The sequence below is a fragment of the Rhodococcus sp. T9N genome, from assembly GCF_024436645.1.
Taxonomy (GTDB): Bacteria; Actinomycetota; Actinomycetes; order Mycobacteriales; family Mycobacteriaceae; genus Rhodococcus_F; species Rhodococcus_F qingshengii.
Genome location: NZ_JAMSKS010000009.1, coordinates 1 through 56236 on the forward strand (window position 1 = coordinate 1; position 56236 = coordinate 56236).

The following is a 56236-nucleotide window of genomic DNA, read 5'->3' on the forward strand; positions in this document are numbered from 1 at the left end:
TTGAGCCGGTGACGTCGGGGTGCCGGCCATCGGGACCGGTCGCGGTCTTACTCGGGTGACGTCACCGGAGATTGGGGGTCAGCCGGTGAGGGCGAGGGGGATGCAGTTCATGGGCGCTACCACCAGCCGTCCTCGGAGTAGCGGCCGTCGTCGTCGAGTTTCGCCACGACGGAGTGGGCTATCGACTTCCAGAACTGCTTGCCGTCGGGACCCAACTCTTCGAATGTCGTGACGCGGCCAGGCTGCGACTCGAACGCATGCCGAGCGAGCTCGGTACAGTAGTCGTCACGCTCCTGCTCCTCTCGGCGCTCCTGTTCAGCCTGGATTCGCTTCCGTTCCGCGTCGGAAATCTTCGGCGGTAGTGGGCGATTCGGGTCGAACGCTTCGATGTATGGCACTGCAGTAACAATCGACCTGCCGCCGATTGAATTGAAAGCCTCGATCACATCGACCGGCTCGGGTTTGGGGTCCGCGTTCACGCCGCACCCCTCTCTGAAACGAGCGTCAGATGCGCTTCGTCCGGGCCGACGAGAAGCTCATCGCCGAACTGCTGGACACATCCACCACCGGTGAGTTCGCAATTCCAGTAGCCACCGTGGGCGAGGTCGGTCGTCTGGGCTGACAGGTTGTGCGCGGGGATGGGCTCGATGGTGTCGACCTCGAGACCGTCGAAGGTGCGGATCATGACGTCCACCAATCTTCTTCGAGTTCTTCGGATGGGATAGGCGTGACGGTGTAGCGTCCGCCTTCGATCTTGGTCTCAGTTCCGTCCTCGTGCAGGATGCTGGTGTCCCAACTGGCTTCGACTTCGATGTCGTGAATCTTCTCGATGCCGAAGTCCCGGAGCGGGTTACCTTTACCGACCGTGATTCGGAGGTTTGGCCCCCACTTCTCTTTCCACTGCTCATGGCTGTCGGTGATCTTCTGCAGGATCTTCACCAGTTGCTCGCCCTGGCTTGCGTCGTCACTCATGACAACCTCCCATCGGCGAGAGTGACTATCGTCCACACCACGACAACCCAGGCAGCGAGACCGAAGATGGCGGTGAGGATGGTGGCTCGGATTGCGTTGATGGTCATGCCGCTTCTCCTTGTCGTTCCTGTGCGGCGATGTTGTCCACTGCTGACTGGAATGCGCGACGGGCAACTGCGATCTGGTCGGAGTTCCAAACTGGAAAGGTTGCGCGAACCTTCTGGAACGAGGCCTCGTACTCAGGAGTCCAAGGCGCACGCTTGGGGAGATGTGGGGTTCTCACGATTTCCCCTCCTCGTCAGGCCAAGTAATCAGCGAGGAAGACTGAACCACGCACTCAGCTCCGTAGCGCCGCAACAGGTTTGCACGCTTGTTTGCCGTAGTACGTGACCGGTACTCCTTGTTCTTCCATACCGGCCAAATGAACTCGGCCGTACCAAGCATTTCGACATAGTTGCCTTCAGGCTTCCATCCAGCAGGCTCCCAACCTGGAACTGGCCCGCCGATAACCTCACCCTCCGCTGTTTCCGCTTCCCAGTGCGAACCTTCGGGCATCTTCGTAACCACGACGCGATAAAGGTGAGTGCTCATGCTGCGGGTCCGATCGCTCGCGGAAGTTCGAGAGTGCCATTGGCTTCGACATGTTTCGTGATCCACTTCCACGCGATGTCTTGCCCCTTGGGTAGAAGTCGAGTGGTCGCGTACGGATATCCGTCCTCACTGGTGCCTTTGTCTGTCCATGCCCACCCGCTAGCGACAGCATGCGCAGTTGCGTGCCCTGTGTCCGACCGCTCCCCTCCGATGGTCATGCCCCGATGGGTCAGGAACGAGAAGACGTGAGCCTGCAGAATTCGGATGCCATGAATCTTCTTCCCCCATGCCTGAACCTCGCGGGCGAACTCTTGGCGGTGCACAGACTTCGTAGATGCAGAGTGCGCTTCAGCCTTGGCGACAAGCGGGGCATCATGCTCGACCTTCGCGGCCAACTGCTTACGCTCTCCGTCGATGCGCTTGATCGTGGCCGCAGCCTCGAGAACGGCGACCGCTAAGAGTTCTTCACCTTCGAGTGTCGGCTTCGGTGATACCTCCGCTTCGCGAGTGCGGATCGCGAAGTACGACTGCGCTGCTGCAACCTCAGGCTTGTTCGGGTCGCCGTTCATTGCAACGAGGTAGGCGGCGAAGCGAGAGAGCTCGAAATCCTCGGCAGGTTTGGTGGATGAGATTTTGGTGGATCCCCCAAAATTGCCACTCACGTCGTGTCCCTGGTTTGCGGCCGACTTCATTGCGCGATCAATCGGCACCCTGAACTCGCGCCATGCGCCGTAGCCCATGACAGACATGAGGTCTCGAGCCGACCAGAACTCCGAGCCATCGGGTCGAACCTGGCGGATCGAATCGAAGGGCGATTTACTGGAGAGCAAAGTAAGATCAGTCATGATTTTCCTTTCGCGGGATTTTCACTGGCCGTCATCTGTTCGAGCAGGTGGCGGCTTTTTCTATGCGGGAACCTTCTCACCAACGCTGCACACAGCACTTGCAACAGTGGACCTGGCTTCAATCGCATGGGCCTCGAAGAGGTCCTCCCAGGGGACGCCCAGGCGACCAGCTAGCGCGACAGCGAAGTCCTCGGTGATGTTTTTCAAGTCACCCTTCTCGACTAGCGAAATGGCGTTCTGGCTCTTTTTGCACAAAAAGGCGAGCTCGCGCTGGCTGTAGTTGCACCGCTTCCTCCATCTCCGGATCTGGCCGGGGTCTTTGACCCTCATCCATATGTCCTTTCGTCGAACAGGTGGTCGTACTCGTCTCATCATGCTCTCCCTTGCTCGTCTTGACAAGTAGAGTACACAGCTTTTGTCATGCACTTGTCAAGACGTTGCGGTAAACACGCTCTCTGGCCTGCAATGATGGTCTTGTTACTTGTCGCCAAATTTGTTGCAGCAGCTACCACAAGCAACAACCAGTAGGGGAACGTATTCACCATGAACGAGGTCGACAGTCTTCAAGGCTTGATCGGGAAAGCTCGCAGGGAGCGGGCGACATCGATCCGCCAACTGGCAATGCAGGCAAAGGCGGCCGGCTACAAGATCGTCGGCACAACGCTTAATGCGATCGAGAGCGGGACCTACAAGTCCACTCCATCGGATGACACCATCCGAGCGATTGCATGGCTGGCCGGCGTTGGCGACGAGACTGCGTTCATGGCAGCTGGGCGTCGCGTACCGGGGCCTCCGTTTGCAGCGGAGCTACCCCCAGGCGTTGATGACCTGTCGCCGAAAGAGCGCGATGCAGTAATCGGACTGCTTCGCGTACTGGTAGCGCAACGACAGGAGTTAAGTAATGAAGACACGAGCACGCAGGACGCGACGAGCGATTCGACGACTGATGGAAAAGCTGGGACTCGCGGAACCCCCATGAAACCGAAACATCCCGACAATGTCAGGCAGTTGACTCGACCGAATCAACCTAAAGAGGTTGACGACGATTTCGACAACACAGCACCGCCGCCAGAGGCGCTCGACTTTGTGGCCCGGGAGACTCCTCCCGGCTACAAAAAGGGCTACGACATCGACCTCGAAGACGATGATTCTTAGTAGATAGAAGCGCCTGTGACCTGCACTACATCTGTGTAATTCCTGTTCACAGCTACTTTCTTGTCGGTGGCCGACCCTACGGTCCGATCCATGACAACGAATTCGAGGTGGCACCCATGGCGCACGCTCCGCGATCACCATCCCGACTACGTCGTTATCTGCAGCCACCGACTGCACCGATCGCGGATGGCGTATCAACACGGCAAACGGATCTGGCTCTGCTCCACGCTGAGTCAGGCTGAGCGGCGATGCACCCTCACGCACGAGATCATCCATCTCGAGCGTGGGCCTTGCCCTCCCGGCTTAGCTGCGGCACGCCGGGAGGAGGACGTCGTCAATGAACTCACCGCCCGCAGGCTCATCACCGCAGACGCATTGATCAATGCGTTTCGGTGGCAACCGCACCCCAATCCTGCCGACATGGCAGAGGAGCTGTGGGTCGATGTGCCGACGCTCGACACGCGAATCCGCACCCTCTCACCGTTTGAGGTGGCCGACCTCGAACACAAGCTCGATGGCGATTGGAGCTATCCATGGATTGGCAATTAAGCCGACCGAAGCGGCGGAAAGGTAAATCCGGCGCGAGGTGTGTAGTCGATGTCATCGTGAGTGAACCGTCGAGTTCCCACAGTTGACCTATTGATGGCGATAGTCATCATCGAGCGGACGACTTCGCGCTTCTGTGTGATCGACATGGCAAGCCAGTGGGTTGCAGCCTCAGGCCCCGCCAAGTGTGCAAGCAGGGGTGACCGCGCAGAGTTTCGGGCAGTATCCTCGGCGACCTCAATTCGATCACGGACTGAACGCTCGTATTCCGCGAGCGTCTCCAGGCTGATGCCCAAGCTGTGAGCCTTTCGTGCATACTCCTTCAGCTCCCCGCGAAGTCGGGACGCCTCGTTGAACGCCTCCCTTCCTTGGTCTGACCTACTTGCACTCATCGGCTCGAAGTTCGGCGGATACATGGCCATGTCGACGATCAATTCCTCAACAAAGTCGTCGATCTCATCGGACCGTCGCGTGATGCAGTAATTGTCCACGCACGCATACCGCGAGCTGTTGCGCCCCTTCGGGCTCAGGAACCTGACAACACTGCCGCACACGCCACAGGTGGCGATGCCGGTCAGGAGATGTCTCGGTTCGCAGCCTCGGTGGGTTGCGCGGGCCGGATCGGTCAGGATCGCAACAAGACGCTGATGCTCCTGCTCGGTGGCGACGGCCTCCCAATTGCCTTTGCCGATCACCTTGCCCTGGTGAACCATCAACCCGGCATAGGCGGGACGAAGGATCATCACCCGCATTCGCTGCGCCCTCCAGGTCCCCGCCGAATTCTTTTGGTTCGAAGGTGCCGGCACTCCGCGCTCGATGAGGTCACGTGTGATCACCCAGAGGGATTCACCATCGAGGACGCGGTCATAGATTTCTCGGACGATCGGAGCTTCATTCTCGTCAAGGACCCATCGCTCGGTAGCGCCGGTTCGCATGCTGAATTGGCGCCGGTACCCATACGACAAACGTCCGAGCGGACGACCTTCGAGAGCTGCTGATCGCTTGGCGCGAAGGACACGTTCGCGTGTCTGCTCCGCTTCCTTCTCTGCAATGAGAGCATCGAGTCCGGTACTGAATCGGTCATCGCCGCGGGACGGGTCATAGAGTCGGCCGGAGTAGGACCAGAGCACTCCACGCTCGGCACACAGGTCGCGTAGTTCGACGTATGCCTTCATGTCGCGCTGCGCTCGGGAGGCTTCCCACATCACCAGGACGTCACCCTTGGTGAGCACTTCAGTGAGCCGTCGATACGCGGGCCGATCCTTGCCGGAATGTCGGCTGGCTCCGATATCGTTGTCGGTAAGAACCTCTGCGACATCCCAACCTTCACGCTCGCAAATTGCGCGGCAGTCGACCTCCTGTTCCGACACGGAACGGCCTTTACCTGCAGCATCGGACGAGACTCGGGTGTAAATGACTGCGCGCATGTCGTGACTGTATCGGAACCTATAAACACATCTCGTCGAAGCCGGCGATCCTGTCGAGATCAGCGCCATCCGAACCACGAACAGCGGCATGGGCTTTCACGGCTTCTACCGTCCGACGGAATGACAGGGAATCATGCCCGAGAACAAGCGCGAATCACCGCCGATCATCACAGCCGTAGCCGTCAACCGCGCCGGAACCATCGCGGTCCGCGCCACGGAGCACGCCGTGCCCGTGGACCTGCGGATCAGCCAGGACGAACTGCGGTACGGCGGGCAGCGGTTGGCGCAACAGATACTCACGCTGTGTTCGAAAGCAGCAATCGAAGCCGGCGCCCGCCATCGTGTGGAGCTCGAGGAGACCGGAGTCCCGGCAGCGATCCTCGATCGGCTCGGTCTACCGACCCGAGACGAACTGGCCGATGTCGACGCCGCCGAGGGCCAGAACCTTCCGTCGAGCTGGATGCGTTCGATATGAGCGAGATTGATCGAATCATGGAGCTGGCGAAACACCGGACGGGACTCTTGCAGGACGCCGTCGACGGGGTCGGCGCTCTGCGGGTAGTCGTCTCGAGCGAGGGTGGGATAGTCACGGCGACTGTCGACGGGCTGGGCGCTCTGGTCGACCTACGGATCACCGACGCAATCACCGCGATGAATTCTCAGACGGTGGCCGCATTGACGGTGGCCACGATTCACCAGGCAGTTCAACAGTCCAACGACGAACGCGAGCGACTGGTCAGTGAGCTCCGAGTAGCCCTGAAACAAACGTGACGAACCCCCGCTATGCCTTTCGCGCTGCGGTGGATAGGCTTCCGCCCATGGCTGGAGACATCGTCCCTATCGAAATCGGACTCACCGACGGAGACCTCGTCACTTTGTGGGCACCTCGCTGGCGCGAGGGCGACGACGAGTGGGAAGCGTTTCTCGGCCATGAGGAAGACCTCTACGGGTTCTCCTCCGTCGCGGAACTCGCGGCCTTCATCCGAACGGACTCCGACAACGACCTGGTCGAGCATCCGGCGTGGGCCGTCGTCTCCGGACTGTCGGCAGCCGAGTTGGAACCGGAAGAGAACTTCACGTTCGACTTCGTCGGCGTGCCGGAACTGGCCGCAGGTGACCCTGAGGCACTGGTGGTCTCGGAACTCGAAGACACCCTGAACATGGCTCGCAACATCGGTGAGGTGTGCGAACTCGACGCGGTCATCCGCTTCTTCAGCGGCCATCCGGTACTCGGCGCGCTTGCCACCGGCGCCGGCACCTTCGAAGGCCGCGAAGGCCTGGAGCTGTGGGACCAGGTCGGCGCTGCGATCGTCAAGGACTGGGACGCCGTTCTCGACGCCATCGACAAGGTGGTCACCTCCCCGAAGGTCGATGCAGCTGCTGTGGCGGTCGCCGAAGCTGAACTGCTCGCTGCCGCCGAGAACACCGTCGACGCCGACGATGTCGCCGAGGAGGGCGAGGACGAGGAATTCGACGAAGACGACCTCGAAGAGGACGAAGACGAAGTCGAGACCTTCTGGGGCGAGGTCGGTGTCGACCCGATCCGCATCATCACCTCGGCCGAGACGTTCTACACTCTGCGCTGCTACATGGGAGATCAGGCGATCTTCCTCGGCAAGGACGGACTGATCACCGTCTTCCGTAGCGAGCGCGCACTCGCTCGCTACCTCGCCGACAACCACGAACACGATCTCTCGCAGGTCAGTACGTACGGCGAAATTCAGAATGCGGCCGTCGACGGTTCACTCGAAATCGAGGTCACGGACGAGAACGTCTACGTTCTGCCCGGTATCGCCGACGACCTCGCCCAGGGCCCGGACGTCGTAGATGCCGAGCAGCTGGAACTCGCCGTCGAATTGTTCACCGATGCAGCAGATTTCGCCGACGACGACTCCACCGAGGAGGCTCTGTCCGCGTCGAACGAGCTGGGTTGGTACGTCTCGTACCTCCTCAACCCCGATCCGTCGCGGATGGCTCCGAGTGCGCCGTTCACCAAGGAATCCGAGGCCTGGCGCGAACTCGAGCGCGAGTTCGAGGCCCGGCTTCGATCTGAGTAGTCGGGCGCACGTCATCTAGCCGATGAGCACGGCGTAGCCCGGCTTGATGACGTCGTCGATCAACGCGAGGCGCTCGTCGAACGGGATGAAGGCCGACTTCATCGCGTTGATGGTGAAGCGTTCGAGATCGGTCCATCCGTAACCGAAGGTCTCGACCAACGCGGCCATTTCCCGGCTCATGGTGGTGTCGCTCATCAGCCTGTTGTCGGTGTTGACGGTCACTCGGAAGCGCAAGTCCGCCAAGAGTCCGAACGGATGGTCTGCCAGGGCGGCTACGGCTCCGGTCTGCACGTTCGAACTCGGGCACAGTTCCAGGGGAATGCGCATGTCACGGACGTAGTTCGCGAGCCGACCCAACTCTGCCCCACCTTGCACTCCTACGTCGATGTCGTCCACGATCCGCACGCCGTGGCCCAACCGATCCGCTCCGCAGAAGGCGATGGCTTCGTGGATCGACGGCAACCCGAAAGCCTCACCCGCGTGGATCGTGAAGTGAGCGTTCGCATCACGCATGTACTCGAACGCGTCGAGGTGCCGGCTCGGTGGGTTACCGGCCTCGGCGCCGGCGATGTCGAACCCGACCACTCCGCGGTCCCGGAATCGCACCGCGAGTTCGGCGATCTCCCGCGACCGGGCGGCATGCCTCATCGCCGTCAGGAGACAGCCGATGCGGACCTCCCGTCCCGCGACCCTGGCAGCGGATTCGCCGGCCCGGAAACCTTCGAGAACGTGCTCGACGACCTCGTCCAAACTCAGGCCTTGTTCCAGGTGCTGCTCGGGCGCAAAACGGACCTCGGCATAGACGACGTTGTCGTCGGCCAGATCCTCGGCACACTCACGTGCCACCCGTGCGAGCCCTTCGGGGGTCTGCATCACGGCGACTGTGTGCGCGAACGTTTCGAGGTAGAGCTCGAGCGATCCACTGTCAGCGGCAGTTCGGAACCATTGCGCCAGTTCGTATGCCGTATTCGCCGGCAGCTCGTCGTAGCCACATTGCTCGGCCAGTTCGAGAACGGTCTCGGGTCGGAGTCCTCCGTCGAGATGATCGTGGAGAAGAACTTTGGGTGCGCTGCGGATCGTGGTCAACTCCGGTGCGTTCATTCGCCAACGCTAACGCGAATCACCCACAATTCGCTCGATGAGCAACGGTCGCGAAACGGTGTCGGAATCGGTCCCGATCGACCATCCACCGCCGAGGCTTCGTCGCGCTGCATCAAATCTCTCGGGAGTGTCGGTGTGCAATGTCATCAACGTCTGCCCGGCACGGACCACGTCGCCAGGCTTTGCATGCATCTCGATGCCGGCACCGGCCTGAACGGCTTCGCCCTGCCGTTCGCGTCCGGCTCCCAGTTTCCAGGCCGCGATGCCCACCGCCATGGCGTCGAGTCGGGTCAGTACGCCGTCTCGGTCCGCGGTGACGACGTCGCTGTGCCGGGCCACCGGCAGCGTCGCGTGTGGGTCCCCACCTTGGGCGGCGATCATCGCGCGCCACCGGTCCATGGCTGTGCCGTCGGCCAGTTTGTCGGCGGGGTCGATACCGTCGATCCCGGCCGCTGACAGCATCTCCCGCGCCAGGACCAGGGTCAGCTCGACGACGTCCGACGGCCCGCCGCCTGCCAGCACCTCGACGGATTCACGTACCTCGAGGGCGTTGCCCGCCGTCAATCCGAGCGGGGTGTCCATCCCGGTGATGAGAGCGCTTGTACGCACGCCGGCGTCGTTGCCAAGCTCGACCATCGTGCGTGCCAACTCTCGCGCGTCGCCGAGGTCCTTCATGAACGCTCCGGAACCGACCTTGACGTCGAGCACCAGGGCGCCGGTTCCCTCGGCAATCTTCTTGCTCATGATCGAACTTGCGATCAGCGGAATGGATTCCACCGTTCCGGTCACGTCGCGCAGCGCGTAGAGCTTCTTGTCCGCGGGGGCCAGATTCGCTCCGGCAGCGCAGATCACCGCGCCGATTTTCGGATCCGAGAGAATGTCGACCATCTCCGTCGCCGTGAGCTCGGCTCGCCAACCTGGAATGGCCTCGAGCTTGTCGAGAGTTCCACCGGTGTGGCCGAGTCCGCGGCCCGACAACTGCGGGACTGCAAGACCACAGGCAGCGACGAGGGGTGCGAGCGGAAGGGTGATCTTGTCCCCCACTCCACCGGTCGAATGCTTGTCGACGGTGGGCAGCGGCAAGTCCGAAAAGTCCATCCTCCCGCCGGATTCGATCATCGCCTCGGTCCATCGACCGGTCTCTGCTCGCGACATTCCGCGGAAGTAGATCGCCATCGCGAGCGCCGACATCTGCTCGTCGCCGACGATCCCCTGTGTGAACGCCTGAACTATCCAGTCGATCTCGGTTCCCGACAGCTCGCGGCCGTCACGCTTGGCGCCGATGATGGAAACTGCGTCAAACATGGCGGAGCCCCTCTGCTTGTTCCGGCCCGAAAGCATCAGGCAACAGCTCGCTCAGCGGCTTGAACCCACTGCTCGTGTCGACAAGCATCTCACCCCCGCCGTGCTCGAGGAGAAGCTGTCTGCACCGGCCGCACGGCATCAGAATCGAGCCCTTCGCGTCGCAGCACGTGAAGGCAAGCAGCCGGCCACCCCCGGTGGCGGCCAAGTTACCGACGAGTCCACATTCGGCACACAGGCTCAAACCGTATGAGACATTTTCCACATTGCATCCTGAGACGATCCGACCATCGTCTACCAGGGCCGCTGCACCCACCGCGTACCCCGAGTACGGCGCATAGGCGTGCCGCATGACCACTTGCGCGTTGTGCCGCAACAACTTCCAGTCGATGTCACCCATGGTTCGTTATCCAATCACGCCGACTGAATGGATGCAGAAACCACGCCGAAACCGTCTCGGCGAGATTGGAAAGGCAAACCTTACAAAGAGTTTGGTACGCGTACGAATCCCGCATCTGATTAGTTCCCGGTTTCACATAGGTTTAGAGTCTGAGTCAAGTCGGTTCAGGATCCCGTCGAGCCCGGGCTGAGGTACATCGAAGCTCTCTGCAGGCTCGACGCGTCCACCAATGACGTTGGAGGCACAGCACTCGATGAGTACTACGACTGAAGCCGCTCCTCAGAAGGAGCGCACGAGGTCGCTTTACCGGGGCGACCCCGGAATGTGGTCCTGGGTTCTACACCGGATCACAGGCGTCGCTACTTTCTTCTTCCTATTCGTACACGTTCTCGATACGGCACTCGTTCGGGTCAATCCCGATACGTACGACGCCGTCATCGACACGTACAAGAACCCCCTCGTCGGCCTCATGGAGATCGGCCTCGTCGGCGTAGTCCTCTACCACGCCCTCAACGGCGTGCGCGTGATGTTGGTGGACTTCTGGTCGAAGGGCCCGAAGTACCAGCGCGTCATGCTCTGGACCATTCTGACGATCTGGTTCCTGGTGATGATCCCAGGCGCCGGACGCATCCTCATCAACATGTTTGCGGAGCACTGACATGGCGACTACTCACGGACCCGAAGCCAAGAGCCTGGGCACCTCATACGACCGTCCCGCAAGCCTGGACAACCCGCGGTCCCCGCGCGCGAAGGCTCGGAACAACTTCGAGTTGTACGCATGGCTCTTCATGCGCTTCTCCGGCGTCGCCCTGATCGTTCTGGTCCTGGGCCACATGTTCATCATGCTGATGCTCGACGGTGGCGTTCACCGTTTGAACTTCGCGTTCGTCGCAGGTCGCTGGTCCAGCCCGTTCTGGCAGTTCTGGGATCTGACGATGTTGTGGCTGGCACAGCTGCACGGCGGTAACGGTCTGCGCACGGTCATCGCGGACTACTCCCGCAAGGACTCCACGCGCTTCTGGCTGACCACGATCCTCGTTCTCTCGATGATCCTGATCATGGGCCTGGGCACGTACGTCATCTTCACCTTCGACCCCAATATCTCGGCGAGCTAGGGGAGCACAGACTTCATGCAGGAACATCGTTATGACGTGGTCATCGTCGGCGCCGGTGGCGCAGGCATGCGTGCGGCAATCGAAGCTGGCCCCCGTGCCCGCACGGCCGTACTGACCAAGCTCTACCCCACCCGCAGCCACACCGGCGCGGCCCAGGGCGGCATGTGTGCCGCACTGGCGAACGTGGAGGAAGACAACTGGGAGTGGCACACCTTCGACACCGTCAAGGGCGGCGACTACCTCGCCGACCAGGACGCCGTCGAGATCATGGCCAAGGAGGCCATCGATGCGGTGCTCGACCTCGAGAAGATGGGTCTGCCGTTCAACCGCACGCCCGAAGGCAAGATCGACCAGCGTCGATTCGGTGGCCACACACGCGACCACGGCAAGGCACCCGTCCGCCGTGCGTGTTACGCCGCCGACCGCACCGGTCACATGATCCTGCAGACGCTCTACCAGAACTGCGTCAAGCACGACGTCGAGTTCTTCAACGAGTTCTACGCGCTCGACATCGCCATCACCGAGACCGAGGACGGCCCGGTTGCCACCGGTGTCATCTGCTACGAGCTCTCGACCGGCGAGCTGCACATCTTCCACGCCAAGTCGATCGTCTTCGCGACCGGCGGCTCGGGACGCATGTACAAGACGACGTCCAACGCGCACACCCTCACCGGTGACGGCATGGGCATCATCTTCCGCAAGGGCCTGCCCCTCGAGGACATGGAGTTCCACCAGTTCCACCCGACAGGACTCGCCGGTCTCGGCATCCTGATCTCGGAAGCCGTCCGCGGTGAAGGTGGCATTCTCCGTAATGCCGACGGTGAACGCTTCATGGAGCGTTACGCACCCACCATCAAGGACCTCGCTCCGCGTGACATCGTGGCTCGTTCGATGGTCCTCGAGGTTCTCGAAGGCCGCGGCGCCGGCCCGAACAAGGACTACGTCTACATCGACGTGACGCACATCCCCGAGGAAGTTCTCGACGAGAAGCTCCCCGACATCATGGAGTTCTCGCGCACCTACCTCGGCGTGGACCCCGTCAAGGAGCCCGTGCCCGTCTACCCGACGTGCCACTACGTCATGGGCGGTATCCCCACCAAGATCAACGGTGAGGTGCTGCGCAACAACGACGAGATCGTCAAGGGTCTGTACGCGGCCGGCGAATGCGCCTGTGTCTCCGTACACGGTGCAAACCGTCTCGGTACCAACTCGCTCCTCGACATCAACGTGTTCGGCCGTCGCGCCGGCATCGCTGCCGCCGAGTACGCGAACTCCACCGAGTTCGTCGACATGCCGGAAACCCCGGCCGCGATGGTCGAAGACTGGGTCGGCGTCATCCTGTCCGATCACGGCCACGAGCGCGTTGCGGACATCCGCACCGAGCTGCAGCAGTCGATGGACAACAACGCCTCCGTCTTCCGCACCGAAGAGCGCCTCACCCAGGCTCTCAAGGATGTGCGTGCTCTCAAGGAGCGCTACAACCACATCACGGTCCAGGACAAGGGCAAGCGCTACAACAGCGACCTGCTCGAGGCCATCGAGCTGGGCTTCCTCCTCGAAATGGCAGAGGTCACCGTCGTCGGCGCCCTCAACCGCAAGGAATCGCGCGGCGGCCACGCTCGCGAGGACTTCCCGGATCGCAACGACGCCGAGTACATGAAGCACACGATGGCGTACAAGGAGGGTGACGGCCTGCTCTCCGACATCCGTCTGGACTACAAGCCGGTGATCCAGACCCGCTACGAGCCGATGGAGCGTAAGTACTGATGTCTGCGCCTGCTGTAGATGCACCCAAACTCCCCGCTGTTCCCGAGGGGGCCGTCATGGTCACTCTCAAGATCGCGCGGATGAATCCCGAATCGGGCGAGGGCCAGCACTGGGACAGTTTCCAGGTCCCGGCACTGCCCACCGACCGTCTGCTCAACCTGCTGCTGTACGTAAAGGGTTACCTCGACGGCACCCTCACGTTCCGTCGCAGCTGCGCACACGGAGTCTGTGGATCGGACGCGATGCGGATCAACGGTGTGAACCGTCTGGCCTGCAAGCTGCTGATGAAGGACATGCTGCCCAAGGACGGCAAGCCGGTCACCATCACGGTCGAGCCCATCAAGGGCCTGCCCGTCGAGAAGGACCTGGTTGTCGATATGGAGCCCTTCTTCGACGCATTCCGCGCCGTGAAGCCGTTCCTCATCACCAGTGGCAACGAGCCCACTCGTGAGCGCATCCAGAGCCAGCACGACCGTGCTCGTTTCGACGACACCACCAAGTGCATCCTCTGCGCATGCTGCACCACGTCGTGCCCCGTGTACTGGAGCGACGGCAGCTACTTCGGTCCCGCTGCCATCGTGAACGCACACCGGTTCATCTTCGACAGCCGTGACGAGGCCGCTTCCGAGCGTCTCGACATCCTGAACGACAAGGACGGCGTGTGGCGTTGCCGCACCACGTTCAACTGCACCGACGCGTGCCCCCGCGGCATCCAGGTGACAAAGGCTATTCAGGAAGTCAAGCGAGCACTGCTCTTCGCTCGATAGTCAGGCCTTCGGCCCTGTGCGCGGTTAGGGAGTCTCCGGACTCCTTGACCGCGCACAGCTATGTCGGGGGCATGTTGAGCGGTGTCACGACTTGGACCGGTGACGTCGTAAAGCCGAAGTGAGCGCCCATGGCGCCGTGTTCCTTCATGACCACCTGACAGGCAGTGCGAACATCCGCACGCAGATCGTGGTGGAGCACCGCCGATATTCGCTTCTCCCCCAGCAACTTTCGATTGTCACCGTCGAGATCGTGGGCGATGAAGACACTGCACTCCCGGTTCAATTCTTCGAACGCGTCGACCGTGGCCAGGTTGCCACCACCGATCGAATACACGGCACGGATCTGCGGATCGGATTCGAGTGCCGCTCGCACCAATTTCCTACTCGTCTGATCCAGACCGTCACTGTTCGGAATGTCGATCAACCGTCGATGCGGAGCCGAGACTCGCATGGCGGAGCGAAATCCCATCTCCCGTTCTTCCTCCCCGCGGAAGAACCCACTGCTCATGCTGACCAGCACGTTGCCTTCCCGATCCCCCAGCCACTGATCTATCAAGTACGCGGCGGTGGCTCCAGCGGCTCGGTTGTCGATGCCGATGTAGGCGGCTCGCCTGCTGCTGGCAACGTCGGTCACCAACGTGACGACCGGAATCCTTGCCGCCACCAACCGGTCGATCGCCGCCACGACTTCCGGAGTGTCGGGAGCCTTGACGATGACTCCGTGGGAGCCACGCCGGCGAATCTTGTCGAGCGTCGACGTCATCGCTTCTACCGAACCGGTTTCACGAAAGTGAAACCTGGAACGAACTACAGCGGGTGCAAGGGTGGGCAGTTCGGCCTCGAGCGCGTCACGGACGGCGTCGGAAAACCTTGCAGGAGTTTGCAACACGACGTCGACGATGAACGTGCGACCGACCAGTTTCAGTTGCGAGCGTTGACGTTCCAGGTCCGTGATCGCCTGGCGAACCTCCGATCGTGTGCCGTCGCGAACTCCAGGACGGTCGTTGAGCACCCGGTCGACGGTGGCCTCACTCAGGCCCGACTGCTGAGCGATCTCCCGTACTTTGAATCGATGCGCCACAACTACCTCACGATGATGGATATTTGATGGTTTTTTGCTGTTGCTCGAGGTCTTCGTCACAGCCAGACTAAACCCATGACTTCTACGCCGGGCGTAACCAGGCCCGCACTCCTGGCCGACACCGTCTTACTGGTCAGTGGCGGCTCGCAAGGCGTCGGCGCCGGAATCGTACGCGCCGCAGTCCGTGAGGGCGCTCAGGTGGCTTTCACCGGCCGACGCCCGGACGTCGGAAAGGCTCTCGAGACAGAACTTCCGGGAACTCACTTCATCGAAGCCGATGTGGCACAGACGGATTCCGCGCTCGACAGCGTGGCCGAGACGATCTCTCACTTCGGCCGCGTGGATGCTCTGGTCAATTCCGCCGGGCTCACTTCACGCGGAACGCTGCTCGACACCACCGAAGAACTCTTCGACCAGCACATCGCGGTGAACCTTCGCGGTCCGTTCTTCACGATGCAGGCAACAGTCAAAGACATGCGCGAGCGTGCGGTCCCCGGGTCCATCGTCAACATCATCTCCACGTCCGAACTCGGCGGGCAGCCGTATCTCGCGCCGTACGTGGCAGCGAAGGCCGGGCTGGCGGGGCTGACCCGCAACGCGGCCCATGCGCATCGCTGGGATCGTATCCGGATCAACGGTCTCGACATCGGGTGGACACAGACCGAGGGTGAAGACCTCACGCAGAGAGCTTTTCACGACGCTGGTGACGACTGGCAGGAACGCGCGGGCAGCACCCTCCCCATGGGCAAGCTCGGACAGGTCGACGAAATCGCCGACTTCGTCGTCTTCCTGCTCTCCGATCGCAGCGGAGTCGTGACGGGTTCGATCATCGACTGGGACCAGAACGTCTTCGGAGGGCTGGACTGATGGGCGCTCGCATCGGAGTCGTCGGCCTCGGACGAATCGGCAGCTACCACGCCCGAAATCTACTGACGCTAAACGGCGTCGACGCACTGGTTGTCACCGATGTCGACGCACGTCGAACCTCGGACGTGGCAAGCGAACTCGACGTGGAGTCCGCTGCCGATCCCGACGCGCTTCTAGCGTCAAGCATCGACGGCGTTCTGATCGCCGCGTCGTCGAGTTCACATGCCGATTTGATCGAAGCCGCTGTCCGCCGAGACATCCCGACGTTCTGCGAAAAGCCGGTAGCAGACTCCATCGAATCCTCCGTTCGTGTACTCGCGACTGCCGAGCAGACGTCGGTGCCAGTCCAGATCGGATTTCAGCGCCGATTCGACCCGTCATTTGTGGCGGCGTACGACGCGGTTCGATCTGGAGAACTCGGTTGGATCCACACTCTCCGATCGACCACCCTCGACCCCGCTCCCCCGCCGATCTCGTACATCGAACACTCCGGCGGCATCTTCCGCGACTGCTCGATCCACGACTTCGACATCGTCCGGTGGATCAGCGGCCGCGAAGTCACCACTGTTTTTGCCACCGGCTCGAATCAGGGTGATCGCGGGATCGCCGATGCCGGTGACGTCGACACCGCCGCAACGGTTCTCACTTTCGAAGGCGGAACCATCGCGGTCGTGTCGAATACCCGCTACAACGGCCGCGGCTACGACTGCCGACTCGAGGTACTCGGCTCGGCGGACTCCGTCGTTGCCGGGCTGGACGACCGCTTGCCACTCCGCTCTCTCGACCCCGAAACATCGTTCCCCTCGAAGGAGCCGTACACGTTCTTCATGGACCGCTTCACGTCCGCCTACCGTGCGGAACTCGAAGCATTCCTCGGCGTTGTCGCCGGGCGTCGGGAATCACCGTGCACGCCCGCAGATGCGGTCGAGTCGGCCTGGATCTCCGAAGCTGCAACGCACTCTCTGCGCGAGGGTCGGCCCGTCACGATCACCGAAGTCAAAGATCTGTTCCTTCACGACAAGAATGAGGCACACACATGAGCACTCCTCGCATCGCCGGCGCACCGATCTCCTGGGGCGTGTGCGAAGTCCCGGGCTGGGGCTACCAGCTCGACCCTGCGCAAGTCCTCCGGGAAACGCGCGAAGTCGGTCTGGCGGCAACGGAAATCGGACCAGAGGGCTTTCTGCCGACTGCACCCGCCGAAATGGCCAAGGTGCTCGCGGATCACGATCTGAGCGCAGTCGGCGGGTTCGCACCGGTACTGCTGCATGATCGCGATCATGATCCGGTTCCCGGCATCTCCCCCATCCTCGATGGTTTCGTCGCCTCGGGTGCCGAAGTTTTGGTCCTGGCCGCCGCGACGGGTTCCGACGGCTACGATTCACGCCCGGAACTGGACGAGCAGAGTTGGAAAACCCTGCTGCACAATCTCGATCGCCTCACCGACGCCGCGGCCGAGCGCGGAATCAGGGCAGTTGTCCACCCTCACGTCGGAACGATGATCGAGCAGCGCGACGAGGTCCTGCGAGTGCTCGACGGCTCGGCCATCCCCCTGTGCCTGGACACCGGCCACCTGTTGATCGGCGGCACCGATCCGGTCGACCTGGCGCGTCAAGCTCCCGAGCGCATCACCCACGTGCATCTCAAGGACGTCGACGATGCCCTCGCATCACGCGTTCGCAGAGGTGAGCTCACCTACACCGACGGCGTGAAGGCGGGAATGTACCGTCCACTCGGTGGCGGCGACGTCGACATCGCCGGTGTCACAGCCATATTGCAGCGCCACGGTTTCGACGGGTGGTACGTGCTCGAGCAGGACACCATTCTGGCCGAAGCGCCGTCGGACGAGGGACCGGTGCGCGATGTGCGAGCGAGCGTCGAGTATCTGCGGTCGGTTCTGTGACACCTCCTACCCCGCTGCGGATAGGCATTCTGGGAGCCTCACGCATCGCCGAGAACGCGATGATCAAACCTGCAACGGCCACCGGGCACCGCCTGGTGGCCGTTGCCGCACGCGACCCCGAGCGGGCCAGAGCCTATGCGGCCCAGCATGGGATCGAACGGGTGGTCGGTTCGTACGCCGAGCTGATCTCGGATCCGGAGGTGGATGTCGTCTACAACGCGCTGCCCAACAGCCTGCACGGACCGTGGAATCTCGCCGCCGTTCAGGCCGGCAAGCACGTGCTGACGGAGAAACCGTTTTCGAGCAACGCGGTGGAAGCGCGTGCTGTAGCCGAGGCAGCACGCGCGAGCGGCGTGACGCTGCTCGAGGGGTTCCACTACCTCTTTCATCCGGTGAACCGGCGCCTGCTGGATCTGGTTCGAAGCGGCGCCGTCGGCGCGGTCACTCGGGTGGAAACCGTACTGCGGATGCCCACACCACCCGAGAACGACCCGCGGTGGGAGCTCGCCTTGGCAGGCGGGTCACTGATGGACCTGGGCTGCTACGGGTTACATGCTTCCCGGACGCTGAGTGACGTCTGTGGTGGTGCGCCAGTGGTGACCGAGACCCGCCACGAGGAATATGCTCCGAGGGTTGATTCGTGGTTCGACATCGAACTCGAATACCCCAGCGGCGCCACGGCATCCGTGGTGACCACGATGTTGGACGAGCGGTATCACTTCATCTTCCGAGTATTCGGCACTGAAGGAGACGTCCTGGTACACAACTTCCTGCAGCCGGACATCGACGACCGTGTCTCCGTCACGGCCGGTGGGCGCACGAGCGTCGAGCATCTGGGCACGAAGTCGTCGTACACCTATCAACTCGAAGCGTTCGCCGATCATCTGTCCGGGGTCTCGGCGCTGCCGATCGGGCCGGGCGACGCGGTAGCCAACATGACGATGATCGACGAGGCGTACATGCATTCCGGCCTCGGGGTTCGGCCGACGACCATCCTGTGACGAAACGACTACAGCCTCGGTTCGATTCGAACCGAGGCTGTAGTCGCGAGGTTTTGATCTAGCGGCGAAGCTCGTGGGTCAGCGTCTCGAGCTCGTCACCGCCCGCCATCTCCTTGGTCAGTTCTTCGAGTGAGATGTCGTCGTACTTGGCGTCGAGCTTCTGCCTGCCTCGGTTGAGGAGCACGAAGTGATCGCCGACCATGTACGCGTGGTGCGGATTGTGCGTGATGAAGATGACGCCGAATCCCTGTTCCTTGGCAGCGGTGATGTAGCGCAACACCATTCCCGACTGCTTGACGCCGAGCGCTGCTGTCGGCTCGTCGAGAATCAGCACGCGCGCGCCGAAGAAGATGGCGCGGGCGATGGCAACACACTGACGCTGACCGCCCGAGAGACTACCGATCGGTGCGTCGACGTCAGGTAGTTCGATGCCCATCTTCGACAGTTCCGAAAGAGTCGTCGCGCGCATGGCGTTGGCGTCGAGCGACTTGATCAGACCACCCTTGCGCAGTTCCTGCCCGAGGAAGAAGTTGCGCCACACCGGCATCAACGCAACGACGGCGAGGTCCTGATAGACCGTCGCGATGCCTTTGCCGAGAGCTTCTTTCGGCGAGTGGAACGTTGTCGGTTCACCGTCGACGAGTAGTTCACCTTCGCTCTGTTGGTGCAGACCGGCGATGATCTTGATCAGCGTGGACTTGCCTGCGCCGTTGTCACCGAGCACGCCTGTTACTTCACCCGCACCGACGCGCAGGTTGATTCCCTTGAGCGCGATGATGTTTCCGTATTGCTTACCGACGTCCTTGAGCTCGATCAGTGGCACGTTGCCGCCCGAGTTCGAGAGAGCGGGAACTTCAGCTGTGGTACTCATGTGTCACCTTTTCGCAGCGTAGTTGCGGAATGCGTTGTTGGCGATGACCGCGAACAGCAGCATGGCGCCGAGGAAGAACTTGAACCAGTCCGGGTTCCAGCCTGCGTAGACGATGCCCTGGTTGGTCATACCGAAGATGAATGCGCCGATCGCAGCGCCGATCGCGGTTCCGTAACCACCGGTGAGCAGGCAACCGCCGATGACTGCGGCGATGATGTACAGGAACTCGTTACCGACACCCTGACCGGACTGAACGGTGTTGAACGAGAACAGCAGATGCATGCCCACGAACCAGGCAGCAAAGCCGACGGTCATGAACAAACCGATCTTGACTGCGGTCACCGGGACACCGATCGCGCGGGCACTGTCCTGATTGCCGCCGACCGCGAAGATCCAGTTGCCGATCTTGGTCTTGAACAAAACAAATGTTGCAATCGCGGTGAACAGCAGCCACCACACGACCGTGATCTTGACGGACACCCCGAAGACCGAGAACGACGACGCGAATACCTTTTTCGCGGAATCGAATCCGGCCATGTCGGAGACGCTGGGTGTGGCCACCTGACCACTCACGAGCTTGGTGACGGCCAGGTTGATGCCGGTCAACATCAGGAACGAACTCAAGGTGATGAGGAAGCTGGGAATCTTCGTCTTCATGACGAGGTAGCCGTTGAAGAATCCGACGGCGAGCGAGACGACCAGCGCCAGAATCGCGCCCACCCACAGGTTGAGGTGCAGGTTGTAGGCGATCATCGACGCGGCGAGCGAGGACGTGGTGACTGCGACGCCGGCGGAGAGGTCGAACTCGCCGCCGATCATGAGCAGGGCGACCGCGCAAGCCATGATGCCGATCGTGGAGCTGGAGTAGAGCACTGTCGCAAGCGCTTCCGGCGTACGGAACGGTGCCGCGACGATACAGAAGAAGATGAAGATGGCGATGGCGCCGACAAGTGAACCCATCTCCGGGCGGAGCAGCAGACGCTGAATGCGCTTTTGCTCCTTCACCCGTTCATCGGTCACGACTTTATGGGCGGCAAGGTCGAGATCTGCCTGAGTGGACATGATTTCCCTTCCGTGCTGGACAGGCGCACGGAGGGCGGACTCTCAGCCCTCCGTGCGCCCGGATCAGCGAGTTCCGTTCTTGGCGTACTCGGCGACCGAGTCGATGTTGGTGTTGTCGATGAACGCGGGTCCAGTCAGGGTGGGCAAGCCACCACCGATCACGTTGCCGTTATTGAGGTAAAGCCACAGCGAATCGATGGCGAGGTAGCCCTGCAGGAAGGGTTGCTGGTCCACTGCCCACTGCACGTCACCGGATTTGATGGCGTCGACGAGCGCCGCGTTGGTGTCGAAGGTGACGACCTTAGCCTTGCTGCCCGCATTGCCGACCGACGTCACGGACGTCAATGCGAACGGCGCACCGAGCGCGAGAACTCGATCGATTGCCGGGTCCTGTTGAAGTTTCGCGGTGATGGTCGACTCCACCGACGGCATGTCCTTGCCGTTGACGTTGAGAATCTCCGTCGTTCCCTTGAACGACTTCTTCACACCGGCGCACCGTGATTCGAGGCTCACGTTGCCCTGCTCCTGAATCACGCACAGCACCTTGGTGGCACCTTCGGTGTTGAGTCGCTCGCCGGCAGCTTCACCGGCAATCGACTCGTCCTGACCGAAGTACTCCTTGACGCCCATGTCCTTCCAGGTTTCGAGGCCCGAGTTGAGGGCGACCACCGGAATGCCCGCGGCGGTGGCACTTTGGACCGCGGCAACCATGGCGTCGGGCTTCGCGAGGGTGACGGCGATCCCGTCGACCTTGCTGTCGATCGCACTCTGAACCAAGTTGGCCTGATTCGGCGCCTCGGGATCGGCGGAGTACCGAAGTTCGATGTTGTCCTTGGCCGCTGCGGTTTCGGCGCCCTTGCGCACCAGATCCCAGAACGTGTCACCGGGAACTTCGTGGGTGATCATCGCAATGGTGGCGCGGGGCGTGTCCGCCGTACCCGCGCCCATTCCGGATCCGGAAGAATCCGGCTTACCGCCGGTGCTGGAACAGGCGGCCAGACCCAAGACCACGACTGAGGCTCCGGCCAGTACGGCAACGCTCTTGCGTCCCGTGAGAAACGACATGTGAACTCCCTCTCGACATCAACCAACGGCCCGCGAACGGATGGTGCTCGGTTGTATGTGAAAGATGTAATACCCGTCACAGTCGAATGTCAATAGTTTGTTCTGACATTAGGACTGCTTATCAAAGACCGGACAAACGAGTTTAGGTCGAAAAACCAGGTCAACGCCCTACGAGTCCAGTTGAACCTCGAACTACAAGTTGTGGTTGCGCGACTATGTCCCCGCCCAAGAGTCCACTTCCGCCGTCGAGGCGTTCGGAGATTCGCTCCACCGCGGCGCCACCCAGAAACGCCGTGTCCTGCCCGACACTGGTCAGATCGATGTGCGCCAAACCTGCCAATGCACTGTTGTCGAATCCGATCACGGAGACGTCGCCGGGCACCGAGACTCCCGCACGCAAGAAGACGTCCAGGACTCCTAGCGCGCAACGATCATTGAAAGCGAAGACCGCACCGGGAATCCCTTGTTCGACCATCGACCGCGCGGCGTCCGCGCCGAACTCCTCCGTGAGGCCGCCGGGAAGTATCCGCGATTCCAGTCCGGCCGCCCGCATGGCCTTCCGGTAGCCCTGACGCCTCTCCTGGGCGCCCGGACCGCGTCCGCCGTCGACATGGACAATCGAGCGGTGCCCGAGTCCGACGAGATGATTCACGGCCATCACGGCGCCCGCCTCGTCGTCCGTGCGGACAACGTCCACCTGTGCTGAGGGCATCTTCCGGGCGAGCACGACGACGGGAACCTTGGCCGCCAGGTCGACGATCTCCGATTCCGGCGCCTGCGAACCCAACAGCAAGATCGCCTCGCATCGGTCGTCGAGCAGGGTGCGCACGGCGCGCGAGCCAGGCCTGCGGTCCGAGACGGCACTGAGAACGACGTCGTAGCGCAAGCGTTCGGCTGCGTCGTAGATCTCGTCGAGCAGCTCCGCGTGAAAGGTTTGCGCGGCAACATAACTGACACCGATCAGGCGGCTGCGATGCTGGCGCAGCAGTCGCGCCGCGTTGTCGGGTCGATAGCCGAGTTCGTCCGCGGCCGCCTTGACCCGTACCCGCGTCGCATCGCTGGCACCCGGGACATCACGAATGACGATGGACACCAGTGCGCGTGACACACCGGCCAGGTCTGCTACGTCTTGCAAGGTGGGGCGTCGACTGTTCACCTCCACAGACTAGATCGTTCCAGCGAATACACGCCGAAACGTTGACGCACGAGGCAACCAGCGCTTTACTGACACGACTAGAACGATCTAGTTCCTCATCCTCACTCCGAACGGAGCCCCCATGTCTGCCTCTGTTGCAGTCGGTCTGATCGGCGCTGGATGGATCGGCCGTTTCCACGGCGAGTCCGTCGCGCTGCGTATCCCCGGCACCCGTCTCGTCGCCGTCGCCGATCCTGCGCCCGGCGCTGCGGCGTCGTTGATCGAACGTGTCAGTCCCGACGCCCGCGCGTACACCGACGCCCTTGAGCTGATTACCGATCCGACCGTCGAAGCGGTGCTCATCAGTACGCCCGCATCAACTCACACCGATCTCGTGGTAGCAGCAGCGGAGGCCGGCAAGCATGTCTTCTGCGAAAAGCCGATGGCTTTGACACTCGAGGACGCCGATCGCGCAATCGGCGCATGCGCCGCGAACAATGTTGCGCTGCAGGTCGGTTTCAACCGGCGCTTCGCCGCCGACTTCGCCGCGGCACACGACGTGATCACCTCCGGTGGGATCGGGACACCGCAGCTACTTCGCTCTCTGACTCGCGATCCGGGAATCACCGCCGACGTCGCCTCTCGAGTCAAGCCGTGGACGATCTTCAACGAGACACTGATTCACGACTTCGACGCCCTGCTCTGGCTCAACCCGGGGGCACGCGTCGTCGAGGTGTTCGCGCAGGCCGATGCTCTCGTCCATCCGCAGTACAAGGAGCAGGGGTACCTCGATACGTCGATGGTTCAGTTGCGGTTCGACAACGGCGCCTTCGCGTCGGCCGAGGCCAACTTCCAGGCCACCTACGGTTACGACGTTCGCGGCGAGGTTTTCGGTTCCGGTGGAATGGTGAGTGCAGGCGAGGTCACGCGGACCGCGATGCGTCATTACAGCTCACCGGGCGTTCGGGCCGACACACCTCGGGTGAACATCGAACTGTTTCACGACGCCTATGTTGCCCAGCTAGCGCACTTCGCAGACTGCATCCGCTCCGGCAGCGCGCCGTCGGTCGACGGTCTCGATGCTCGCAACGCCCTGGAAATCGCACTGGCTGCAAAAGAATCCGTGGAAACCGGACTGCCCGTATCGCTGCTGTCGGTGCCGCAGTGAGCCCCTTCGATTTGGCAGTCTCTGCCGAGATGACGTTCACCGAACTCCCTGTCGTCGAACGCATTCGGCGGATCTCGGAGGCGGGGTTCGCAGCCGAGATCTGGAGTTGGCAAGACAAGGACCTCGATGCTCTGGTCGCCACCGGGGCTCGGTTCTCCTCGATGACCGGCTATCTTCACGGCGATTTGTTCGACGAAGCGGGCAGCGCCGAACTCGTACGTACAGCGGCGCTATGCCTCACGCCGGCAGCGAAACTCGGCGTTCCTCGGCTGAACTTCCATACCGGCGAGCTGATCGACGGACAGGCCGCGCGCCCGCAGTATCGAACTACGGGAGCGATGTGGCTGACGGCCCAACGCGCTCTCGAGAAGATCGCGCGACTGGGTGAAGACGCCGGAGTCGTCTTCTGCCTCGAGAATCTCAATACGATCGTCGATCACCCTGGCGTACCGATGGCCAGAGCCAAAGACACTCTGGCACTGGTGGAATCCGTCTCACACCCCAACCTCAAGATGATGCTCGACCTCTACCACGCACAGATCGGCGAAGGAAACCTCATCGAACTCGTGCGGCGTTGTGGTGACAACATCGGCGAGATTCAGGTGGCCGACGTACCCGGCCGATGCGAACCCGGAACCGGCGAGATCAACTACCCAGCCATCGCACGCGTTCTCGCCGAGCAGGGTTACACCGGCACGATCGGATTGGAGGGCTGGGCATCCGGAGACAGTGACACCGCACTCACTGCTTTCCGGAACGCCTTCACACTCTAGGCCTCCCCCGGGAACGTGATCCCTACCTGACGGCGGATCTCGTCGAGGATGTCGAGCGTCGCAATGGCCGCGTCGAGCGGATGGACCGGCGACTCGATATCCCCGGCGGTGATCCGCCGCGCCGCCTCGGCCGCCTCGAACGCGAGACCTCCGACGTATCCGTCGACCGGGTCGTCGTAGCGCGCAGATCTTCCGTCTCCGAGCCGGACCGTAAAGGACCCGGGGCGGTAGAACGTCGAGTCCAGAATGATCATCCCCTTGTCACCGCAGATCGACGCGGTGTTGGGCGTGTCAGCGAGGATGGTGGTGCTCAGACTGGCCTGAGCTACACCGGACCACGAGAGCACCGCGGAAATCTGGCCGTTCACTTGGTGGTTGGCCGGTTGGCCGAGAGCGAGAACCGAACTCGGAACACCTAGTACGCGATGCGCAAGACTGACCGGATAGGTCCCGAGGTCGAGAAGCGGCCCGCCCGCGAGCGCCGGATCGTAAATACGGTGATCGGTCTCGAACCGTTCACCGTGATCTGCCAGAACCGTACGTATGGTTCCCAGAAATCCAGCCTCGATGATCTGGTCGATCACGTCGAACTTGGGCAAGAACGACGTCCACATCGCTTCCATACAGAACAGTCCGAGCGCCGTTGCCCTCTCTCGAATGGCACGCCCCTGTGCACCGTTCAAGGCAAGCGGTTTTTCGATCACGACATGCTTGCCGTGATCCAATGCAGCCATCGCACAATCGAAATGGGCTGTGTGCGGCGTTGCAACATAGACGACGTCCACCTCCTCGGACGCAAGCAAAGCGCCGTAGCTACCGTGAGCGCATCGGATCCCCCATTGGTCCGCGAAGGCCTGAGCTCGGGCCAGTCCGCGCGAAGCAACTGCCTCCACCTCTTGAGCTGTATCGGTCTGCAGGGATTCCACGAAGCGCTGTGCAATCCAGCCGGGACCGAGGATCCCCCAGCACAAAGTCGGGGCGTCGATCGGATCGGCAACCCGGGTGCGAGGAAGTTCCAGAACAGTAGAAGTTGTCATGCCTCGAACTGTAGAGTCGAATCTCGAAATATGTAAGGACATTATGTTGTCCAGCTAAATTGGAACTGGATCAAGCTATTGAGCGAAGAATTCTGAGGTCTTTTTGATGGATTTCGGGGGTAGTTTCGATGGCTTCTCCTTGGCAGTCTTTGAGGTACAGCGCATCTTGAACACTGCAGGAAAGGTCCCCGAATGACTCGAGCACTGACCGACAACGCCGTGCCGTCCGCGGGTAGGTTGCACCGAGAAGATTGCAACATCGAAGACTTCGCCGCTCTGGTCGCACACGAGACAGACCCCGCCGATTACCCGTACGCCCATTCGGTGGCCGACGGCGTTCTTCTCTACCGCTCGGATGCTCTGGTCGACAAATTGTCGAATCCTGAAATCCGGGCGGAGATTCAGGACGAGATCGCCCGCGCGTTACTCACCGGTCCAGGCATCACGGTCTTCCAAGGCGCGTTCGACGCGGAGGTATTGGATCGCGCCAGTGCGGTCTTCCGTGAACTCATTGCGCGCCAACACGAATCCGGCGCGACGTCCGGGGATCACTTCGCCAGACCCGGAGCCAATGACCGGATCTGGGGAGCACAACTGAAGTTGGCGCTCGAAGATCCCAAGGCTTACGTCGACTACTACGCAAACAGCATTGTCGCTTTAGCTTCGGAAGCCTGGCTCGGCCCCATGTATCAGGTGACGTCAGACGTCAACGTCGTCAATCCCGGTGGCGCCGCACAGAATCCACATCGCGACTACCACCTCGGCTTCATGTCGAGCGACGTAGCCGCAAAGTTTCGGGCGCATGTTCACCGATTGACCCCGGCCCTCACCCTGCAAGGTGCCGTCGCCCACGTGGATATGCCTGCCGAAACGGGCCCGACGAAGTATCTGCCGTACTCCCAGCAATACGAATCCGGATACCTCGCGTTCGAGCGTCCCGAGTTCAAGGAGTTCTTCGAAGCCAACTACGTCCAATTACCTTTGAAGAAGGGAGATGCCGTCTTCTTCAACCCAGCACTATTCCACGCCGCCGGCCACAACAAGTCCGCGGACGTCCTGCGTATGGCAAATCTTCTCCAGGTGTCGTCGGCCTTCGGTCGAGCCCTCGGAACCATCGACCGGGAGGCACTCGTCAACGCGATCTATCCTGCACTGCTCGCTCTCAGCGAGGCGGGGTCCGACGAGGCAGTTCGGTGCGCCGTCGCCGCCTCGGCCGAGGGCTACGCCTTCCCGACCAATCTGGACCGAGACCAACCGATCGACGGCCTCGCGCCTCAGACGCAGGCCGAACTCGTGACGGAGGCGGTTCGCGAGCGGATCTCACCTGATCGACTGGCCGATCTACTGAAGGCACAGTCCGAGAGACGAATGAGCTGAGGAGACTTGGCAGGACGGCCTGACCACAGCGAAGGAGTCCCTGTGTCGAATAGCCGCGCGTTTTTCGCACTGATGTTGGGCCATGCGCCGTCCGGAATGGCCGAAATGCCGTTTGAAGGCGGTCGGTCGGTACGCTCGAAGCATGGGGTGGGACTTGTTAGTGCTGTTCGCCATGATCGGCCCGTTGGCCGTATTCGGGTGGGCGGCTGTCCGGGCGAAGCGCCGCGGACTCGGCGGATCGTTCGTCGGGCCGTTTCAGGAGATGTTCGATCCCGGCGCTGCGCGAGCCCAGACCGTCATCGAACAGATCGCGGAACTACCGGCCCCTGCGGACTCCGGCGACCCGGACGACGACGTGCCGTACACAGTCACCTACGAGGGTGTTCGACTCCACATCAACCCAGGTCAGGCTCGACAGCGTGGAGGCGAAGGGACCGCCAAGCGAGCTGAGTGAAAGTTGCACCAGATCCAATGTTCAGACAGCGGTCCGCGACGCCCGAGAGTAAATCGGCAATGTACTGCAGTGAGAAACACAACGGTCGAACGCGAACACTCTCGTTGCGTTGGGCAGGAGCAGAGCGGAACATGAACCTCATGCCTGTCTCCGAACTTCTCCGCCTAGGTACCGCGCAACCGATCATTCGCTGGGGCACCCCTGTCCTTCATGCGCCTGCTCGGCCAGTGACTGAATTCGGCAGCGATCTCCAAGATCTGCTGGCAGACATGTTCGCTACCAACACCGCCGCACACGGCGCAGGACTCGCAGCTCAACAGATCGGCGTCGACCTCGCGGTGTTCATCTACGACTGCACCGACGAAGTAGGGACGCAACGCACCGGCGTCGTCTGCAATCCGGTCGTCGACCTTCCTGAAGGAGTCCACCGGCAGCTAGTCGACTACGGCGAAGGCTGTCTGTCCCTTCCCGGTTCATACACTGACCTCGCACGACCCGACTTCTCCACCTGTCGCGGAAACGATCAATACGGCAACTCGATCGAAATCACTGCAGGTGGCACCCTCGGGCGCTGCTTCCAACACGAGACTGACCACATCAACGGCATTGTCTTCGGCGACCGACTTCCAACGCGCAAACGCAAACAGCTCTATCGCGACCACGACGAAGTATCGGACCAATACACAGCCCATTGGCCGGCGTGTCAAGCGACCAGTCGGCTTAGAGGTGGAACCAGATAGCCCTACGCCGTTGGCCGGCCGAACCACATGGACAGCTGAGTATCCAACTCCGCCTGCGAATCCCCGACCCATGCCACATGACCGTCCGGCCGAAGCAGGACAGCCGGAGCGTTCAATTCAGTGCTTGTGTCAACGATGTGGTCGGCGCGATCGCTCCAACCATCGACGGACAGTTGGCCACCCTGGTCGAGAAGAAGTCCGCGGCCGGATCGCATCAGGTCGTACAGGTTGCCGCGCGTCAACGCGATGTTCCGCAGCCTCCGACCGAGTAGGTCGTCACCTTCGCCGAAGTCGTAGCGAATCGAGATCGCAGTGATCTTCTCGGTCAGATAACGCTTGACGTCTTCGAAGTCCATCAACTCGGAGATCAAGCGTCGCACAGCTTGTGGACCGGCTGCGGTGGAGATCAGCTCCGCCTGCGCGCGCGTGTTGTCGAGAACGTCGGCAGCCACCGGACGCCGTTCCGATTCGTACGTGTCGAGCAGGCTCTCCGGCGCCCAACCGTTAATCTCTGCGGCGAGCTTCCAGCCGAGGTTGAAGGCATCTTGGACACCGAGATTGAGGCCTTGTCCGCCCATCGGTGGGTGGATGTGTGCGGCATCGCCGGCGAGGAACACCCGGTCACGCCGGTAGTGCTCCGCCAGACGGGTGGCGTCACCGAAGCGCGAGAGCCACCGCGGTGAGTGCACACCGAAGTCGGTGCCCGCAATGGCCAGTAGCTGTTGCTTGATGTCGTCGAGGGTGGTGGGAACCGCGCGACCGTCGGCAACTTCGGCCGCGGGTACCACGACGCGAAAAGCACCATTGCCGGCGGGACCGACTCCGAATCGTTTGTGCGTTTCCCGGATTTCGGCGACAACGGCGGCCAGTTCATCAGCCGGCATGGTCACGTCCATTTCGCCGATCAACGTGTCGGCGCTCGACGGCTCGCCGGGAAACCCGACGTCGATCAGCTTCCGAACAGTGCTGCGGCCGCCGTCGCAGCCCACGAGATAACGCGCGTGAAGTGTTGTGCCGTCGGACAATTCCGCTGTGACGCTATCGGTATCTTGACGGATCGCGACGACGCGCTTTCCTCGCTGAATGTCCGCACCGACTTCGGTGGCATGTTCGGCAAGAATCCTGTCGATCTCGGGCTGAGGAATGCCCAGTACGTACCCGTGCGCAGTATCGAGGTGCGCCGGTGCCGGTTTGCTGATCCCCGCGAAGAATCCACCGAGCGGATATTTGCGGCCGTGCGCGAGGAACTTGTCCAGCAACCCGCGCTGCTCCATGATTTCGATGCTGCGCACATGGATACCGAGGGCACGGACGAACTGAGTCGGCTCCTCGTCCTTGTCCACGACGACGACATCGACGCCCTGCAGCCGGAGCTCACCTGCCAGCATCAATCCAGTTGGTCCAGCACCGACAATGATGACATCACTCATGCGATCCCCTCCTTCGGGCAAGGCTTTTGCTTGCTCGCAGCAGACGAGTGTGCACCATCACCGGGGCCTTGCCGCAAGCCCCGGGTCCCGCGTTATGATGAAAGTGGCGGAAGACGCTTCATCAGCGCACCAACACCACAGCACCTGTATCGCGTGGGAGCCGCCAACTCTCGATCACCGTCGGCACCAGCATGGCCCCGAGAACACCCAGCGTCAGAGAAAACGGCACTCCGCCGCTCAGATCCCCCGACTCCGCCAACGGTGTGCAGAGCGTGATCACCAACGCGGACAGTGCAATACCTAGACCGGATGCCAACTCTTGCAGCGTTGCATGCAGAGTATTGGCATCGGTCAGCTCACCCGAGTCGACGTCGGCGAACGCCAAGCTGTTGTACGCGGTGAACCCGATGGATCGCAACGCGCCACTGACAAACAGTGCAACAGCGATAACGACGTCCGGTGTCGTCGACGAGATCAGTACCAGCGCACCGAAGCACACCACCGACAGAACTCCGTTTCCCACCAGAACTCGTCTGATCCCGAATCTGCGCATGAGCGGAGTGGTGAGCGGTTTGATCGCGATATTCCCCGCGAACAGAGCCATCACCAGCAGACCGGCCTTGAACGCCGACATTCCGAATCCCACTTGGAACAACAACGGCAGCACAAACGGCACGCCCATGATCACGAGCCGGTACAGCGAGCCGCTCGACGCGACGAGCCGAAACGATCGAAGTCGGAGGACGCCGAGCGCGATGAGCGGATGATCCGACCGGACGAGGTGAATGACGGCCAAGCTCAACAAGATCAGAGCCGCAACGATCCCGAGGCCCACTCGTAGCCAGTCGGTTCCGGCACTGTGCACGCTGTCGAGCGCCACGACAAGCACTGCGACGCCTGCTCCGATCACCACCAATCCCAGCCAGTCGAGGCTCCGTTTCTGCGTTTGCCGAATGTCGGGCACCATGCGCAATGCCAGCAGAAACCCGACGATCCCGATCGGAACGTTGATCAGAAAGATCCAGCGCCACGAAGCGATCGACACGATGGCTCCACCCACAGCGGGCGCAAGAACCGGCGCTGTGAGCGCCGGCCACGTCAAGTAAGCGATAGCCCGTACGAGTTCCGCCTTCGACGTCACCCGCAATACTGCGAGCCGCCCTACCGGCACCATCATGGCGCCGCCTACCCCTTGTAAAGCACGCATTCCCACCAGCATCGGGAGGGAGGTGCTCAGTGCACATCCCACCGATGCCACCGCGAAAACAGCTATGGCAGAGATGAAGACACGTCGCGTTCCGAACCTGTCGGCCATCCATCCGCTCGCCGGGATCAGGACGGCCAACACCAGGAGGTACGAAGAAACGGCGACATTGACGTCGACGGCATCAACTCCGAAAGATTGGGCGATCGACGGCAGTGCCGTTGCGAGAATCGTCGCGTCCAGCATCTCCATGAACAGCGCTGCTGCCACAAGCAGCGCCAGTCCGCGGGGAAATGTCACTGCACCAGAGCCTTTCGGAGGAGCTGTGGATCAGCCGAGAGAAATCCAGCTGCCGGAGGTCACCGAGGCGACCATCGCGTCCAGGGCCTGTGCGGACGCGACTGCATCAGCGATGGTCGCGCCCTGCGGCGCTCCGTCCACGATCGAGGCGATGAAATTGCGAGCCTCGATCACTTTCAGGTCGTCGTAGCCCATCGCGTTGGCCGCGCCAGGCTGGAAGCGGCCGAACTCACCGGACTCGGGGCCGACCAGAACCGTCGTGACGGATTGGTCCTGGTACTTCGAGCCGAGGCTGGTGCCCAGTTCACCCATCCGGCGGTAGTCCCAGAACACGGCACCTTTCGTGCCGTGAATCTCGAATCCGTAATTGTTCTGCTCTCCCACGGCGACGCGGCATGCTTCGAGGGTGCACCGGCCACCCGACCCGAGGCGCAGCAGTGCGCTGACGAAGTCTTCGTTCTCGACAGCCCCCATCTCCCCACCGCTGGCCCGCGCATGTCCACTGGTAGCGGCGGACGGACGCGCACGCTCCGGGATGAAGATCGCAGTATCCGCAACGAGAGCGTCGACGTCACCGAGAAGATGACGAATCAGATCGATGCCGTGCGAAGCCAAGTCGCCCAGGACGCCGGCGCCGCCGCGCTCCCGCTCGTATCGCCAACTCAAAGCACCTTCAGGGTGGGCCGCATAGTCGCTGAGGAAACGAAAACGCGAGTGCGTGATCGTGCCCAACTCCCCTGAGTCGATCAGGCTCTTTGCCAGGGCCACAGCCGGCGCGTTTCGGTAGTTGAAGCCGACGGTCGACTGCACACCGGCCTTCGAGACTGCTACGGCAACAGCTTTGGCGTCTTCCGTGGACAAGCCGACGGGCTTCTCGATCCAGATGTGTTTGCCGGCCTCTGCCATTGCGACGCCGATTTCACGGTGCAAGAAGTTCGGGGCCGTGATGCTCACCGCGTCGATGGCCGGATCGGCTGCGATATCGCGCCAATCCTGGGTGAAAGCTTCGAAACCGAACTGGTCCGCTGCTTCCTCCCCTCTGCCAGGCACCTCGTCGGCGACGGCGGCCAGGCGGATCACGGGAAGCTGCGGATAGTGCTGCCGCAGACGCAGATACGCCTGCGTGTGGACGCGGCCCATCCATCCGAATCCGGCAACTGCTACTGAAATGCCTGTCATGAGGCTCCGTTCGGGTCAAATGATCGAAGGATCGCAGAAATGCTGGGATCACAAATCACCCCCACTGACTCGGTCAGGCGGGTACTCGTGTCACCGCGATCGAGATCTAGCGGTCGACCACGGTGGTGTCGAAGTAGTAACGCGACGCTCGGTAGCAGTGGCTGCCGTACTCGACGGCGCTACCTGAATCGTCAAATGCAGTGCGGCTCATGGTCAAGAGGGCAGCACCCACTTTCTCGTCGAGCAATCCTGCTTCTTCGCGAGTCGCCGCCCGAGCGCCGATTCGCTGCCGCGCGACACGGATGTGAACGCCGCGAGTTCGCAAGGTTTGGTACAGCCCCTGCGTCTCCAACTCCTCGGGATCGGGTGCGATGTCCACCGGAATGTAATTGGTCATCACTGCAAGCGGTTCGCCGTTGGTGCTTCGCAGACGCCTGATGGTGGCCACTTCTGCGTCAGGTTCGAGGTTGAGTTCCGCGGCAACGTCCTCGGCGGGAACTCCCACCGTGAACTTGAGCAGCTTGGTCGTCGGCGCCTGGCCGGCCCTCGCAAGGTCGTCGAACAGGCTGGTGAGCTCGACCGGGCGGTGCACCGGACTTTGCACCACCTGAGTTCCGACTCCCCGCTTACGAACAAGTAGTCCCTTGTCCACCAGTTCCTGGATCGCGCGTCGAGTGGTCGGACGTGAGAGATTGAGCCGTTTGGCCAACGCCAGTTCATTCTCGAAGCGATCACCTGGGGCAAGTTCGCCACCGAGAATAGCGCCCTCGATTGCCTGTGCCAGCTGAAAATACAGCGGCACCGGGCTCGAGCGGTCCAACTCGACGGCGAGTGCTGCGACCACGGCCAACTCCGATCTGTCTTGGGAAGGCGCCGTATCGACGCTACTTCTCTCGGCAGTGTATGCGAACACTAACATTCACTTGACCGCAAGTCATAATGTCCAGACAAACTATTGACAATCGCTGTGTCGCGGCGCACAGTTTCAGTCATACATCGGTGCCCTGCGTGGGCAACCCACCACGAACTCTCGGGAGTCAGTTTTGACAAGCATCAACACTCACCAGAGCGGGTCACACATCCCTGACACACCCTTCGACGTGCTTGCCATCGGCCGATCGGGTGTGGACATCTACCCACTTCAGACCGGTGTCGGACTCGAGGACGTCGAGACGTTCGGCAAGTTCCTCGGCGGCAGCGCAGCCAATGTCTCGGTGGCGGCCGCGCGCCTCGGCCGGCGAGCAGCACTGATCTCCGGCGTAGGCAGCGATCCTTTCGGGAAGTTCGTCACACGCGAGTTGGCACGTCTGGGCGTCGACAACAGGTTTGTCGTCACCAATTCCGAGTACCCGACACCGGTGACGTTCTGCGAGATCTTCCCTCCTGACGACTTTCCGCTGTACTTCTACCGCAAGCCGCATGCGCCCGATCTTCGGATCACCCCGGAAGACATCGACCTCGACGCCGTTCGAGCATCGTCCCTCTACTGGTCGACTGTGACAGGGCTGTCCGAAGAACCGAGTCGCAGTGCACACTTCGCTGCCTGGGAAGCCCGCGAACGACGCCCGCTGACGGTCCTCGATCTGGACTACCGCCCGATGTTCTGGTCGACGCCCCAAGAAGCAACCAATCAGGTGCAGCGCGCTCTGGCGCACGTGACAGTAGCCGTCGGAAACCGCGAAGAGTGCGAGATCGCGGTCGGTGAGACCAATCCGAACAAGGCCGCCGACGCGCTTCTCGACCTCGGCGTCGAACTGGCCATCGTGAAGCAGGGCCCGAAGGGCGTACTCGGCAAAACGCGAAAGCAGTCGATCACCGTGCCGCCCAACGCCGTCGACGTGGTCAACGGGCTGGGAGCAGGCGACAGCTTCGGCGGATCACTGTGCCACGGACTGTTGGCCGGGTGGCCGCTGGAGAAGGTACTGCGGTACGCCAACGCGGCCGGCGCGATAGTCGCATCTCGGCTCGAATGCTCCACTGCGATGCCGACCGCCGAAGAAGTCCACGATCTCGCCGAAGCCACAGCCACGGAGGCAGTCAATGTCTGACAAGCTCGCCGCCCGCCCCCTCGCCACCACCTACGCCGAAGTGACGGAACTGCGTGCGAGCGATCCGCAGATCATCGAAAAGGCGTGGGCAGCGCGAACTCCTCGCGCCACTGTTCGAGGCAATGGTCGACTGATGATCGTCGCTGCCGATCACCCGGCCCGTGGGGCACTGTCTGTCGGTGGCAAGCCGACAGCGATGAACAGTCGTACAGATCTGCTCGACAGATTACGCACTGCGCTCGACAATCCCGGAGTCGACGGCGTTCTCGGCACCGCGGACATTCTCGACGATCTGCTCCTCCTCGGCGCCCTCGACGACAAGGTCGTCTTCTCGTCGATGAACCGCGGCGGCCTGGCAGGCTCCAGCTTCGAACTCGACGACCGCATGACGGGTTACACCGCGGCCGGTACCGCAAAGTTCGGTATGAACGGCGGAAAGATGCTGCTGCGTATCGCACTCGACGACGCGGGCACTCTGCCCACCATGACGGCATGTGCGGAAGCCGTGGACGAACTGGCCGCGGCCGGACTGATCGCGATGCTCGAGCCGTTCCTCTCCAGTCGCGTAAACGGCAAGGTGGTCAACGATCTCAGCCCCGACGCCGTCATCAAGTCCATCCACATCTCCCAAGGTCTCGGCTCCACCTCGGCGTACACGTGGATGAAACTGCCGGTCGTCGACGAGATGGAACGCGTCATGGATGCGACCACCCTCCCGACGCTCCTCCTGGGGGGAGATCCGCAGATCGCGCCGGAAGAAACGTACGCAAAGTGGGACGCTGCACTTCAGCTGCCGTCCGTGCGCGGACTGATCGTCGGACGCGCGCTGCTCTACCCACCCGACGGCGACGTGACCGCGGCCGTCGACACCGCAGTCAAGCTCGTCCACTAGAACCGACCTGGCAGGAGCAAGATGTTCAGCAAGTACTACGTCCCCGCCGGATCGTCCGCCGACGGTGATTTCACGACAGTGGTCACGCCGGAGTCTGCCGGGTGGACCGAATCCAGCTTGTGGATACTCGAACTCGCCCCGGGTGCGAACGTCCACCTGCGGTCCGGCGAGAACGAGATCATCGTCGTTCCACTTGCGGGTTCGGCCGTGGTTGTTGCCGAGGGGACGGAGATTCCCCTCACTGGCCGCGCATCGGTTTTCGACGGCCCGAGCGATTTCGCGTACGTAGGACGCGACGCCGACTACTCGGTCAGCAGCGCTGACGGGGGCCGCTTCGCTCTGTGCGGAGCGCGCGCCGGCGCCAAGCTTCCCCATCGATACGGTCCCGCGTCCGGAGTCGCGGTCGAACTTCGCGGCGCCGGAAACTGCAGCCGACAGGTTCACAACTTCGCCACCGCAGACACTTTCGAGGCAGACTCCATCATCGCGTGTGAGGTCATCACCCCCGGTGGAAACTGGTCGTCGTACCCCAGCCACAAACACGACGAGAACAGCGACGTCGAATCGGCCCTGGAAGAGATCTACTACTTCGAGATCGACAGAAGCCCCACCGGGACCGAAGGTTTCGGCTACCACCGCGTGTACGGAACCGCCGAGAGACCTATCGAGGTGCTCGAGGAAGTCCGCTCGGGCGACGTCGTCCTCGTGCCGCACGGCTATCACGGCCCGTCCATCGCAGCGCCGGGCCACCACATGTACTACCTCAATGTCATGGCAGGTTCGGGCGAGATCCGGGCGTGGAACATCTGTGACGATCCGCAACACACCTGGCTACGTGGAAGCTGGGATCACCAGGACATCGACCCTCGACTGCCGTTGCAGTCCCACAACTGACGGAAGTGAAAGCTGTGGCACCCACCAACAACGCAACCGGCAATCGTCCACCTCGCGACGAGCCGACCGTATACCTCACCGTTTCTCAAGCTGTCGTCCGCTTCCTCGCCAACCAGTACACCGAACGCGACGGCCAGCGCACCAAGCTGTTCGCCGGCTGCTTCGGAATCTTCGGGCACGGCAACGTCGCCGGACTGGGGCAGGCACTCTTGCAGGCCGAGATCCAGGATCTCGACGCCGGCCGTGAGCCGACACTCCCCTACGTGCTCGGCCGCAATGAACAGGCGATGGCGCACTCGGCTGTCGCCCACGCCCGCATGAAGGACCGCCTGCAGACGTGGGCGGTCTCGTCCAGCGTCGGCCCCGGTGCCACCAACATGATCACCGGCGCGGCACTGGCCACCATCAACCGTCTACCTGTATTACTCCTTCCCGCAGACACTTTCGCGACCCGCGCCAGTGCCCCCGTCTTGCAGGAACTCGAACTCCCGTCGAGCGGCGACGTCACAGTCAACGACGCTTTCAAACCGGTCTCACGATACTTCGATCGGGTATGGCGCCCGGAGCAGTTGCCGAGTGCTCTGCTCGCCGGGATGCGCGTTCTCACTGATCCCGTCGAGACCGGCGCAGTCACCATCGCCATCCCGCAGGACGTGCAGGCCGAGGCTTTCGACTGGCCCGAGTCCTTCTTCGCCGAGCGAGTCTGGCACGTGGCCCGCCCGCTCCCCGAACGATCGGTGATCGAACGCGCCGCCGCGATCATCCGCTCGGCTCGCAAGCCACTGATCGTCGCCGGCGGCGGCGTGATCTACAGCCAGGCCAGCGACTCTCTATCAGCGTTCTGTGCGCAAACCGGAATCCCCGTGGGGCAGAGCCAGGCGGGGAAGGGTTCATTGGTCTACGACCATCCACAATCCGTCGGGGCGGTGGGGTCCACCGGCACTACGGCTGCAAACGCACTGGCCACCGAGGCTGACGTCGTCATCGGAATCGGTACGCGGTACAGCGATTTCACGAGCGCGTCCCGCACCGCGTTCACCAATCCCGACGTTCGCTTCGTCAACATCAACGTCGCATCACTGGACTCCGTGAAGCAGGGCGGAGTCAGCGTTGTCGCCGACGCACGTGAGGCACTCGACGCGCTGGCACTTGCACTGAACGACTACCGGGTGGACGAGGAATACGCGTCCAGGATCGGTGACCTCGCTCGCGATTGGGATGCGATCGTCGAATCCGTCTACAACCCAGCCGAACCCGCTGCCGACGGGTCACTGAATCAGAATCAGGTGATCGGCCTGGTCAACACACTGTCCGATCCACGTGACGTCGTGGTGTGCGCTGCCGGGTCCATGCCAGGTGACCTCCACAAGCTGTGGCGAACCCGTGATTCCAAGGGGTATCACGTCGAATACGGGTACTCGTGCATGGGATACGAAGTTGCCGGCGGTCTAGGCGTCCGCATGGCGTGCCCCGATCGCGACGTGTTCGTGATGGTCGGCGACGGTTCCTATCTGATGATGGCCACCGAATTGGTCACCGCCGTACAGGAACGCCTCAAGGTCATCGTCATCCTGGTGCAGAATCACGGATTTGCCTCCATCGGTTCACTGTCCGAGTCGCTGGGTTCCCAACGCTTCGGCACGCAGTACCGCTACCGCTCGAATGACGGACGTCTCGACGGAGGGGTTCTCCCGGTCGATCTGGCCGCGAACGCCGCCAGCCTCGGTGTCGACGTCATCCGCGCCAACACCGCTGCAGAGTTCGCCGACGCGATCAAAGTTGCCAAAGCAAGCGACACCAGCACCGTCATCCACGTCGAAACCGATCCGCTGATCGGCGCCCCGGACAGCGAATCCTGGTGGGATGTACCGGTATCGGCCACCTCCGAACTGGAGTCCACCAAGAAAGCACGGACAACTTACGAGTCCTGGAAGAAGATCCAGCGACCCTACCTCCGTCCATCCGAATGAAAATTCCGCACAGCCACACCCCAAACAGCTTGCCCGCGAAAGGAATTTAGACATGAGCGCGATTCGCGTCGGATCAGCCCCCGACTCCTGGGGTGTGTGGTTTCCGGACGACCCTCAGCAGACCCCGTACACGCGATTCCTCGACGAGGTGTCCGCGTCGGGATACGAATGGATCGAACTCGGTCCGTTCGGATACCTTCCGACCGATCCAGCCAAGTTGACGGACGAACTTGGAGCACGCGGCCTGAAGCTTTCGGCCGGTACCGTTTTCGAACACCTGCACCAGGACGATTCCTGGGATGCCGTCTGGAATCAGATCAAGGACGTCGCCAAGTTGACCGCAGCCGTCGGCGGCAAGCACGTGGTGGTCATCCCTGAGATGTGGCGCGACCCTTCCACCGGAGCGGTACTCGAAGACCGCAATCTGACGCCCGAGCAGTGGCGTAAGAAAACCGACGGCATGAACGCTCTCGGGAAGGCAATGCTCGAGGAGTACGGCGTCATGGCGCAGTACCATCCTCATGCCGACAGTCACGTCGACATCGAAGACAACGTCTACAAGTTCCTCGAAGGGACCGACGAGCGTTTCGTGAATCTGTGTCTCGACACCGGCCACATCAGCTACTGCGGCGGCGACAATCTCGCAATTATCAACAAACATCCGGAGCGCATCGGGTACCTACACCTCAAACAGGTGGATCCGGCGATAGTCGCCAAGGTTGAGGCGGAGGACCTGCCGTTCGGTGAGGCCGTCAAACTCGGTGCCATGATCGAACCGCCGCGCGGAATCCCCGACATGCCGCCGCTTCTGGAGGCCATCGAGAAGCTCGGCATCGACGTGTTCGCGATCGTCGAGCAGGACATGTATCCCTGCCATCCCGACACACCGCTGCCCATCGCAGCGCGCACTCAGAAATACCTGTCCACCTGTGGCGTCCCCGCCGTCCGCTTCAACTGAGCAACACAATCGAGGAGTACCACCGCATGTCTGACAACCAGGATCTCCGGATCGCAGTGCTCGGCGTCGGCATCATGGGGGCCGATCACGTCGACCGCATCACCAACAAAATCGGCGGTGCCCGCGTCACCGTCGTCAACGACTACTCTCTCGCCCGCGCCGAGGAAATCGCAGCACTGACGCCAGGGGCGCGCGTCGTCGTCGATCCGTTCGATGCCATCGCAGCCGAGGACGTCGACGCCGTTGTTCTCGCAACCCCGGGCCCGACCCATGAGAAGCAGGTTCTTGCCTGCCTCGAAGCGGGCAAGCCTGTTCTCTGCGAAAAGCCGCTGACCACCGACGCGGACAGTTCGCTCACGATCGTCAAAGCCGAAGCAGCGCTGGGCAAGAAGCTGATCCAGGTCGGCTTCATGCGGCGATTCGACCACGAATACACCCAGCTCAAGGATTTGATCGACAGCGGCGATCTCGGTCGCCCGCTCGTGCTGCACTGTGCGCATCGTAATCCTGCGGTTCCGAAGGGTTTCGACAGCGCGATGATCGTCAAGGACTCACTCGTCCACGAGGTCGACGTGACACGATTCCTGCTCGACGAAGAGATCACCTCGGTGCAGATCATCCGACCGGCCGCGAATTCGCTTGCTCCCGAGGGCATTCAAGACCCACAGATCGCGATATTCGAGACCGAGTCCGGTAGACACGTCGACGCCGAGGTGTTTGTCACCACCGGAGTTGCCTACGAGGTGCGCACCGAAGTTGTCGGCGAACTCGGAAGCGCGATGATCGGACTCGACGTGGGACTGATCCGAAAGACCAAGCCCGGCAACTGGGGTGGGCAGATCACCCCAGGATTCCGCGAACGCTTCGGGCAGGCCTACGACACCGAGTTCGCCCGGTGGATCAAGGCAGTGAAGACGGGCGCCGGCACCGGCAACTACATCGACGGACCAGGTGCTTGGGACGGGTACGCCGCGGCCGCTGTCTGCGCCGCCGGTGTGAAGTCTCTGGAGACGGGTCAGCGCGTCGTCGTGGACATGGTTGCGCGCGACTCTGTGGCCGGAGCTTAGCGATGAAGGTCGCACTCGACCCCACACCTTTCCATCACGATTACTCACTACTCGAGCTACCTCAGGTTGTTGCCGATCTCGGGTACGAGTACCTGCAGCTCACACCGCACGTCGACATGATCCCGTTCTTCAATCACCCGAAAGCCGACGACGCGCTCGTCACCGAGTTCCGGAAGGCCTGCGCGAGTGCGGGAGTCGGCATCGCGTCGGTGCTCCCGGTCCTTCGGTGGTCCGGCCCGGACGAGGACGCTCGCGAAGCAGCCGTGCGTTACTGGAAGCGGGCCATCCAGATCACGGTCGATCTCGGTGTCAACGTCATGAACACCGAATTCTCCGGCCGCCCCGAAAAGGCCGAAGAGTCCGAGCGTGCGTTCTATCGTTCGATGGAGGAACTGGTTCCGATCATCGAACGCGAGGGAATCGACGTCCTGATCGACCCCCACCCGGACGATTTTGTCGAAGACGGACTAGCCGCGATCCGCACGATCCGTGGTGTGAACTCCAAGAACCTCGGCATGGTGATCGTGGCGTGCCACCAATTCCACATGGGTGGGGACCTTCCCGCCATCATGGAGGCCGCCGGCGACATGGTCCGACTCGTTCACGTGGCGGACACCATGGATCATCACCGTTCCCACGGACTGCGCTACATCACCAACCCGCCAGGCAATGCCGTTCGAGTGCATCAGCATCTCAAAATCGGTGACGGAGACGTCAACTGGGACGAATTCTTCGGCGGTCTCGGCAAACTCGGCTTCTACGAACGTGAGAACACCGTGATGGTGTCGAGCGTCTTCGCCGAGAACGAAAACGCGCACGAGGTTTCCCGGTACCAGCGCGAGACGATGAACGACTACGTCGCCAAGTACACCTCCCCGAACTCCTGAGTCACCAGACCACTAGGAAATACCATGACCAGCACTGATACTCGTGTCATCGCGCACTGGCTGGACGGCAAGCCGTTCGCCGGAACGTCCGAGGACACCGCCACCGTCACCAACCCCGCCACCGGACAGATCACCGGCCGACTGGCCCTGGCGAACCTCGAGGACGCCCGCGCTGTCATCGACGCGGCTGCGGCGGCCTTCCCCGCCTGGCGTGACACCTCACTGGCCCGGCGCACACAGGTACTGTTCAGCTTCCGCGAACTCCTCAACGCTCGCAAAGGTGAACTCGCCGAGATCATCACAGCCGAGCACGGCAAGGTTCTCTCCGACGCCCTCGGCGAAATCAGCCGCGGGCAGGAAGTTGTCGAATTCGCTTGCGGAATACCGCATCTCCTCAAGGGCGGATACACCGAGAATGCATCGACCAAGGTCGACGTCTACTCCATCCGCCAACCCCTCGGCCCCGTCGGCATCATCTCGCCCTTCAACTTTCCCGCGATGGTCCCCATGTGGTTCTTCCCGGTCGCCATTGCCGCCGGGAACACCGTGATTCTCAAGCCCTCGGAGAAGGACCCCACCGCGGCGATCTGGCTCGCCGAACTCTGGGCCGAAGCCGGTCTGCCCCCCGGCGTCTTCAACGTCCTCCAAGGTGACAAGCTCGCCGTCGACGAACTTCTGGAAAACAAAGCAGTCAAAGCGATTTCGTTTGTCGGATCCACCCCCATCGCCCAGTACGTCTATGCCACCGGCACCGCCAACGGCAAACGCGTGCAAGCACTCGGCGGCGCCAAGAACCACGCCATCGTTCTGCCGGACGCCGACCTCGACCTCGCCGCCGACGCAATGGTCAACGCGGGATTCGGCTCCGCGGGCGAACGATGCATGGCGATCTCCGCCCTGGTCGCAGTCGGCGACATCGCCGACGAACTGGTTGCCAAGATCGGCGAACGCACCACTCCCCTCGTCACCGGTGACGGCACCAAGAACTCCGACATGGGTCCGCTCGTCACCAAGGCCCATCGCGACAAGGTCGCGTCCTATGTCGATGCCGGCGAGAAGGACGGTGCCACGATCGTGGTCGACGGACGCACAGTTCAGGCCGATGGTGGACCGGACGGCTTCTGGCTCGGGCCCACCCTCATCGACCACGTCACCACCGACATGTCGATCTACACCGACGAAATCTTCGGACCTGTCCTGTCCGTCGTGCGTGTCGATACCTACGACCAAGCCCTCGAACTGATCAACAACAACCCGTACGGAAACGGCACCGCCATCTTCACCAACGACGGCGGCGCTGCCCGACGCTTCCAGAACGAGGTGGAGGTCGGAATGATCGGCATCAACGTCCCCATCCCGGTTCCCATGGCCTACTACAGCTTCGGCGGCTGGAAGAACAGCCTCTTCGGTGACACCCACGCTCACGGGACAGAAGGTGTTCATTTCTTCACGCGAGGTAAAGCCGTCACCAGTCGCTGGCTCGACCCCAGCCACGGCGGAATCAACCTCGGCTTCCCCGAGAACAGTTAGCCGGCAAGACATCTGTGGCCGAGACTCTCGAAGAGGCTCGGCCACAGATGTTTTCGAAAGGTCTACGTGACCGTGGGGTGGTACGTCAGTACTTGAACTCCGGATTCGTACCGACGATCGTCCTTCAACTCGAGGACGATCTTGTCGGCCGATTCGGGGAACACTCTCCCGCCGGACCCGAGAATGACCGGGAAGACCATCAGGCGCAACTCGTCGACCAGACCGGCCAGCAACAACGCGTGGACGAGCGTCCGACTTCCCGCAACCAGGATCTCGCCGTCGATCTGCTCCTTGAGCTTCGGGACAGATTCCTCGATGGGACCGTCGAGCGCCGTCGAGTTGTTCCATTCGAGCGGTTCGGTCGAACTCGTGACGACGTACTTGGGCATCTCGTTCATCTTGTCCGCAAAGCCTTGGTCGTCCTCGCGCTCAGGCCAGGCACCGGCGAAGCTCTCGTAGGTCCGCCGCCCGAGCAGAAGGACGTCCGCGGCGAGGGTTTCGTCGAGTTTGAACTTCATCTGATCGCCCTCCTGGTACGGAAAGACCCATCCAGTGTGCGCATAACCCGGTTCGCCACCGGGAGCTTCCATCACCATGTCCAAGGACACGAATTCTGTCACCACGATCTTGCCCATACCGATCCCCTGTCGTCAGTGCGTGTGCGCCATTCGAGTAGCCGACTACCCCACTGTTACAGACTCTGCGTGGTGGTGGAACTCATCGGCGGCGATCTCCGATTGTCACCACATAAAGACGTCAGCACACAACCCAGGCACCGTTCTCCTTGATCAACGTGATGTCTTCGCGCATCATCTCGGACGGATCCTCGGTGCTGTAATGGCGGGTGTTGGCTGTCGCCGAATCCCCGTTCACGACGATGTTCTCCACTCCGTCCAGCCTCAGACTGGCAAGTGCGTCGTCGAACGGCGACTCTTCGACTCGCGGACTCTCGCTGCGCATCGAACTGCATTGAGTGCTGTCCACTGCCTCCCAGTCCCTTTCGGCCATGAATTCGAAACTCTGACCGACGACCGCAGAGATTTGGCTCTCGGCCGACGGATCCGAATCGCCGGAACATCCGACGACAGCGGTCAATGCTCCAACGAGCGTCATTGCCGCGAGCGTCTGGCGTCCACGCGTGCCTGCGAAGTTCATCCATCCACTATGACCGATGTACAAACCGAATCGCCTGTTTTCGATCCCTCTGCTTGCGTGGCGATTCGGACGTTCCCTCACGTTCGCATACCCTCGTATATCGATGATGTGGCGTCGAAAGTGTGCAGTGGCAGTTGCCGGAACAGTGCTCTCAGGGAGCATTGCGTTTACCGGTGTCGTCGGGACCTCGGGAGTGGCCGGCGCCCAACCGGCCCCGCCGCCGCCCACCACCACCACCGAAGCGCCGTTCACAACACCCAACACCGACAGCTGCCCGTTCACGAGTAGCCCGGCACCGGCGATCGATCTCTCCGAAGCACCCGCGCCCGGATCCACAGCCCCGACTGCTGTCCCGATTCCGGAAAGCCCCGTCGGTGGAGACAAGCTCGGCGAGTGCGGTGTTGTGCTCCCTGACGGCGCTCCCCCGCTCCCGGCCGACATCGCGGCATCAGGATGGGTACTCGCGGACGCCGAAACCGGCGAGGTCCTCGCCGCCAAAGATCCGCACGGTCGCTACCGCCCCGCCAGCACCATCAAGATGCTCTTGGCTCTTGTCGCGCTCGACGAACTCGATCTCGACACCGAAATCACCGCAACGGCCGAAGACGCGGACGCTGAAGGTAGCGCTGTCGGCATCGGCAAGGGCGGCAAGTACACCAACCGGCAACTGATGCAGGGTCTGGTCATGGCGTCGGGAAACGATGCCGCGCATGCTCTTGCCCGCCAACTCGGCGGTGACGCTGCAGCCGTGTCGAAAATGAACGCGCTCGCGGCCGAACTCGGCGCCCTCGACACTCGCACGGCAACTCCATCCGGACTCGACGGCCCGGGGATGAGCAGCTCGCCGTACGACCTGGCCGTGATTTTCCATACCGCCCTGCAGAATCCGACGTTTGCCGGTCTGATCCATACCGAGACCGTCGAATTTCCCGGCTTCCCCAAGGATCCGACGATTCCCGACGATCAGGACCGCCCCGGATTCACTCTCGCCAACGACAATCAGCTGCTCTACAACTACGACGGCGCATTGGGCGGCAAGACCGGCTTCACCGACGACGCCCGCCACACGTATGTGGGTGGCGCGGAGCGTAACGGCCGGAAACTACTGGTGACATTGATGGGCGGCGAAGCCAAGCCGATCCGTCCGTGGGAACAAGCTGCCCGTCTACTCGACTACGGATATGCACTCCCCGCGAGCACAACCGTCGGCTCGTTGACGGACCGATCCACCGACGATTCCAGTCCCGATGTCACTCGCACACCGTCTGCCGCTGCACCAGGCTCGATCTCGGCAGCACCCACCGCTACCGACGCCGAATCCGACACCACTGACCGCATCCTCATCGGTGCTGTCGGTGGAGTAGTGGTGATCGCGCTGGTGGCGGGAGCCGTTGCCCTCAACCGTCGGAGGCGCTAGCGCGGCCGACGACGCATGAAGCCCGAAAGACCCAGGCCGGCAACCGCACCCGTGGCGATCAGCGCAGCCACGCGAGACGGTGAAGCACCGTCACTGACAACGATTCGCGGCGAGATCACGGCGGGATCCGGCGGCGGAACGAACGCCAGGGCCATACTTTCCTTGGTCGTCGCCGCCCACGCCGTGCAGAACAGCAGCATCCGTGACGCCGTGAACACGAACACGAGCAAACCGATGATCGGACCGAATGCCACGCCCGCTGGTCCGTTGGTGACGGCAGCGAGGTAGATCGCACCCACCTGCTTGAAGATCTCGAACACAACTGCGGCGATAAGCGCTGCCTGCGCAGCGCTACGCAGCGTGACAGGCTCGCGCGGCAGCCGGGCGATCACCCACAGGAACACCGCCCACGTCGCCAGGAGTGAGAGCAACAGTGAAATGACTCTGAGCCCCACGCCGACACCGGTGATGTTCTCGAGGTTGAGCCATTTCACGATCTGAGTCGCAACCGGCCCACTGCTCAGCGCCGACATTCCCAGTGAGACGACCATGGCGAGAGCCAGACCGACGAGGGCCCCCGCGTCACCAAGTTTGGTACGTACGAAACCCTTCGGCTCGCGCTTGCTCTCCCACATCGCCGTCAGCGCGTCGCGAACGTTTGCCATCCAACCGAGACCCGCGTACGCGGCACCCAGGAGACCGAAGATTCCGACGCTCGCGCGCGAGTCGATGGCCGAATCGATCAGCGTGTTGATGGTGTCACCCAAGCTGCCCGGAATGCTCTTGGTGATCTGCTCCTGAATCGACTCCAGGTACTCGGGATGCCCGGCCAATACGAAACCGGCCACTGCAAACGCGACCATCATGATCGGAATCAACGCGAGAACGCTGAAGTACGTGATACCAGCAGCGTAATAGTCGCCTTTTTGCTCTTGAAACCGTCCGGCCGCGCGAACCAGATGATCGAGCCAGGGTCGCGCTGCCCGTTGCTTCTCGAGAAAGCTCGGTGCGTCGTCGTCCGTGTCAGCCATTGCCGTCCCCCTCATGTTCGGTCAGGCGTCGTGAGTCCGAATTCGCGTAAGTCAGCCCTTCGGTGCCAGGAATCCGACCTTGTCATAGACAGCGGCGAGAGTGCGTGAAGACACCTCACGGGCGCGGTGCGCTCCAGCCGCGATGATGCGATCCAGCTCTGCCTCGTCGGCAAGGTAACCGTCGACCTTCGCCTTGAGTGGGGTGACGAACTCGGTCAGCACGTCAGCGGTATCGGTCTTGAGGTCGCCGTACCCCTTGCCCTCGTAACCGGCCACCAGAGTCTCGATCGGTACTCCCGAGAGAGCCGACTGAATGGTGAGCAGGTTGCTGACGCCCGGCTTGGCCTGCGGGTCGAAACGAATCTCGCGCTCGTTGTCGGTGACGGCCGACTTGATCTTCTTCGCCGACACCTTCGGATCGTCGAGCAGATTGATCAGTCCGGCCGCACTGGCAGCGGACTTGCTCATCTTCGCGGTCGGATCCTGCAGGTCGTAGATCTTTGCCGTGCCCTTGATGATCTGCGGCTCGGGAACGACGAACGCCTTGCCGTAGCGGGTGTTGAACCGTCCGGCCAGATCGCGTGCGAGTTCGAGGTGCTGACGCTGATCCTCACCCACCGGAACTCGCTGCGGGCGGTACAGAAGGATGTCCGCGGCCATCAGAACCGGATACGTGAACAAGCCGACACTGGCGTTGTCGCTGCCTTGCTTGGCGGACTTGTCCTTGAACTGCGTCATACGGCTGGCTTCACCGAAACCGGTGATGCAGTTCAGGACCCACGCCAACTGTGCGTGCTCGGGAACCTGACTCTGTACGAACAGCGTCGCCCGATCCGGATCGATCCCCACCGCAAGGAGCTGAGCCACCGCAACCTTGGTGCGACGACGCAATTCCTTCGGGTCCTGCGTCACCGTGATGGCGTGAAGATCCGGAATGAAGTAGAAAGCGTCGAAATCGTCCTGCAACGGAACCCACTGCTGCAGCGCACCCAGGTAGTTGCCGAGGTGGAAAGAATCCGACGTCGGCTGGATTCCGGAAAGCACGCGAGGCTTTGCGGTGGGCTTCTGTTCTGCAGGGGTCGACATGGTTCCGATCTTTTCACGAGTGGAAATCAGTGCAGTGGCGTGGTGCCCGGGTAGTCGAGTTCGACGAGGTCTTCACCGTGGGCGGTGAGGTCCTCCGCACCGAACTGGTAGACGGTCCGGAAAACGACGGGTTCCCATTCTTCGGCGTAGAAGTCCATCGTTTCGCAGAACCACTCCAACTGATCCTGTTGCTCGGACAGTAGAGAACCCGCGCCTCGGACCACAACTACATATCCGGCGCCGAGTCCGAGGACGTCGTCGAGATCGCGCATGACGTCGTCGAAAGCGTCTTTATTTCGCCCGAAGTGGGACGGAAACTGGAAGGCTGCCGCAAACTCGTCGAAGACCTGCGCCGTTGTCCGCATGTTCTCTCCGCGAACCACCCGAACGACAAAATTCTCGGCACGGAGTTGACGTGCAAGATCATCTGCAACGGCCGGGTCGCTCTGCAGCGCCACCGAAGCCACATCCGAAGACGGATCCAGCCACTGCGCCACGCTGACCGTAGACGAATCGGACATCAGCGAATCCTCACAAACGTGTCGTAGTGATCGAGGGTGTACCACGCCGAACCGTCGTTGCCGGTGACGATTCGCTCGGCGTCGCGTCCTTGGCCGTTCTTCTTCGGGTTCACGTCCCATTCCTGATAGACGACACGTCCGCCACCGGCACCGACAGCGGGTAGACGTCCTTCGCTGTTGCGGAAGGTGATGCCGCCCTTGGTGCCCGGCGCATTGGCGGAATCCGGCCACCTCCCGGCGTCGATCTCCACCAGCGTGGCGAGCACTCGCGCCGGCGCATCGCTGTTCGTCTGCTGCGTTGTCTTGACAGCGGAGCTCGAGGGCACGGAACTCGACGGCGCAGCCTTGGTGGTGGCGCCAGGCTTGGCTTGAACACTCGAGGACTGGGCACTCGAGGACTTCGTCACCGACGACGCCGAACTGTCGGAGTCACGTGAAGAAAGGGTGACCGCCAGCACGAGCGCAACCACCGCCACCACGACGGTGATGATGGCGTTGCGCGTCTTTGCGCTCGGCATTTTCAGACCTTCAGACATACGCGTCTCTATCGGTACGAGACGGTGACAGGCGCATGATCCGACCAACGGAGGTCGTAGGACTCAGCGCGTTCCACGAGCGCGACCTTGGCCCGCTCGGCGTATCCGCGAGTGGCAACCTGGTAATCGATACGCCAACCCGAATCGTTGTCGAATGCCTTTCCGCGGTAAGACCACCACGAGTACGGGCCGTCGACACCCGGATGGAGGGTGCGGAAGACGTCCACCCACGCGGAATCTTCGGCGAACAGCAGATCCATCCAGGCGCGCTCCTCGGGGAGGAATCCCGAGGACTTCTTGTTGGTCTTCCAGTTCTTGAGGTCGAGTTCGGTGTGCGCGATGTTCCAATCGCCGCTGACCACCACGTGACGATCGGCAGCCTCGGCCGCTGCAGCGGTGGAGGCGAGGTGAACTGCGAAGGACGCCATGAACCGCTCCTTCTCCTCCTGCTTCGGCGTGAGCGCCTCACCGGAGGGCAGGTACAGGCTCGCGACGGTCAGATCGGCGAAGTCGGCTTCGATGTATCGACCGGCGTCGAGAAACTCGTCGTCCCCGTGACCGATCCGCACCGCGTCAGGTTCCGTGCGTGAGAGCACCGCGACTCCGTTGCGTCCCTTCGCGGACGGCTCGGCGGAGACGAGGAACCATCCGTTGCCGAGCGCTGGTTCGAGAGTCTCGCGAAGCTGATCGTCCGACGCACGCGTTTCCTGAAGGCAGATGAAATCCGCCGACGTCTTCTCCAGCCAGTCGAGCATGCCCTTGCGGGCAGCTGCTCGAACGCCGTTGACGTTCACGGACGTGATGGTGTGGGGCGCAAGAATGTGGGAGTCAGCAGTTTGTGGCACGGCAAGCACCGTAGCCGATTCCACCGACGCGGATGGGCGCCCAGGTCAGCGCGCGGCCCTACGCTGCAGAATCACCGCTACCGCCAGCACGACGAGACCCGCGACGGCCAGCAACGACCCCACCGCTGCCGGCGCGGTGTAACCGTAACCGGCTGCGATGACGACGCCGCCGATCCACGCTCCGAAGGCGTTGGCGATGTTGAGTGCGGCGTGATTGAGAGACGCGGCCAAGGTCTGAGCATCCTCGGCGACATCCATCAACCGTGTCTGGAGGCCAGGCACCATCGACGACCCGGCGAGCCCGATGAGGAAGACGAAGATCAGTGCCGTGTACGGATTGCGCACGGCGATCACGAAGACCGCGAGGATCACAACGAGGGATCCCATCGACAGGAACAAGCCCTTCATCAGTGCGCGATCCGCGAGGTATCCACCGACGAAGTTGCCGGCCACCATGCCCAGTCCGTACAGCATGAGTGCGAGGGGAATGAACGAAGCGCCAAGCCCGGACACGTCGGTGAGAGCCGTACTGATGTAGGTGTAGACGGCAAACATCCCGCCGAATCCGACCATGCCCACGATCAAGGTCATCCACACCTGAACGCGGCCCAGTGCCCCGAGTTCGGTGATCGGATTCGTCACCGGCATACCGTCCAAACGCGGAATCCAGACGAAGAGCGAAGCAACGGTTGCCACCCCGATCACGGCGACCAAAGCGAAGGCGCTGCGCCAGCCGAGTGCCTGGCCGATCCAGGCCGCGACCGGTACCCCGATCACGTTGGCCACGGAAAGACCCATCATCACCATGGCGACGGCCTTCGCGCGTTTTCCCGGTTCGGCCAGGTGAGCTGCGACCAGTGCGGCGACTCCGAAATACGCGCCGTGCGGCAATCCGGCGACGAAGCGGGCCATCATCAGCGTCGTGTACGAGGGCGCGAAAACCGAGGCGGCATTGCCGACGGTGAACGCGACCATGAGTGCGATCAACAGGGTGCGGCGCGGTACTCGTGCGGTGAGTGCAGCGATCAGCGGAGCGCCGACGACAACCCCGAGCGCGTACGCCGAGATCACGTGACCCGCGACGGGTTCCGAGACGCCGAGTCCGGATGCCATTTCCGGGAGCAACCCCATGGCGACGAACTCGGTTGTGCCGATACCGAAACCACCGAGAGCGAGAGCGAGCATCGCCGGACCTCTGGCGGAACGAACCCCGGGTGTCGAGGTGTCAGAACGGGAGAGGGTAGACGAAGTCACTGACCAATTGTGGTCTCACACCTGGTTGAACTTCCAAGTGAGAGCGGGTGAGTTCACTCACGTGAGACCGCGAACACAAATGGGACGCCCGGTTTCCCAGACGTCCCATTTGACAGGTGAAGCGGTGAATCTACTTCGCGGCCATGGCCTTCTGCAGGTTCACGTCGAGCGCGCCGAGGAACTCCTCGGTGGTCAGGTAGCCCTGATCGCCGCCGACCAGCATCGAGAGGTCCTTTGTCATCTGGCCGCTTTCGACGGTCTTGATGACAACGTCTTCGAGCGCCTGCGCGAAGCCGATGACCTCAGGGGTGCTGTCGAGCTTGCCACGGTGCTCGAGTCCGCGGGTCCACGCGAAGATGGACGCGATCGGGTTGGTCGAGGTGGGCTTGCCCTGCTGGTGCTGACGGTAGTGACGCGTCACGGTGCCGTGAGCAGCCTCTGCCTCACAGGTCTTTCCGTCCGGTGTCAGCAGAACCGACGTCATGAGGCCGAGCGAGCCGAAGCCCTGGGCCACGGTGTCGGACTGGACGTCGCCGTCGTAGTTCTTGCATGCCCAGACGTATCCGCCCTCCCACTTGAGTGCGGAAGCGACCATGTCGTCGATGAGGCGGTGCTCGTAGGTCAGACCTGCAGCATCGAACTCAGCCTTGAACTCGGTCTCGTAGACGTGCTGGAAGATGTCCTTGAAGGCACCGTCGTACGCCTTGAGAATGGTGTTCTTGGTGGACAGGTACACCGGGTAGTTCTGCTGCAGTCCGTAGGTGAGCGACGCGCGAGCGAAGTCACGGATGGACGTGGTGAAGTTGTACTGCCCCTGGACGACGCCGCCCTCTTCGGGGAAGTTGACCAGTTCGTGCTCGATCGGTGCGCTGCCGTCCTCAGGCGTGTAGGTGATCATCACCTTGCCGGGGCCGGGGACCTTGAAGTCTGTGGCGCGGTACTGGTCGCCGAATGCGTGACGGCCGATGATGATCGGCTTGGTCCAGCCCGGAACGAGTCGCGGAACGTTGGAGATGATGATCGGTGCGCGGAAGATCGTGCCGCCGAGAATGTTGCGGATCGTTCCGTTCGGGGAACGCCACATCTTCTTGAGACCGAATTCCTCGACACGTGCCTCGTCCGGCGTGATCGTGGCGCATTTGACGCCGACGCCGTGCTTCTGGATCGCGTGCGCTGCGTCGATGGTGACCTGGTCGTCGGTCTCGTCGCGGTACTCGATACCGAGGTCGTAGTACTCGAGGTTCACATCGAGATACGGATGGATCAACTTGTCTTTGATGAACTGCCAGATAATGCGCGTCATCTCATCGCCGTCGAGTTCGACGACGGTGCCCTCAACCTTGATTTTGGACATGGGTGCTTCGCGTCCTCCTAGGAAGTTTCCCTGGTTACACGGTTGCGGTCACACTTTGTGAGTGGGTCCGCGAACGGTTCGATTATCAAACCTAGACGGTGTGGACTGATCTCGGGAGATGAGTCCCAAACAAGACAAGCGTACTGCTAACCCGTGAGGCCGCAACCGGCAGGTCCACTCATCGGTCTCTACTCGCGAGTAACTTTTGCCTGCTAGTGGGCTGCGTCGCTCTGCCTCGTGTGCGGTTGCGGCTCACATTTCGCCCCGTGTCAGGACTGCGCTCACTTCCCGGTAGAATCCGACTTGGTCATGAGTGCCAGCGTCAAGCCCCGGCTCGCTGGACGGCAACCCTCCAACCGCGGTGGGGTGCCCCGGGTGATGACCAGGTTTCCCGACGTGGATCTGCTCGCGCAGTTCCACCGCAATTCGGGTGACAAGCGCGGGTCCGACAGGGACGGACCCCAGACCGGGCCGAGCCCCACGGAGGTATTTCAGTATGTGTCGCACTTGTAGATAGACCCCAGCACGGGGCGGCGATCATTCGCCCCCGTCCGACATCTATCCGTCAGACCACTGGAGTGAACAAATCATGACCGACAACACAGCCGACGCCGCAGCAACTTCGGATCCGACCGCGAACTGGTCGTTCGAGACCAAGCAGGTGCACGCCGGACAAACAGCGGACACCGCCACAAATGCGCGCGCTCTGCCGATCTACCAGACCACCAGCTACGTCTTCGACAGCACCGATCACGCTGCGGCACTGTTCGGCCTCGCCGAGCCGGGCAACATCTACACGCGGATCATGAATCCCACACAGGACGCCGTCGAGCAGCGCATCGCTGCCCTCGAAGGCGGAGTCGCCGCACTCCTCCTCTCCTCGGGTCAGGCCGCCGAGACCATCGCGATCCTCAACATCGCCGAGGCCGGCGACCACATCGTCTCCAGCCCGTACCTGTACGGCGGCACGTACAACCTCCTGCACTACACCCTTCGCAAGCTGGGTATCGAAGTCACGTTCGTCGAGGATCCCGACAATCTCGAGCAGTGGCGCGAAGCCATTCGCCCGAATACGAAGGCGTTCTACGGCGAAACGATCGCCAATCCGAAGAACCACATCCTCGACCTACCCGGTATCTCGTCACTGGCCCACGAGAACGGTCTTCCGTTGATCGTGGACAACACAGTCGCGACGCCGTACCTGCTTCGCCCACTCGAACACGGCGCCGACATCGTCGTTCACTCCGCCACCAAATACCTTGGTGGACACGGCACCGCGATCGCCGGCGTCATCGTCGACGGTGGCACTTTCGACTGGACGCAGGGTCGCCACACGAACTTCACGACGCCTGATCCCAGCTACCACGGCGTCACCTTCGCAGACCTCGGCGCGCCGGCGTTCGCACTCAAGGCCCGCGTCCAACTGCTGCGCGATCTCGGTTCCGCCGTGGCGCCGTTCAACGCGTTCCTCATCGCGCAGGGTATCGAAACCTTGAGCCTGCGCATCGAGCGCCACGTATCCAATGCACAGAAGGTCGCCGAATTCCTCGACGGTCACGTCGAGGTCGCCTCCGTTTCCTACGCGGGACTTCCCTCCTCGCCATGGTTCGAACGTGGAAAGCAGCTGACGCCCAAGGGAACCGGCGCCATCGTCACCTTCGAGCTGCCCGGCGGTATCGATGCGGGCAAGACGTTCGTCAACGCCCTGACGCTGCACAGCCACGTCGCCAACATCGGTGACGTTCGCTCACTCGTCATCCACCCCGCGTCGACGACGCACTCGCAGCTCACCCCCGAAGAGCAGCTCGCTTCGGGCGTCACGCCCGGGCTCGTCCGCCTCGCGGTCGGCATCGAAGGAATCGACGACATCCTCGCCGATCTCACCGTCGGCCTGGCAGCGGTGGCAAACTCGTGACCGTGAACGAATTGGAGCCCAGGATCGACCTCCTGCCCCCACCCGACGGCCAGGTGGGGTTCGTCGACATCGGTGCCTTGGAACTCGAGAGCGGCGCGGCACTCCCATCGGTTTCGCTCGCCGTTCAGCGGTGGGGTGAGCTTTCCCCGAACCGCGACAACGTCGTACTCGTCGAGCACGCACTGACCGGAGACTCACACGTCACCGGACCGATCTCCGCGAATCAGCCCTCCCCCGGCTGGTGGAACGGGATGGTCGGCCCCGGCGAACCGATCGACACCGGCGAATGGTGCGTCATCGCAACCAATGTCCTCGGTGGTTGTCGCGGCACGACCGGTCCCAGTTCGCCGGCCGACGACGGCAAGCCGTGGGGCAGCAGGTTCCCGGAGATCTCCATCCGGGATCAGATCGCGGCGGAGAAGAAGCTCGTCGATCTCCTCGGGATCGACCAGTTGGCCTCGGTAGTCGGCGGATCCATGGGGGGCATGCGCACCCTCGAATGGGCAGTTACCTACCCGGACAGCATTCGCTCCGCGTTGGTTCTCGCAACCGGTTCACGGGCCACTGCAGATCAGATCGGCACCCAGACGACGCAGATCGCGGCCATCGTCTCCGATCCGGATTGGCAGGGCGGTGACTACCACGGAACGGGGCGGGCACCTCGCGCCGGGCTCGGCATCGCTCGTCGCATCGCGCACCTGACGTACCGCACCGAGGCCGAACTGGACGCGCGCTTCGAGAACTCCGCTCAGAACGACGAAAATCCTTGGAACGGTGGACGATACGCCGTACAGAGTTACCTGGAACATCAGGCAGACAAGCTGGTCGACCGCTTCGACCCGAGCACGTACGTCCTCCTGACCGAGGCCATGAACCGGCACGACATCGGTCGTGGACGCGGCGGTGTTGCGGCGGCGTTGGCATCGATCACGGCACCGGTCGTGGTGGGCGGCGTCGACTCGGATCGGCTGTATCCCCTTCGCTTGCAGGAGGAGATCGCCGACGGAATTTCCACGTGCAGCGGCCTCGAGATTCTCAAGTCCAAGGACGGCCACGACGGCTTCCTGACGGAGGCGGACGCCGTCGCCGGACTGCTTCGCCGAACGATGGAGTTCGCGCGTACGGCTCGCTGATTCGGCACAGAGCCACGTTTTCAGGATTCGTCAATGTCGGGAAAACCACAGCTGATCTGCGGGTTTTCCCGACATTCTCATTGGCGAACGTGAGCCGGCGCGGCTAGCATCGGCGAACGTGAATCAGCCATGCTCGACGCGCCTGCAGGCTACGTACATTCCCGAGCACATGTCCTTCGCGTTCTGGGGTGACGCAGACCCGGCAACGCGGCTGTCGGCACTGGGGATGCCGACCGGGTCGCCGGGCGTGTGCAGGCTTGCGATCCCGGTCGACGAGTCGATCACAGCAACCGACGTCGGAGCGCAACTGCTCGACCTCACCACCGCGATCGACGCGTTCCACAACCTCGATGCTGGTCGCGGCGACCTCGGATCGTCGCTGCTCGCGTGGAAGCGCGTCATCGACACCGGCGCACATGACATTCCGACCGCAGCGCATGCCGCGATCGAGCACGACGACACGAAGATCCGAAGCGCCGAGTCCACGGTGCGGTTGTTCACGGATGCGCGTACAGCCGTGGACAGCCTTCGCCGAGCAAAGATTCAGGCGACTCTGCGCCCGTATCAAATGCAGGGAGTTGCCTGGCTGACGGCTCTGTCGGGTTCGGGTGGTGGGATCTTGGCCGACGAGATGGGTTTGGGTAAGACACTGCAAGCGATTTCGATGATCGCGATCCGCGCCGGCGACGGTCCGCATCTGGTTGTGTGTCCCACCTCGGTGATAGGAAACTGGCGCCGCGAGATCGAGCGATTCGCTCCGCATCTGCCACTGCACGTTCATCACGGGGCCGCCCGTGCACTTCCCACTCGTATCCCCGCCGGCACTACGGTTCTGACCAGCTACAGCGTCTTGCGTTCCGACGCAGCCCAATTTGCCCCGGTCCATTGGAGTTCAGTGGTCTTCGACGAGGCGCAACAGATCAAGAACCCCGCTTCCCTCGCCGCGAAAGCAGCAATGCAGTTGTCGGCGGACGTCAAGGTAGCGATGACCGGCACGCCGGTGGAGAACCGCCTCGAAGAATTGTGGTCACTCTTTCGCGTCGCAAATCCC

The 56236-nt window shown here is 62.2% G+C and carries 60 protein-coding genes and 1 riboswitch (1 of these 61 cut by a window edge); of the genes, 30 read left to right on the forward strand and 30 right to left on the reverse strand.

What is annotated here, in order from left to right:
- Positions 1–116 precede the first annotated feature (116 nt).
- The 7 genes from M1L53_RS16115 to M1L53_RS16145 all read right to left on the reverse strand — a co-directional run bounded on the left by M1L53_RS16115 (position 117) and on the right by M1L53_RS16145 (position 2738).
- On the reverse strand, positions 117–398 hold the full coding sequence (locus M1L53_RS16115) for a hypothetical protein (protein WP_261949231.1): 282 nt from the start codon (positions 396–398) through the stop codon (positions 117–119).
- A 77-nt stretch (positions 399–475) separates the two neighbouring features.
- The gene (locus M1L53_RS16120) at positions 476–685 is read right to left on the reverse strand and encodes a hypothetical protein (RefSeq protein WP_261949232.1); all 210 of its coding nucleotides are present in this window, start codon (positions 683–685) and stop codon (positions 476–478) included.
- The gene (locus M1L53_RS16125; protein ID WP_261949233.1) at positions 682–972 is read right to left on the reverse strand and encodes a hypothetical protein; all 291 of its coding nucleotides are present in this window, start codon (positions 970–972) and stop codon (positions 682–684) included. The genes M1L53_RS16120 and M1L53_RS16125 overlap by 4 nt, the downstream gene beginning before the upstream one ends.
- A gap of 103 nt (positions 973–1075) precedes the next feature.
- A complete protein-coding gene (locus M1L53_RS16130; RefSeq protein ID WP_261949234.1) occupies positions 1076–1255 on the reverse strand; it encodes a hypothetical protein in 180 nt (59 codons plus the stop codon).
- Positions 1252–1563 (reverse strand): hypothetical protein, encoded by a 312-nt coding sequence (locus M1L53_RS16135; RefSeq protein ID WP_261949235.1) that lies wholly within the window; start codon positions 1561–1563, stop codon positions 1252–1254. Before M1L53_RS16135 ends, M1L53_RS16130 begins: the two co-directional genes overlap by 4 nt.
- Positions 1560–2408, reverse strand: coding sequence for a phage antirepressor KilAC domain-containing protein (locus M1L53_RS16140; protein WP_261949236.1), 849 nt, complete (start codon positions 2406–2408; stop codon positions 1560–1562). Before M1L53_RS16140 ends, M1L53_RS16135 begins: the two co-directional genes overlap by 4 nt.
- 60 nt (positions 2409–2468) lie before the next feature.
- A complete protein-coding gene (locus M1L53_RS16145) occupies positions 2469–2738 on the reverse strand; it encodes a helix-turn-helix domain-containing protein (RefSeq protein ID WP_261949237.1) in 270 nt (89 codons plus the stop codon).
- Between the two features lie 213 nt (positions 2739–2951).
- Between M1L53_RS16145 and M1L53_RS16150 the strand changes: the two genes are divergently transcribed.
- Both M1L53_RS16150 and M1L53_RS16155 read left to right on the forward strand, forming a co-directional pair.
- Positions 2952–3563: a helix-turn-helix domain-containing protein gene (locus M1L53_RS16150; RefSeq protein ID WP_261949238.1), complete on the forward strand. Its 612-nt coding sequence runs from the start codon at positions 2952–2954 to the stop codon at positions 3561–3563.
- Positions 3564–3653: 90 nt separating this feature from the next.
- Positions 3654–4112 (forward strand): hypothetical protein, encoded by a 459-nt coding sequence (locus M1L53_RS16155; RefSeq protein WP_261949239.1) that lies wholly within the window; start codon positions 3654–3656, stop codon positions 4110–4112.
- Here M1L53_RS16155 and M1L53_RS16160 read toward each other — a convergent pair.
- Positions 4109–5536, reverse strand: coding sequence for a recombinase family protein (locus M1L53_RS16160; RefSeq protein WP_261949240.1), 1428 nt, complete (start codon positions 5534–5536; stop codon positions 4109–4111). The genes M1L53_RS16155 and M1L53_RS16160 overlap by 4 nt on opposite strands.
- A 133-nt stretch (positions 5537–5669) precedes the next feature.
- Between M1L53_RS16160 and M1L53_RS16165 the strand changes: the two genes are divergently transcribed.
- Genes M1L53_RS16165 through M1L53_RS16175 form a run of 3 tightly spaced genes read left to right on the forward strand, consistent with a single transcriptional unit; the run spans position 5670 to position 7593 of the window.
- Positions 5670–6011, forward strand: a complete 342-nt coding sequence (locus M1L53_RS16165) for a hypothetical protein (RefSeq protein ID WP_054188157.1) — start codon at positions 5670–5672, stop codon at positions 6009–6011.
- Entirely contained in the window at positions 6008–6307 is a 300-nt protein-coding gene (locus tag M1L53_RS16170) for a YbaB/EbfC family nucleoid-associated protein (protein WP_007727324.1), read from the forward strand. The genes M1L53_RS16165 and M1L53_RS16170 overlap by 4 nt, the downstream gene beginning before the upstream one ends.
- Before the next feature lie 47 nt (positions 6308–6354).
- A complete protein-coding gene (locus M1L53_RS16175) occupies positions 6355–7593 on the forward strand; it encodes a hypothetical protein (RefSeq protein WP_003940713.1) in 1239 nt (412 codons plus the stop codon).
- 15 nt (positions 7594–7608) lie between these two features.
- Here the strand turns inward: M1L53_RS16175 and M1L53_RS16180 are convergent, their stop codons facing one another.
- The 3 genes from M1L53_RS16180 to M1L53_RS16190 are packed head-to-tail and all read right to left on the reverse strand — an operon-like array spanning position 7609 to position 10396.
- On the reverse strand, positions 7609–8694 hold the full coding sequence (locus M1L53_RS16180) for an adenosine deaminase (protein WP_042923520.1): 1086 nt from the start codon (positions 8692–8694) through the stop codon (positions 7609–7611).
- 9 nt (positions 8695–8703) lie between these two features.
- A complete protein-coding gene (locus tag M1L53_RS16185) occupies positions 8704–9999 on the reverse strand; it encodes a thymidine phosphorylase (protein WP_042923519.1) in 1296 nt (431 codons plus the stop codon).
- The gene (locus M1L53_RS16190) at positions 9992–10396 is read right to left on the reverse strand and encodes a cytidine deaminase (protein WP_042923516.1); all 405 of its coding nucleotides are present in this window, start codon (positions 10394–10396) and stop codon (positions 9992–9994) included. The genes M1L53_RS16185 and M1L53_RS16190 overlap by 8 nt, the downstream gene beginning before the upstream one ends.
- Before the next feature lie 253 nt (positions 10397–10649).
- Between M1L53_RS16190 and sdhC the strand changes: the two genes are divergently transcribed.
- Genes sdhC through M1L53_RS16210 form a run of 4 tightly spaced genes read left to right on the forward strand, consistent with a single transcriptional unit; the run spans position 10650 to position 14045 of the window.
- The gene (gene sdhC / locus M1L53_RS16195; RefSeq protein WP_020969155.1) at positions 10650–11054 is read left to right on the forward strand and encodes a succinate dehydrogenase, cytochrome b556 subunit; all 405 of its coding nucleotides are present in this window, start codon (positions 10650–10652) and stop codon (positions 11052–11054) included.
- 1 nt (position 11055) lies between these two features.
- Complete coding sequence (locus M1L53_RS16200) at positions 11056–11511, forward strand: succinate dehydrogenase hydrophobic membrane anchor subunit (protein WP_003940699.1); 456 nt, start codon at positions 11056–11058, stop codon at positions 11509–11511.
- A gap of 15 nt (positions 11512–11526) precedes the next feature.
- The gene (sdhA, locus tag M1L53_RS16205; RefSeq protein ID WP_003941011.1) at positions 11527–13278 is read left to right on the forward strand and encodes a succinate dehydrogenase flavoprotein subunit; all 1752 of its coding nucleotides are present in this window, start codon (positions 11527–11529) and stop codon (positions 13276–13278) included.
- A complete protein-coding gene (locus tag M1L53_RS16210; RefSeq protein WP_003940925.1) occupies positions 13278–14045 on the forward strand; it encodes a succinate dehydrogenase iron-sulfur subunit in 768 nt (255 codons plus the stop codon). Before sdhA ends, M1L53_RS16210 begins: the two co-directional genes overlap by 1 nt.
- A gap of 58 nt (positions 14046–14103) precedes the next feature.
- On the opposite strand, the gene M1L53_RS16215 is transcribed toward M1L53_RS16210, so the two are convergent.
- Positions 14104–15126, reverse strand: a complete 1023-nt coding sequence (locus tag M1L53_RS16215) for a LacI family DNA-binding transcriptional regulator (RefSeq protein WP_054188156.1) — start codon at positions 15124–15126, stop codon at positions 14104–14106.
- Between the two features lie 75 nt (positions 15127–15201).
- Here M1L53_RS16215 and M1L53_RS16220 point away from each other — a divergent pair, with 75 nt between their 5' ends.
- The 4 genes from M1L53_RS16220 to M1L53_RS16235 are packed head-to-tail and all read left to right on the forward strand — an operon-like array spanning position 15202 to position 18897.
- Positions 15202–15993: an SDR family oxidoreductase gene (locus tag M1L53_RS16220; protein ID WP_054188155.1), complete on the forward strand. Its 792-nt coding sequence runs from the start codon at positions 15202–15204 to the stop codon at positions 15991–15993.
- Complete coding sequence (locus tag M1L53_RS16225) at positions 15993–17033, forward strand: Gfo/Idh/MocA family oxidoreductase (RefSeq protein WP_054188154.1); 1041 nt, start codon at positions 15993–15995, stop codon at positions 17031–17033. Before M1L53_RS16220 ends, M1L53_RS16225 begins: the two co-directional genes overlap by 1 nt.
- Positions 17030–17896 (forward strand): TIM barrel protein, encoded by an 867-nt coding sequence (locus M1L53_RS16230; RefSeq protein ID WP_054188153.1) that lies wholly within the window; start codon positions 17030–17032, stop codon positions 17894–17896. Before M1L53_RS16225 ends, M1L53_RS16230 begins: the two co-directional genes overlap by 4 nt.
- A complete protein-coding gene (locus M1L53_RS16235) occupies positions 17893–18897 on the forward strand; it encodes a Gfo/Idh/MocA family protein (protein ID WP_083471218.1) in 1005 nt (334 codons plus the stop codon). The genes M1L53_RS16230 and M1L53_RS16235 overlap by 4 nt, the downstream gene beginning before the upstream one ends.
- A 58-nt stretch (positions 18898–18955) precedes the next feature.
- Here M1L53_RS16235 and M1L53_RS16240 read toward each other — a convergent pair whose 3' ends face one another.
- The 4 genes from M1L53_RS16240 to M1L53_RS16255 form a co-directional block, all read right to left on the reverse strand.
- On the reverse strand, positions 18956–19768 hold the full coding sequence (locus M1L53_RS16240) for an ATP-binding cassette domain-containing protein (protein WP_007727336.1): 813 nt from the start codon (positions 19766–19768) through the stop codon (positions 18956–18958).
- 3 nt (positions 19769–19771) lie between these two features.
- Positions 19772–20830 carry an ABC transporter permease gene (locus M1L53_RS16245; RefSeq protein ID WP_003940759.1) on the reverse strand — a complete coding sequence of 353 codons (1059 nt, stop codon included), beginning with the start codon at positions 20828–20830 and terminating at the stop codon, positions 19772–19774.
- Positions 20831–20893: 63 nt separating this feature from the next.
- Positions 20894–21895: a substrate-binding domain-containing protein gene (locus M1L53_RS16250; RefSeq protein WP_007727338.1), complete on the reverse strand. Its 1002-nt coding sequence runs from the start codon at positions 21893–21895 to the stop codon at positions 20894–20896.
- Between the two features lie 160 nt (positions 21896–22055).
- Positions 22056–23057 carry a LacI family DNA-binding transcriptional regulator gene (locus M1L53_RS16255; protein ID WP_054188152.1) on the reverse strand — a complete coding sequence of 334 codons (1002 nt, stop codon included), beginning with the start codon at positions 23055–23057 and terminating at the stop codon, positions 22056–22058.
- Positions 23058–23172: 115 nt separating this feature from the next.
- Here M1L53_RS16255 and M1L53_RS16260 point away from each other — a divergent pair, with 115 nt between their 5' ends.
- The gene (locus M1L53_RS16260) at positions 23173–24198 is read left to right on the forward strand and encodes a Gfo/Idh/MocA family oxidoreductase (protein WP_042449651.1); all 1026 of its coding nucleotides are present in this window, start codon (positions 23173–23175) and stop codon (positions 24196–24198) included.
- Positions 24195–24971, forward strand: coding sequence for a TIM barrel protein (locus M1L53_RS16265; protein WP_080726629.1), 777 nt, complete (start codon positions 24195–24197; stop codon positions 24969–24971). Before M1L53_RS16260 ends, M1L53_RS16265 begins: the two co-directional genes overlap by 4 nt.
- On the opposite strand, the gene M1L53_RS16270 is transcribed toward M1L53_RS16265, so the two are convergent.
- Positions 24968–26008, reverse strand: coding sequence for a Gfo/Idh/MocA family protein (locus M1L53_RS16270; protein ID WP_054188151.1), 1041 nt, complete (start codon positions 26006–26008; stop codon positions 24968–24970). The two genes, M1L53_RS16265 and M1L53_RS16270, sit on opposite strands and share 4 nt — an antisense overlap.
- A gap of 192 nt (positions 26009–26200) precedes the next feature.
- On the opposite strand from M1L53_RS16270, the gene M1L53_RS16275 reads away from it, so the two are divergent.
- The 3 genes from M1L53_RS16275 (at position 26201) to def (ending at position 28579) form a co-directional block, all read left to right on the forward strand.
- On the forward strand, positions 26201–27385 hold the full coding sequence (locus M1L53_RS16275) for a phytanoyl-CoA dioxygenase family protein (RefSeq protein ID WP_054188150.1): 1185 nt from the start codon (positions 26201–26203) through the stop codon (positions 27383–27385).
- Between the two features lie 142 nt (positions 27386–27527).
- Complete coding sequence (locus M1L53_RS16280; protein ID WP_054188182.1) at positions 27528–27839, forward strand: hypothetical protein; 312 nt, start codon at positions 27528–27530, stop codon at positions 27837–27839.
- Between the two features lie 131 nt (positions 27840–27970).
- A complete protein-coding gene (gene def, locus M1L53_RS16285) occupies positions 27971–28579 on the forward strand; it encodes a peptide deformylase (RefSeq protein ID WP_228232563.1) in 609 nt (202 codons plus the stop codon).
- A 2-nt stretch (positions 28580–28581) separates the two neighbouring features.
- Here the strand turns inward: def and iri are convergent, their stop codons facing one another.
- The 4 genes from iri to M1L53_RS16305 form a co-directional block, all read right to left on the reverse strand.
- Positions 28582–30009 (reverse strand): rifampin monooxygenase Iri, encoded by a 1428-nt coding sequence (gene iri / locus M1L53_RS16290; RefSeq protein ID WP_050654865.1) that lies wholly within the window; start codon positions 30007–30009, stop codon positions 28582–28584.
- A 121-nt stretch (positions 30010–30130) separates the two neighbouring features.
- A complete protein-coding gene (locus tag M1L53_RS16295; RefSeq protein WP_083471216.1) occupies positions 30131–31513 on the reverse strand; it encodes an MFS transporter in 1383 nt (460 codons plus the stop codon).
- Between the two features lie 30 nt (positions 31514–31543).
- A complete protein-coding gene (locus M1L53_RS16300; RefSeq protein ID WP_021332507.1) occupies positions 31544–32692 on the reverse strand; it encodes a Gfo/Idh/MocA family protein in 1149 nt (382 codons plus the stop codon).
- A gap of 106 nt (positions 32693–32798) precedes the next feature.
- A complete protein-coding gene (locus tag M1L53_RS16305; protein WP_054188149.1) occupies positions 32799–33536 on the reverse strand; it encodes a GntR family transcriptional regulator in 738 nt (245 codons plus the stop codon).
- Positions 33537–33735: 199 nt separating this feature from the next.
- Between M1L53_RS16305 and iolC the strand changes: the two genes are divergently transcribed.
- The 8 genes from iolC to M1L53_RS16345 are packed head-to-tail and all read left to right on the forward strand — an operon-like array spanning position 33736 to position 42938.
- Positions 33736–34740, forward strand: a complete 1005-nt coding sequence (gene iolC, locus M1L53_RS16310) for a 5-dehydro-2-deoxygluconokinase (protein WP_185744456.1) — start codon at positions 33736–33738, stop codon at positions 34738–34740.
- Positions 34733–35632 carry a hypothetical protein gene (locus M1L53_RS16315; RefSeq protein WP_054188148.1) on the forward strand — a complete coding sequence of 300 codons (900 nt, stop codon included), beginning with the start codon at positions 34733–34735 and terminating at the stop codon, positions 35630–35632. The genes iolC and M1L53_RS16315 overlap by 8 nt, the downstream gene beginning before the upstream one ends.
- Positions 35633–35653: 21 nt before the next feature.
- Complete coding sequence (gene iolB / locus M1L53_RS16320) at positions 35654–36526, forward strand: 5-deoxy-glucuronate isomerase (RefSeq protein ID WP_042449658.1); 873 nt, start codon at positions 35654–35656, stop codon at positions 36524–36526.
- 14 nt (positions 36527–36540) lie between these two features.
- Complete coding sequence (gene iolD / locus M1L53_RS16325) at positions 36541–38496, forward strand: 3D-(3,5/4)-trihydroxycyclohexane-1,2-dione acylhydrolase (decyclizing) (RefSeq protein ID WP_054188179.1); 1956 nt, start codon at positions 36541–36543, stop codon at positions 38494–38496.
- Between the two features lie 52 nt (positions 38497–38548).
- Entirely contained in the window at positions 38549–39454 is a 906-nt protein-coding gene (locus M1L53_RS16330) for a sugar phosphate isomerase/epimerase (RefSeq protein WP_007727370.1), read from the forward strand.
- A gap of 26 nt (positions 39455–39480) precedes the next feature.
- Positions 39481–40521, forward strand: coding sequence for a Gfo/Idh/MocA family protein (locus tag M1L53_RS16335; RefSeq protein ID WP_054188147.1), 1041 nt, complete (start codon positions 39481–39483; stop codon positions 40519–40521).
- A gap of 2 nt (positions 40522–40523) precedes the next feature.
- Positions 40524–41408: a sugar phosphate isomerase/epimerase family protein gene (locus tag M1L53_RS16340; RefSeq protein ID WP_054188146.1), complete on the forward strand. Its 885-nt coding sequence runs from the start codon at positions 40524–40526 to the stop codon at positions 41406–41408.
- A 24-nt stretch (positions 41409–41432) separates the two neighbouring features.
- Positions 41433–42938, forward strand: a complete 1506-nt coding sequence (locus tag M1L53_RS16345) for a CoA-acylating methylmalonate-semialdehyde dehydrogenase (RefSeq protein ID WP_021332500.1) — start codon at positions 41433–41435, stop codon at positions 42936–42938.
- Between the two features lie 62 nt (positions 42939–43000).
- Here M1L53_RS16345 and M1L53_RS16350 read toward each other — a convergent pair whose 3' ends face one another.
- Positions 43001–43573 carry a dihydrofolate reductase family protein gene (locus tag M1L53_RS16350; protein ID WP_003940686.1) on the reverse strand — a complete coding sequence of 191 codons (573 nt, stop codon included), beginning with the start codon at positions 43571–43573 and terminating at the stop codon, positions 43001–43003.
- A 121-nt stretch (positions 43574–43694) separates the two neighbouring features.
- Positions 43695–44093 carry a hypothetical protein gene (locus tag M1L53_RS16355; RefSeq protein WP_054188145.1) on the reverse strand — a complete coding sequence of 133 codons (399 nt, stop codon included), beginning with the start codon at positions 44091–44093 and terminating at the stop codon, positions 43695–43697.
- A 103-nt stretch (positions 44094–44196) separates the two neighbouring features.
- On the opposite strand from M1L53_RS16355, the gene M1L53_RS16360 reads away from it, so the two are divergent.
- The gene (locus tag M1L53_RS16360) at positions 44197–45510 is read left to right on the forward strand and encodes a D-alanyl-D-alanine carboxypeptidase family protein (protein WP_082920581.1); all 1314 of its coding nucleotides are present in this window, start codon (positions 44197–44199) and stop codon (positions 45508–45510) included.
- Here the strand turns inward: M1L53_RS16360 and yhjD are convergent.
- From yhjD to M1L53_RS16395, 7 genes are all read right to left on the reverse strand, one after another.
- Positions 45507–46541, reverse strand: coding sequence for an inner membrane protein YhjD (gene yhjD / locus M1L53_RS16365; RefSeq protein ID WP_050654860.1), 1035 nt, complete (start codon positions 46539–46541; stop codon positions 45507–45509). The two genes, M1L53_RS16360 and yhjD, sit on opposite strands and share 4 nt — an antisense overlap.
- A 51-nt stretch (positions 46542–46592) precedes the next feature.
- Positions 46593–47627 carry a tryptophan--tRNA ligase gene (gene trpS, locus M1L53_RS16370; protein WP_003941025.1) on the reverse strand — a complete coding sequence of 345 codons (1035 nt, stop codon included), beginning with the start codon at positions 47625–47627 and terminating at the stop codon, positions 46593–46595.
- Positions 47628–47653: 26 nt separating this feature from the next.
- Positions 47654–48148: a barstar family protein gene (locus M1L53_RS16375; RefSeq protein ID WP_030535081.1), complete on the reverse strand. Its 495-nt coding sequence runs from the start codon at positions 48146–48148 to the stop codon at positions 47654–47656.
- Positions 48148–48666, reverse strand: a complete 519-nt coding sequence (locus tag M1L53_RS16380) for a ribonuclease domain-containing protein (protein WP_050654908.1) — start codon at positions 48664–48666, stop codon at positions 48148–48150. Before M1L53_RS16380 ends, M1L53_RS16375 begins: the two co-directional genes overlap by 1 nt.
- Positions 48667–48692: 26 nt before the next feature.
- A complete protein-coding gene (locus M1L53_RS16385) occupies positions 48693–49538 on the reverse strand; it encodes an exodeoxyribonuclease III (protein ID WP_020969128.1) in 846 nt (281 codons plus the stop codon).
- Positions 49539–49574: 36 nt separating this feature from the next.
- Positions 49575–50783, reverse strand: a complete 1209-nt coding sequence (locus tag M1L53_RS16390; RefSeq protein ID WP_397517561.1) for an MFS transporter — start codon at positions 50781–50783, stop codon at positions 49575–49577.
- Positions 50784–50913: 130 nt separating this feature from the next.
- Complete coding sequence (locus M1L53_RS16395; protein WP_003940772.1) at positions 50914–52137, reverse strand: NADP-dependent isocitrate dehydrogenase; 1224 nt, start codon at positions 52135–52137, stop codon at positions 50914–50916.
- Between the two features lie 305 nt (positions 52138–52442).
- A riboswitch (SAM riboswitch) is annotated at positions 52443–52583 on the forward strand.
- Positions 52584–52726: 143 nt separating this feature from the next.
- Between M1L53_RS16395 and M1L53_RS16400 the strand changes: the two genes are divergently transcribed.
- The 3 genes from M1L53_RS16400 to M1L53_RS16410 all read left to right on the forward strand — a co-directional run.
- The gene (locus M1L53_RS16400; protein WP_007727392.1) at positions 52727–54052 is read left to right on the forward strand and encodes a bifunctional o-acetylhomoserine/o-acetylserine sulfhydrylase; all 1326 of its coding nucleotides are present in this window, start codon (positions 52727–52729) and stop codon (positions 54050–54052) included.
- The gene (locus tag M1L53_RS16405) at positions 54049–55185 is read left to right on the forward strand and encodes a homoserine O-acetyltransferase (RefSeq protein WP_047271787.1); all 1137 of its coding nucleotides are present in this window, start codon (positions 54049–54051) and stop codon (positions 55183–55185) included. The genes M1L53_RS16400 and M1L53_RS16405 overlap by 4 nt, the downstream gene beginning before the upstream one ends.
- Before the next feature lie 118 nt (positions 55186–55303).
- A protein-coding gene (locus M1L53_RS16410) for a DEAD/DEAH box helicase (protein WP_232319071.1) crosses the window boundary here: on the forward strand, positions 55304–56236 show its 5' portion. It continues 897 nt past the right edge of the window; only the first 933 of its 1830 coding nucleotides appear in the window; the start codon lies at positions 55304–55306; its stop codon lies off the right edge, out of view.

Bases quoted from the DNA above. Each gene is read 5' to 3' on its own strand.
- M1L53_RS16355 (WP_054188145.1), bottom strand. From the start codon at position 44,093: ATGAACTTCGCAGGCACGCGTGGACGCCAGACGCTCGCGGCAATGACG.
- M1L53_RS16190 (WP_042923516.1), bottom strand. From the start codon at position 10,396: ATGGGTGACATCGACTGGAAGTTGTTGCGGCACAACGCGCAAGTGGTC.
- M1L53_RS16160 (WP_261949240.1), bottom strand. From the start codon at position 5,536: ATGCGCGCAGTCATTTACACCCGAGTCTCGTCCGATGCTGCAGGTAAA.
- iolB (WP_042449658.1), top strand. From the start codon at position 35,654: ATGTTCAGCAAGTACTACGTCCCCGCCGGATCGTCCGCCGACGGTGAT.
- sdhA (WP_003941011.1), top strand. From the start codon at position 11,527: ATGCAGGAACATCGTTATGACGTGGTCATCGTCGGCGCCGGTGGCGCA.
- M1L53_RS16395 (WP_003940772.1), bottom strand. From the start codon at position 52,137: ATGTCCAAAATCAAGGTTGAGGGCACCGTCGTCGAACTCGACGGCGAT.
- sdhC (WP_020969155.1), top strand. From the start codon at position 10,650: ATGAGTACTACGACTGAAGCCGCTCCTCAGAAGGAGCGCACGAGGTCG.
- M1L53_RS16245 (WP_003940759.1), bottom strand. From the start codon at position 20,830: ATGTCCACTCAGGCAGATCTCGACCTTGCCGCCCATAAAGTCGTGACC.
- M1L53_RS16180 (WP_042923520.1), bottom strand. From the start codon at position 8,694: ATGAACGCACCGGAGTTGACCACGATCCGCAGCGCACCCAAAGTTCTT.
- M1L53_RS16145 (WP_261949237.1), bottom strand. From the start codon at position 2,738: ATGAGGGTCAAAGACCCCGGCCAGATCCGGAGATGGAGGAAGCGGTGC.
- M1L53_RS16380 (WP_050654908.1), bottom strand. From the start codon at position 48,666: ATGCCGAGCGCAAAGACGCGCAACGCCATCATCACCGTCGTGGTGGCG.
- def (WP_228232563.1), top strand. From the start codon at position 27,971: ATGAACCTCATGCCTGTCTCCGAACTTCTCCGCCTAGGTACCGCGCAA.
- M1L53_RS16240 (WP_007727336.1), bottom strand. From the start codon at position 19,768: ATGAGTACCACAGCTGAAGTTCCCGCTCTCTCGAACTCGGGCGGCAAC.
- M1L53_RS16300 (WP_021332507.1), bottom strand. From the start codon at position 32,692: ATGACAGGCATTTCAGTAGCAGTTGCCGGATTCGGATGGATGGGCCGC.
- M1L53_RS16270 (WP_054188151.1), bottom strand. From the start codon at position 26,008: ATGACAACTTCTACTGTTCTGGAACTTCCTCGCACCCGGGTTGCCGAT.
- M1L53_RS16150 (WP_261949238.1), top strand. From the start codon at position 2,952: ATGAACGAGGTCGACAGTCTTCAAGGCTTGATCGGGAAAGCTCGCAGG.
- M1L53_RS16275 (WP_054188150.1), top strand. From the start codon at position 26,201: ATGACTCGAGCACTGACCGACAACGCCGTGCCGTCCGCGGGTAGGTTG.
- M1L53_RS16340 (WP_054188146.1), top strand. From the start codon at position 40,524: ATGAAGGTCGCACTCGACCCCACACCTTTCCATCACGATTACTCACTA.
- M1L53_RS16200 (WP_003940699.1), top strand. From the start codon at position 11,056: ATGGCGACTACTCACGGACCCGAAGCCAAGAGCCTGGGCACCTCATAC.
- M1L53_RS16225 (WP_054188154.1), top strand. From the start codon at position 15,993: ATGGGCGCTCGCATCGGAGTCGTCGGCCTCGGACGAATCGGCAGCTAC.
- M1L53_RS16175 (WP_003940713.1), top strand. From the start codon at position 6,355: ATGGCTGGAGACATCGTCCCTATCGAAATCGGACTCACCGACGGAGAC.
- M1L53_RS16135 (WP_261949235.1), bottom strand. From the start codon at position 1,563: ATGAGCACTCACCTTTATCGCGTCGTGGTTACGAAGATGCCCGAAGGT.
- trpS (WP_003941025.1), bottom strand. From the start codon at position 47,627: ATGTCGACCCCTGCAGAACAGAAGCCCACCGCAAAGCCTCGCGTGCTT.
- M1L53_RS16165 (WP_054188157.1), top strand. From the start codon at position 5,670: ATGCCCGAGAACAAGCGCGAATCACCGCCGATCATCACAGCCGTAGCC.
- yhjD (WP_050654860.1), bottom strand. From the start codon at position 46,541: ATGGCTGACACGGACGACGACGCACCGAGCTTTCTCGAGAAGCAACGG.
- M1L53_RS16260 (WP_042449651.1), top strand. From the start codon at position 23,173: ATGTCTGCCTCTGTTGCAGTCGGTCTGATCGGCGCTGGATGGATCGGC.
- M1L53_RS16345 (WP_021332500.1), top strand. From the start codon at position 41,433: ATGACCAGCACTGATACTCGTGTCATCGCGCACTGGCTGGACGGCAAG.
- M1L53_RS16155 (WP_261949239.1), top strand. From the start codon at position 3,654: ATGACAACGAATTCGAGGTGGCACCCATGGCGCACGCTCCGCGATCAC.
- M1L53_RS16185 (WP_042923519.1), bottom strand. From the start codon at position 9,999: ATGTTTGACGCAGTTTCCATCATCGGCGCCAAGCGTGACGGCCGCGAG.
- M1L53_RS16400 (WP_007727392.1), top strand. From the start codon at position 52,727: ATGACCGACAACACAGCCGACGCCGCAGCAACTTCGGATCCGACCGCG.
- M1L53_RS16360 (WP_082920581.1), top strand. From the start codon at position 44,197: ATGATGTGGCGTCGAAAGTGTGCAGTGGCAGTTGCCGGAACAGTGCTC.
- M1L53_RS16375 (WP_030535081.1), bottom strand. From the start codon at position 48,148: ATGTCCGATTCGTCTACGGTCAGCGTGGCGCAGTGGCTGGATCCGTCT.
- M1L53_RS16335 (WP_054188147.1), top strand. From the start codon at position 39,481: ATGTCTGACAACCAGGATCTCCGGATCGCAGTGCTCGGCGTCGGCATC.
- iri (WP_050654865.1), bottom strand. From the start codon at position 30,009: ATGAGTGATGTCATCATTGTCGGTGCTGGACCAACTGGATTGATGCTG.
- M1L53_RS16125 (WP_261949233.1), bottom strand. From the start codon at position 972: ATGAGTGACGACGCAAGCCAGGGCGAGCAACTGGTGAAGATCCTGCAG.
- M1L53_RS16330 (WP_007727370.1), top strand. From the start codon at position 38,549: ATGAGCGCGATTCGCGTCGGATCAGCCCCCGACTCCTGGGGTGTGTGG.
- M1L53_RS16250 (WP_007727338.1), bottom strand. From the start codon at position 21,895: ATGTCGTTTCTCACGGGACGCAAGAGCGTTGCCGTACTGGCCGGAGCC.
- M1L53_RS16315 (WP_054188148.1), top strand. From the start codon at position 34,733: ATGTCTGACAAGCTCGCCGCCCGCCCCCTCGCCACCACCTACGCCGAA.
- M1L53_RS16140 (WP_261949236.1), bottom strand. From the start codon at position 2,408: ATGACTGATCTTACTTTGCTCTCCAGTAAATCGCCCTTCGATTCGATC.
- M1L53_RS16220 (WP_054188155.1), top strand. From the start codon at position 15,202: ATGACTTCTACGCCGGGCGTAACCAGGCCCGCACTCCTGGCCGACACC.
- M1L53_RS16170 (WP_007727324.1), top strand. From the start codon at position 6,008: ATGAGCGAGATTGATCGAATCATGGAGCTGGCGAAACACCGGACGGGA.
- M1L53_RS16120 (WP_261949232.1), bottom strand. From the start codon at position 685: ATGATCCGCACCTTCGACGGTCTCGAGGTCGACACCATCGAGCCCATC.
- M1L53_RS16280 (WP_054188182.1), top strand. From the start codon at position 27,528: ATGGGGTGGGACTTGTTAGTGCTGTTCGCCATGATCGGCCCGTTGGCC.
- M1L53_RS16210 (WP_003940925.1), top strand. From the start codon at position 13,278: ATGTCTGCGCCTGCTGTAGATGCACCCAAACTCCCCGCTGTTCCCGAG.
- M1L53_RS16350 (WP_003940686.1), bottom strand. From the start codon at position 43,573: ATGGGCAAGATCGTGGTGACAGAATTCGTGTCCTTGGACATGGTGATG.
- M1L53_RS16230 (WP_054188153.1), top strand. From the start codon at position 17,030: ATGAGCACTCCTCGCATCGCCGGCGCACCGATCTCCTGGGGCGTGTGC.